This window comes from Kitasatospora sp. NPDC096140, from assembly GCF_040303045.1.
Taxonomy (GTDB): domain Bacteria; phylum Actinomycetota; class Actinomycetes; order Streptomycetales; family Streptomycetaceae; genus Kitasatospora.
The window spans coordinates 1-55,925 of sequence record NZ_JBEOUW010000006.1; the positions used below are offsets into that span (position 1 = coordinate 1).

Consider the following 55,925-nt stretch of genomic DNA (forward strand, 5'->3'; position numbering starts at 1 on the left):
TTTTCCGCGGAAAATTCTGTGGCGCCTCCGGCACGTGGCGACCGACGGCGGCGGGCGGCGACGGCGGGCGATGCTCGGCGGCGGGGCAGCGGAATGACTGCGGGGGAGAGGCTCATCGCGATGTCACGCCGGCTCGGCTTGAGTGAGTCCCGGTCCCTGGATTGACCTGTTCCACCGCCGGCGGCGACCGGGTTCGAGGGGCGCCCGGTGTCTCCGAATTTTCCGCGGAAAATTTCGGAGGCCTGGGGCGGGTCCGAGGGGGTGCCGCGCGGAGCCGCCTCGGTGGGGCTGCCACCCGACCGGGCTTCGGCCTCGCTGGCGGGCGGCCGATCAGAGGCGGCGACAGGACGGTGGTGCGGGCACGCCCGGTACGGCTGCGTTGTCGTGGGCCGCAGTACTCACGCGAACGACGGCCACCGGGCGGCGGCCCACTCCCGCCAGCCCACCCAGCCGGGCGGCGGGCCGGAGACCTCGACCTCGTGGCCCTCCAGCTCCGCCGCGTCGGGCTCCTCAAAATGCGCCCGCCCGTGCAGGATGTCGGCCTCGGACATCGAGAACGTCTCCTCGGGGGTGGTCGCCCAGCGATGGGCGATACGGGCGCGTTGGGTCTCATCGTCCACAGGCAGGTAGACCATGCGGAAGCACGCCTCCTCAGCCTCCACCAGCCAGCGGATCGCAGACCGTTCATGCCGTGACCAGCAGCCGTAGTCCACGACGACATTGGTGCCGAGCTTGACCGCCTCCAGGGCGAGCCAGAGCATGCGCCCCTCCAGTACGTCGCGTTTCCCGTCCGCCTCCGCCTCGCCGAACAGGGGGATCATCCAGTCGTCGGGGGTCAGGCGCAGCGCACCGTGCTCTGCGGCGAGTTGCCGAGCCCGGGTGGTCTTTCCGGCTTCTGGCAGGCCGACCATCAGGAACAACGTCGTCATCGCCACATCGTGGCAGGGAAGCCGAACAGCCGGCGACTGCTTTGTTCGCCCGCCCGATCATGGGCCGGGCCACTTCCTCGGCGCCTGCGGTTGGCCCGCTGGTCCTTCGGTTCGCCCACCCGTCGCCTGTCAGGGCACCCGCCCCACGGCGAGAAGAACAATGGCCCCGCACGCGGGGCGGCCACCTGATCCGCCGGACAGGCCCCCCGCCGGACAGGGCGAGCAGGCGGTGTTGACTGATGGTCAGCCGACGAGCAGATCGTCCCGTGGCCGCTCAGGCAGCCCCGGACCAGACCGAGGAGCAAGACACCGCTTCATGACTTCGAACCCGGACGCCCCCCGCGCCCGCGCCGCCGCTGTCTTCGACCTCGATGCCAGGTTGCCCGCGCAGGTCTTCCGGGGACTCGCCGACCCTGCGGTGTTCTGTGAGTTCGATCTGTTGCTCACCCCGGTCGCCTGGCCGGCGCTCGCGGCGCTGGCCAGGCTGCACGGCGACCGGCAGGTCGACCTGCTCGTCGTCGAAGCGGACGGCATGGCCGGGCCGGCACTGTCGCTGTCCGTCGAGGCCACCCCGGACGACTACTGGGCGGAGATCGGGTTCGATTCGGACCGGGAAGCCCTGGAGTCGATCACCATCGCGGCGCGCACCGTCGCACTCACCGGTCCCTCCGGCCGCTGGGGTTGTTGGGGCGAACGCGACCCGGAGGTCGCCGTCGTCCGAGGCTTCCCGGACGAGACCGCTCGGCAGGACTGGCACGTCCGGTACGGGCTGTGCGTCGACGCAGCCGGCGCGCTGGCGTCCTGGCTGCCGCAGGTCTTCCGCGGCCGGCCGGTCCCCGACGCCTATGCCGCCGAGCTGACCGCCAACTACGGTGCACCGCCGCGGAGCAGCTAGGGAGTTTCATTCCGATCATCGGATCGTTGGTCTGGTCGTGCCGTTGACTGACGTGCAGTGGGCGCGGACAGAGCCGTTGTTGCCGGACCGGACGCCGAAGCGGGGCGGGCGGTGGCGCGACCACCGGCAGGTGATCGACGCGATCGCGTGGAAGTTCCAGACCGGCTCGCAGTGGGTGCACCTGCCCGCCGAGTACGGCTGACGACGAAGATCCACGTCGCCGCGGACGGCCGCTGCCGCCCGCTGTGTTTTTTCCTCACGGCCGGCCAGGCCGGTGACGCGCCCGCGTTCGAGCACGTCATGGCAGCCCTGCGTGTGGCCAGGCCGGCCGGCCGCGGGCCCGGCCCCTCGTGGCCCTGGCGGACCGGGCCTACTCGTCGCGCGCCATCCGCGAACACCTGCGTAGGTGCGGGATCCGGGCGGTGACCCCGCAGCCCGCCGACCAGATCGCCAATCGCAAACGCAAAGGCCGGAACGGAGGCCGCCCGCCCGCCTTCGACCGCCAGGCCTACAAGCAGCGCAACACCGTGGAGCGGTGCATCAACCGCCTGAAGAACTGGCGCGGCCTGGCCACCCGTTACGAGACCGCCACCGTCTTTCAGGCCGGACTCCACATCGCCGGCATCTTCGCCTGGTCCTCCCGCTGATCCAAAAGAAAGGACCCAGGGAGCATCTTGGCGATCATGTGAGCCAGGTGACGGCTTGCTCGGTAGTGGTCGAGGTCCTGTCGTAGCGGGTGGCGGTGCCGCGCTGGCGCAGGTAGGCGCGGAAGGCTCGGGAGCTGTGGCCCTTGTCCGCGACGACGCGCTCGGGTCGGGTGTGTGCCGACCCGGGGCCGGCACACACCTGGACGAGGGCGATCACCGTTTCGGCGCGGGTGCAGTCGTTGCGGGTGCCGGTCAGGCGGACAGCGGGCGCGAACCTCTCACCTCCGTCCGGCGCGGAGCAAGTTGACGCATGCATGAAGACTTTTGGTCCCGAGGTGGGCTTTGGAGCCCGAGAGCGGCCGATGTCGTCCGCGAAGGCGCGTTTTCGCGCCGAACGGTGCTTTGCGGTGGGCGCGTTGAACATAAAAGACGCAGTAAACGCTTGTTAGACATGAAGCATGTCCGGACCCTCTTCGCGTCGCGTCGGGGCGTGTGCTCCGCTCAGAAGGGCGGAGGGCGGTCGAAGCTCCCGGAGGACCGACGGTGCACCGAGCTCGGTCGGCCCCGCGTGAGCGAAGACAGCTCCGGGAGCCCGCTCACCGGAGGCCGCAGAAACTCCGCCGCACGAATGTGCGCTCAGTCAGCACAATGGGGCCGAACCGCAAGAGTGGACGAGAGGACCCGGACATCCATGCTGAACCCGCTCGCTGCGCCGGACGCAGTGGAAGCCGCAGCGGAACCCCTGCTCGACCTGCTCCAGGACTGCGACCACGAGCCGTTCATCGACATGCTTCACGTGGTCCCCGTGAACGGGACGGCACCCGGTCATGACCGGATGCAGGGTCTCGCTCAGGCCGTCTTCGACGCCGGGGGCTGGGGCAGCGGATATCAGGTGCCGGCACCGATACGCCCGTTCACATCACCCGGGGCCTGGCGGGACATTCTCCGTCGACAGGTGACCGAGGGATTCATGCAGCCCGCCCAGAGGTGGCCGGCCGCCAACCTGCGCACGCCCGATGAGATCCGGCGGGCCGGCGAACTCGCCGATGGCGTAGCCGACCTCATCGAGGCACACCTGGGTCCCGTCCGAAGCTCCGGTGATGTCGGAGGCCCGCACTCGTACTACATCTGGTGGCGCAACCTGCTGTTGGTCAGCGATGGGTGGGCCACGATCCTGCATCTCGCGCTCAGCGACTGACCCGACCGCCTCTCCGTCGGCGGCGACCCGCCGGCTTCCTGGGGGCGCGCCCGGACGCGCGGGGTGAGGTGTTCGAATGCTGAGGCCCTCCCGGCCCCCTTGCGGGCCGGACGTGCTTGCCCGGCCCCCGGCCCCCTGGGATGGGCGACCGAAGGGCCTCTGAGGGGCTCTCAGGGGCTTTGGAGGGCTCTGGGGGCTTTGGGAAGAAGGGGCTGCTTCGGGGGAGAGGCCCGGCGCTTCCTGGAGGCCCACGGCATCACCGGCGAGCCCGCCCAGCGGGTCTGGACCGCGATCGCCCTGCACACCACCCCGGTGATCCCGCTGCACATGGCGCCCGAGATCGCGCTGGTCACCCGGGGCGTGGAACTGGACGTCCTGGGCATCGGCTACCACGCCGTCACGGACGGGCAGCGCGCCGCCGTGGTCGCCGCCCACCCCCGCCCCGACTTCAAGAACCGCATCCTCGCGGCGTTCACCGACGGCATCAAGGACCGCCCGGACAGCACCTTCGGCACCGTCAAGGCGGACGTCCTCGCCCACTTCGTCCCCGGCTTCGAGCGCGGCGACTTCGTCGAGGTCATCCAGGGCTCCGCCTGGCCGGAGTGACACCAGTCGCTGCCCGGGCGCCGGTTGGTGTGAGCCGGATCACCGTTGAGGTTGACCCTGGGGCGGGGTGGAGGCTCGGGGCAGCGGCCCGGCGGGGAGTCGGGCACCACTGCTGTGAAGGAGCGACATGTCCACCACCTCGTCCGAGCAGGGGCAGGACCGTCCGGAGTTGCGGGAGGCGATCGAGGAGATCGTCCGGTCCGGCATCCTCGGGGTGCAGTTGCGGGTGAACGACGAGCGGGGCGAGTGGGTCGGCAGTGCCGGGGTGCAGGAGCCGGACGGGGGCGCGCCGGCGTCGGCGGACGGGCACTTCCGGATCGGCAGTGTCACCAAGAGCTTCGTGGCGACCGTCGTGCTGATGCTGGTCGCGGAGGGCAGGGTCGGCCTGGACGCGCCGGTCGACGGCTACCTGCCCGCGTTCGGGCTGGACCGTCGGATCACGGTGCGGATGCTGCTGCAGCACACCAGCGGGGTCTTCAGCCACACCGGCGAGCTCAGCGAGGACGGGACGGTCGTGCCGGGCGTGCCGTGGCGGGGCAGGGAGTGGGTGGACGGCCGGTTCCGCACCTACCGGCCCGAGGAGCTGGTGCGGCTGTCGCTGTCCAGGCCGGCCCGGTTCGCGCCGGGGACGGGCTGGAGCTACTCCAACACCAACTACGTGCTGGCGCGGCTGGTGATCGAGGCGGTCACCGGGCGGCCGTTCGCGGAGGAGCTGCGGCGGCTGGTCGTGGGCCCGCTGGGGCTGACCGGCACCGTGGCGCCGGGCAGCTCGCCGGAGGTGCCCGAGCCCCACAACCACGGCTACTACCGCTACGAGGACGCCGGGCGGGAGCGGACGGTGGACATCACCCGGCACGACCCGTCCTGGGTCGGGGCCGGCGGGGACATGATCTCGACCACCCGGGACCTGCACACGTACGTCTCCGCGCTGATGGGCGGCCGGCTCCTGCGGGCCGACCTGCTGGCCGAGATGCGCACCCCGGAGCCGACGATCGGCTACGGCCTGGGGCTGTTCACGCAGGACATGGGCCCGGGCATCGGCACCCTCCATCACCACAACGGCGCCACCATCGGCTCGGCGGCGCTGATGTACGCCACCCCCGACAGCCGCACGACCCTGACCGCCGGGCTGAACTACGTGGACGACGCCGACATGTCCCTCGCCCCGGCGTTCCGGGACGCCCAACAGCGGCTCGTCGGCGAGGTGTTCCGCCGCGGGCAGGCCGACCCGGCACGGCCGACGGGCTGAACTCCCGTACGGGGCACGGATGTCCGTACGGGGCACGGATGCCCGTACGCTTGCCCGTACGCTTCGAGGGGACCGTTCCGCCCTCGCGCTCGGCCCTTCGGCCGCGCGCCGCCGAGGCCCCGACCGTCGCAGGCGAACCGGGGCCGCGCCGCGCAGGGCCGGCGCGGCCCCTCCACCACGAATCCGAGGCAGGTCGAGCAGATGGTGAACGGCGTCACGATCGGACAGGCGGCGGCCTTCGTCGGCGTCACGGTGAAGACACTGCGGCACTACCACCAGAACGGGCTGGTCGCCGAACCGCCCCGGGACACCTCCGGCTACCGGCGGTACGGGTCGGCCGAGTTGCTGCGGCTGGTACAGGTCCGCACGCTGGCGGCCGCCGGGGTGCCGCTGGCCGAGATCGGGCCCCTGCTCGACGCGGACGGCGGCACCGGGGAGTTCGCCGCCGCCCTCGCCGACGTCGGGCGGCGGCTGACCGAGCGGATCGAGGAGCTGAGCGCGCGCCGCGACACGCTGTACCGGCTCGCCGAGGGCGACCGGGCCCTGCTGCCCGAACGCGCCTGCGCGCTGCTGGACCGGATGCCCGGCCTCGGCTTCGGCCCCGACTACGTGGACGCGCAGCGCGAGGCCCTGGTCCTGGCCCGGGCGATGGTGCCGGAGGGCTTCGACGGCTTCCTGACCCGGCTCGAACACTGTCTCGACGACCCCGGGTACGTGGACCTGGTCAAACGCGGTTGCGAGGCCGAGGGCTGGGAGCCGGACGACCCCAGGATCGAGGAACTCGCCACCGCCATGGCCGACCACTACCTCGCCAACCCGGCACTGCTGGGCGACCCGGCCGACCGGCGGGCCTGGCGCGGGGCCGCCGCCCAGTACCGGCTGATCAACGACCACCGCGGCGACCGGGCACCCGTATCGGCCCGGCTGACCGCCCTCACCGAGGCCCGGCTCCGCGCGGCGGGCGTACCCGCTCCCCACCGGTGACCCCGGGGGGACGCCGCCACTGCGGAGGGGGCGTCAGCCGTTCCGGTCGGGGGCGGAGGCGGAGCCGCAGGGTGCCTGCCAGGGGGAAGGTGCGAGGTGGACTAGTCTTTGGAGTCAGCTGCAGAGGCATGGGCGTGGAGGTCTGGGTGTGTTCGTGACGACCGGGCAGGCCGGGTCGGCGCTGGGGTGTTCCATCCCGACGGTGAAGAAGCTGATGGCCACCGGTGTGGTCCCCGGCGTGCGCGGAACGGGGCGGCAGGTGTTCCCGCTGGCCGCGCTGCAGGCCCTGCAGGACCGGCCGGTCGCGGACCTCGGCGGGCTCGGTACGGTGGAGGTGGCGGTGCTGCGGTCGGACGCGCTCAGGAGGGTGGACGAGCCGGGCCGGGAGTGGGTCGGCTTCGGGACGGCGCTGGATGACGCACAACTGCTGGCCTCGCTGTCCGGCTGGTGGCGGTGCGATCCCGCCCGGGTCGCGGCCGGTGGGGTGCTGCCGGTGACGGTGGCCGGGTTCGTCGTGGCGGTGCTGACCGGCCTGACGCCGTGGGAGTCCGACGGCGCCGCCGGCACCGCGGCCCGCTTTCGGTTCCCGGCGGCCCGTCTGGCGGGCCGCCTGACCGACCTCACCGCCCCGGCCAACGCCGTCGGCCCCGCCGACCCGCAGGACGCCCGCCTGGCCGATCTGCTGCTGGGCACCCGCCTGCCGTCGGTGTCCGGCGGCCCGATCGCCTACGTTCCCACCGCTTCGGTCGCTGCTCCGGTCGCTGCCGCAGTCGTCGCCGCGGAAGGGGAGTGACCCGCTGATGGACCGCAAGACGTACACCGCCGAGCTCGCCGGGCTGCGGGAGCTGCGGGCAGAGATCACCGCCGCGGAGAAGGCGGTCGTGGCTGCCCGGAAGGCACTGGACAAGCTCGCCGCCCAGCGCGCGCGCCGGGTCACCGGGCTCGCGGGGTTCGAGGGTGCGAAGGCCGACGCCATCGCCAAGGCCGCCGGCCTGACGCTCGGCGACGTGGTGCGGCTCGCCCCGGTGCTGGACCCGACCCCGTCCGCCGTCCGAGCCGCCCCGGAGCCCGTCGGCGCCGCCCCGGAGCCCGAGCAGGCCGTCGTCGTGGCCGAGCCGCAGCCGGATCAGCAGCCGGATCAGCAGCCGCAGCCGCAACCGGAGCCGCAACCGGAGCCGGACCACCAGCCACAGCCGGACGCAGAGCCCGCGGTGGCCCCGGCGCTGACCCGCCCGGCGGCCCCCGTTGACGAGCCCCCCGCCGCCACGAGCCCCGCCGCTGCCGCACCCGCTACGGCGCCCGCTACCGCACCCGCTGCGGCGCCCGCCACACCACCCGCCCCCACCTCCGCAACTACGTCGGGAGAATCCGCAGCCTCGGTCGCTCCGGTCGCTTCGGTCGCTGCCGTCCCGCACTCGGTGCCCGACGTCGGGCCGCGCGAGCTGCCCACCGTCCCCGAAGGCCCCGCAGGGGCCCGGTTCGAGGCCGTGACCACCGGGCTGCTCTCCAAGCGACCGAACTTCGTCCAGCAGGCCCGCGCCACCGTGTTCCTGGACGCCGCGACCGGCGACCTCGCGGTGCGCGACCGGGTCGTGCGCCTCGACCTCGGCGCCCGTACGCCCGGTGAGATCCTGGACGCCGTCCTGGCCGCCGCCCCCGGCACCGAGCGCGTCTACATCACCGCCGGCGCCCCCTGGCACGACGGCGCCGAGCGGTACAGCACGCTGAAGGACGCCGTCGCCGCCTGGCTGAACACCCCGTCCGAGCGCTGGACCACTGCCGTCGGCGCCGGCCGCGACCGGCTCGCCGGGCACTTCGTGCACCAGCGCCAGCCGGTCGGCCGGTACGCCCCCGCCGCCGCGCCTGACGGCGACAGCACCGAGATCCGCTCGGTGGGGGAGTGGTTCGACCCGGACGGCGCCGACGTGGTGACGGTGCGCGAGGCGTTCAAGCTGCTGTGGCAGGCGCTGCGCCGGCACTGGGACGACGTCGTCCTGATGGGCTCGCCGAGCCAGACCGGACGGGACCTGTGGTCGCGCACCGTCCCGCTCAAGGGCCGGTTCGCCGGCGGCTACCCGGTGCTGTCCGAGGAGTTGCGCGGCCTGCTGCACGCGACCGCCGGCCAGGGCCGCACCGAGCTGATCCTGCCGCCGCGCGTCCCGGCCGAGCTGCCCGCGCTCGTCGAGTACGACCGCACCTTCGCCTACGCCAGGCACCTGTGGAAGTCCCCGGTCGGCACCCCGCAGCGGATCACCGCGCGGGCCTTCGCCGCGATGACCGAGGCGGAGCAGACCAAGGCCCTGATGTCCTGCTCGCACTGGAACGTCCGCGTCACCGTCCCGGCCGGGTGGGAGCACGTCGGTCTGCTCCCGGCCCCCGTCACCGGCGACCGCGCCTGGGTCTACCCGTCGGAGCCGGGTGCCACCTTCACGACCTGGGCGGGCGGGGCGGAGGTCCACCTCGCGCTCGCCAACCACCTCGGGCCGTGGCGGATCGAGGTCCTGGGCGGCCTGGTGTGGGAGGACGGCAAGCCGCTGGACGACTGGGGCAAGCGGTTGAAGGCCGCCTGGGCGGACCTGACCGGCCTGTCGAGGGCGCACGCCGACGAGCGGCAGCGCACCGCCGCCTACCTCGCCTCCCGCGCCGTCCGCGCCGTCCTGCTGTTCGGCCTCGGCGGCTTCGCGCAGCGCCCCCGCCTGGTGTCCGGCACCACACCGGTCGGCGAGACGCTGCCCGCCGGGGTGGAGATCCTCGGCCAGGACGGCGCCGTGGTGACGTGGCAGCGGCAGGCCGGGTTCTCCCGGGACCCGTACGCCCACCCCGAGTGGGCCGCCTTCGTGTGGTCGGGGGCGCGGGCCGCCCTGCTGGACATGAAGTACCGGCAGGGCAAGGAGGTCGTCGGCGTCGCCGGCGCCCTGCACGCCAGGCCCGGCACGGTCGTGTACTTCGGCACCGACGGCATCGCGCTGACGGAGCGTCAGCCGTGGCCGTACCGGGGCGAGCCCGGCGACTACCTGCTCAAGGGCCACCTGAGCGGCCCCGTCCCGCACCCGACCGGCCAGGAGCAGTACCTCCGGCTGCGCGCCCGGGGCCGCGCCGAACTCGCCGCCGCCCGCGCCGCCGAACCCGCCGCCCGCGCCGCCGAACCCGCCACCCGCGCCGCCGAACCCGCCGCCGGAGGTGACCGGTGAGCCCGGCCGACCCGCAACACCCCAACGAGGCCGCCCGCCTGACTCAGGAGCTCGTTGACCAGGGGTTCACCAAGCGGCAGGTCGCCAGGATGCTCGGCCGCGACGCCTCGCTGGTGTCGCAGTTCTTCACCAAGGGCAAGGGCGCGGCGTTCGTCGACGCCCTGCGCCAGGTCGTACGGGCGGTGCGCGGGGGTGAGCGCGACACCGACGCGCTCACCGGGATCGCGCAGGAGAACGTCGAGCGCCGCCGCACCAGGACCGGGCAGCGGGCCCGCGTCCGGGGCAAGGACGTGGTCGGCGAGGAGGGCGGGTCGATGGCCGGCCGCGCCGGGCGGCAGGCCATCCGCTCCGGAGCCTCCCACCTCGCCCCCATCGTCCACGCCACCGGTCGGGCCGGCGGCCGCCTCGCCTTCACCGTGCGGATGCGCGCCGACCAGTTCACCATGTCGGCCGGCTCGACCGAGGACTCGGCGGGCCTGCGCCGAGGGTTCGTCCCCCGCGCCGACGGCACCGAGGAACGCACGTACGGTTCCGCGAGCACCGGCGGCTTCGACGCCGCCGAGTGGTCCCGGCGGGTCGCCGCCCACCACGGGGACGTCACCGAGGCCATGCGGGCGTGGCTGGTCGAGACCGGCCGCGCCGTCGAGGACGCCGAGATCGGCTACCTGGAGGTCCGCGCCTGGGTGCCCGCGTAGCAGCCCGCCCGACCACAGCCGGGCTGCTACGCGAGCCGCCGTACCGGGCCCGGATCCTGGCCGACGGAGTGGCGGCACCGGCGGAGCCGTTGTCCGCCCCTATCGTTGCCGCACCGACCGCCGACGCGGCGGTACGCGGTGGCCTCGGCTGCGTGGGCGTTCCCCGGTCCGCCCGCGTCGGGCCCCCGCCCCACCGGGCGGTCGTCGGTCCCGTCGTGACGGATTTGTCCGGGTGGGTGAACGGCCATGGGAGGAACGGCCGTTCACGGCAGCCCCGCACTGTCGACCAACGGTGCGGACGAACGTCTGCGTGAACAGGAGCGTGAAGCACGGTGCTGGTGTTCCCGATCCGTGACTACCTGACCGAGCCCGGCGAACTCGTCGAGTTCCGGGCGTCCGCACCGGCGTCGGCGCTGGCGGGCGGCGGCGGCCCCGCCCATCCCGTCGGCGCCTGCGACGTCCAGGCCACCCATGTGCGGCGCTACCTCACGGCACCCGAGGAAGGGCACGGCTGGCTGGCGACCTTCTTCGACCTGCCGGGGCGGGTGGACGCCGGCGCGCTCGCCCGGGCCTGGCAGGAATGGCTGCGCCGGCACGACGCGCTGCGGACCTGGTTCACCGCCGACGGCGCCGGCCTGACGCGCCGTCTGCTGCCCCCGCAGGCGGTGACGGTGCACCCGGTCGGCCTCGGCGTCCGCGCGAGCGGGGAAGCCGTCCGGACGTGGATGCATGAACGGTTCGCCGAGGCGATCAACCCGGTGACGTGGCCCGGCTTCGTGGCCGGCGCCGTGCTGCGCGACGAGAAGTCCACGCTGTTCTTCGCCGTCGACCACGCCCACACCGACGGCTGCTCGCTGGCACGGGTGTTCTCCGAGATCCGCGCCCTCTACACCGCCGAGACCGGCGGGGCGCCCGCCAGGCTGCCCGAGACCGGCAGCCACCTCGACTACTGCGTGGCCGAGGCCCGGCGCAACGCCGCGCTGGACCCGGCCCACCCCGCGGCCGCCCGGTGGGTCGACTTCCTGGGCCGCGGGCTGCCCGCCTCCTTCGCCCTGCCCCTGGGAGTCGACCCCGGAGGCAGGCACCCGTCCGTGTACGAGACCGTCGACCTGTTCGACCTCCCGCAGGCGGAGGCGTTCGCCCGGGCCTGCCGTCGCGGGGGAAGCAGCTTCGCCGCCGGGGCCGTCGGCGCGCTCGCCCTCGCCGAGCACGAACTCGCCGGCACCTCGCACTACCGGCGGCTGATGGTCGCCCACACGCGCGGCGAGCGCCGCTGGCACGCGGCGCAGGGCTGGTTCGTCAACCTGGTGCCCGTGGAGTTCCCGGTCCCGCGGGGCCGGTCCTTCGCCGCCACCGCCACGGCCGCCCACGACGCGCTCGGCCGCGCCCACGCCATGGCCGAGGTGTCACCCGCCCGCGTGCTCGAACTGCACCCGGCCGCGGCCCTCGCCCTCGGGAACACGGTGCCGCCGGTGCTCTCCTACGTCGACCTGCGGCACACCCCCGGCTCCCGGGACTGGACCGCCGCCCGGTTCGGCGTCCTCGGCTCCGGGGCGCCGGTCAGCAGCGTGTCCGTCTGGCTGTGGCGGCTGTGGCAGGGGTTGCGCCTGACCGTCGCCTACCCCGACAACCCGGTCGCGCGCGACAGCGTCCACCGCTACGTCCGGCACCTGCGCCGGATCCTGGACGCCGCCGTCGGCGAGCCGCAGGGCGCTGCCGCGTACGGGCCGCAGGGCACCGTGGAGTACGGGCCGCAGGACACCCCCGCGTACGGGCCGCAGGACACGCCGCCACCGGCCGTGGGCGTTCCCCGGGCGGCCGCGATGGAGCCGGCCCCGGTCGGCGGGGTGTGACCGTGCACGTCCTCACGGTCGACGACTACCGGCCGCCCCCGGGCCGGCTGGTCGTCCTGGCGCCGACGGCCGCGACGGTCGCCGCGGCGGCGGGTGCCCGGGCGACCGGCGAACCGCCGGGCGCCAACGAGCGGTTCCACCTCGCCTCCGCGCTGCACCGCCCGCAGGCCCGCAACTGGCTCGCGTGCGCCTTCGACCTGCCGTTCCGGGCCGACCCCGCCGTGCTGGCCGCCGGGTTCACCCGCTTCGCCCGCCGCCACCCGACCCTGCGCAGCGGACTGCGGACGGGCCCCGACGACCGGGTGGAACGGTTCGCCGTCCCCGCGGACTCCCTCGCCTTCACCGTCGTCGAGGTGGGCGCCGACGAGGAGCAGGACCACCTGGCCCACCACGGCGTACGGGAGCGGCTCACCGCGCTCCTCGACCGGGCCTGCCGCCCGCTGGCCTGGCCCTCGTACGCCTGCGCGGCCGTCCTTCGCGAGGCGAGCACGACCGTCGTCTGCGGGTTCGACCACTGCCACGCCGACGCCCACTCCCTGGCGATCGCCGCCGAGGAGCTCACCGAGATCCTCGACGCGCTGACCCGGGGCCGCACTCCCCGCCTCGCCCCGACCGCCGGACGGGCGAGCAGCCACCGCACCGTCCACCCGCCGGAGCCCGGCGGCCGCACCGTCCACCCGCCGGAGCCCGGCGGCCCCGCCCGCGCCCGGGCCCGCGCTCGCGCGCTGGACGTCTGGGAGCAGTTCCTCGCCGAGGGCGACGGCGCCCTGCCGAGCTTCCCGCTGCCGCTCGGCACGGACCCCGGCGGGAGCGCGCCGTCCCAGCGCAGCGACCACCGCCGCCTCCTGGACGCAGCCGGGACGGCGGCGCTCGAACACCGCTGCCGGCAGGCCGACGGCACCCTGTTCACCGGCCTGCTCGCCGCCACCGCGCTGGCGGTCCGCGCCGCGGGCACGCCCGCGCCCCTACGGCTGCTGGTGCCCCTGCACACCCGCCACCGACCGCAGACGGCCCGCTCGATAGGCTGGTTCACCACCGTCGCGCCGCTGACCCTCGACCTCGGCGGCGCCGGCACCCTCACCGCCGCGCTCCCCGCCGCCCGGGCGGCGTTCCGCCGCTCCCGGGAGACGGCCGGGCTGCCGCTGGGCGAGACGGTCGCCGCCCTCGGCGACCGGCTGCGGCCCACCGGCGGGGACGTCTTCATGCTCTCCCACCTGGACTACCGCACGGTCAGCACGACAGGAGAGCCCCCGCGGGCGCGTAACCCGCACCACCTCAGCCGCGCCAGCGTCACCGACACCGTCCAGCTCTGGTTCTCGCGTACCCGCGACGGCCTGTTCCTGCGCACGCGCCACCCCGACACCGGCACCGCCGGCCGCACCGTCGCCCGCTTCCTCGACGGCATCCACCGCCACCTCACCGGCGCCGCCACCGGGCTGCCGGTTCCCGGCCCGCTGCTCCCCGGTCCGCCGCTCCCGGCGGGCGGCGCCGACGCCAGCAGGGCGGACGCGTAGGGCCCGTCGTCGAACCCGCGCCTGCGGGGACGCTCCCCGACGCGCCGTCCCCGCCCCACCCGCCCTTCGGGCGGACGATGGGGGCCCGAAGGCGGGCCCTAGGATCGTCGGTATGGGACTTCGACCCGTTCTGGTGAACATCAAGGCCGTTGACGACACCGCCGTCGGCCGGTTCTGGGCGGAGGCGCTCGGCTGGAGCGTCTCCAGCGCGCAGCCCGGCGAGACCAACGTCGGCCGCGTCGGCATCGACTGGCGGGACCCGGAGCGGATCTGCGTCGACGTGGTCGCCGTCCCGGAGCCCAGGACGGCGGTGAAGAACCGGGTGCACCTCGACCTCGCCAGCACGTCCGCGGCCCACCAGGCGGAGCTGGTCGCCCGGCTGCGGGCGCTCGGGGCGACGCCCGTCGACGTGGGCCAGGGCGAGGTGCCGTGGACGGTGCTCGCCGATCCGGAGGGCAACGAGTTCTGCGTGCTGGAGCCCCGGGAGGTGTACCGGGACACCGGGCCGATCGCCGCGGTGGTGGTCGACTGCGCGGATCCGCGGGCCATGGCGCGGTTCTGGGGCGAGGCGCTGGAGTGGACCCTGCACGAGGTGACCGACGACAGTGCGGTGTTCCGCTCCGCCAAGGGGGTCGGCCCGTACCTGGAGTTCATCCGCACGCCCGACGTGAAGACCGTGCCGGACCGCGTCCACGTCGACCTGCTGCGCTACCCCGCCGACGATCACGAGGCGGAGTCGGCCCGGCTGCGGGCGCTCGGCGCCGACGACCTCGACATCGGCCAGGGCGACGTCCCGTGGCGGTGCCTGACCGACCCGGAGGGCCACGAGTTCTGCATCCTCGCCCGGTCGTCGTCGTCCTGAGGGACCCGCCCGGGCCGTCACAGAGGAACATCAGAGGAACTAAGGAGAGACCCGCGCCGTGGACACCCTGACGACCGCCGCCGCCACCGGGACCACCGTCCCGGGGCAGGCGCCCGGTGCCCCGGCGGTGAACCCGGTGCCCCTGCACTGGTTCCAGAAGGAGGCCACCTCCGCCGCCGTGAGGGCCGTGAAGGCGGGCGGCCGCGCGACGGTGGTGGCGGCGACCGGCTCCGGCAAGACGCTGATCGCGGCCGCGTGCGCGCGTCGACTGGCGGCCCGGGGACGGGTGTTGGTGCTGGTGCCGACGATCGAGCTGCTGGAGCAGACGGCCGAGGCGTGGTCGCTGCGGGGCGGACGGCGGGGACTGGCGGTGGCGGCCTGCTCGCGGGAGGAGGCGCTGGAGAGCGCGGAGGCGGGCGGCCGGGTCAGGGCGGAGGTGTCCACGCAGGCCGCGCGGATCGCGGACCTGGTCGCCTCGGCGGGCCCGGGGGAGCCGGTCACCGTGTACGCGACGTACGCCTCGCTGGAGCGGATCGTCCAGGCCCACCGGCAGTTCGGGCTCGGGGCCTGGGACCTGGTGGTCGTCGACGAGGCGCACCGTACGGCCGGTTCCGAGGGCAAGGCGTGGGCGGCCGTCCACGACGACGAGCAGGTCCCCGCCGTCCGCCGGCTGTACTGCACCGCCACGCCGCGGATCGCCGACGACCGCACGGCGACGGCGGGCCTGGACGACGTCACCGGCGAGACCCTGCCCGCGCTCTGCTCGATGGACGACGAGCGGATCTACGGCCCGACCGTCTACACCTGGACCCTCGGGCAGGGCATCGAGCACGGCTTCCTCGCCGACTACCGGGTGCTGGTGCCGGTGGTCACGGACGAGGACCTGCGCGACCTGCTCAACCTGCCCGCCGTCGCCGACCTGCGCTCGCAGCGCACCAACGAGGAACTGCTGCGCCTGGCCCTGCAGATCGCGGTGCTGCGCGCGGTCGCCGACCTCCAGCTGCGCCGCGTGATCACCTTCCACTCCCGGGTGGCCGCGGCCCGCGAGTTCGCCGGCACCCTGGCGGGGGCGGCCGAGCTGCTCGACGACGCGGACCGGCCGGAGCGGATCTGGGCGAAGGCGGTGGCCGGCACCGACCGGCTGCGGGAACGCCGGGCCGCGTTCGAGGAGTTCAAGGCGCACACCGGCGAACGGCTCGGCGAGGAGGGCGAGGAGTGCGGCATCCTCGCGAACTCCCGGCTGCTGTCGGAGGGCATCGACATTGCCGCGGTGGACGCGGTCTGCTTCGCCGACCCGAAGTCGAGCGTCATCGACATCGTGCAGGCGGTGGGCCGGGCGCTGCGCCAGTCCTACCGCCAGGGCAAGGTGTCGTGGGTGGTCATCCCGGTCTACCTGCCGACGCCGGCGGCCGGAGACGACACGGCGGCCGCGGACCCGGCCGAGGTCCGCGACGCGGGGGAGGCGGTGAAGGCGGAGGCCGACGCCGAGATCGAGGCGAGCTCCTTCCGGACGATCTGGCGGGTCCTGCGGGCGCTGGCCGCGCACGACGCCCGGGTGGTGGGCCGGATCACCGAGCTGCGCGCCCACCGCGCCCAGCCGCAGCACACCGCAGCCGCAGCCGCCGCCACCGGCCCCGAGGGGGCCGTCGAGGGGGAGGCCGCTGAGCGGGCCGGCGTTGAGCGGGCCGGCGTTGAGCGGGCCGGTGCTGAGGGGGACGCCGTCGGGGCGGATGCCGTCGGGGCGGAGGCCGCCGCGACGGAGCAGCGGCCCGTGCCGCCGCCGCAGTCGCCGGTCGAGTGGCTGCGGATCGACGCCCGGCGCCACGCCGACACGATCCTGCGGGCCGTGAAGCTCCGGGTGTTCAACCCGCGGGCCGCCGAGTGGCAGCGCATGTACGCGGTGGCGGCGGTGTTCCACCTGGAGCACGGCCACCTCGACCCCACCGACCGGACCGCCCACGGGGGGCTGGTCTCCTGGCTCGCCCGGCAGCGCCACCTGCGCGGCCAGGGCCTGCTCGACCCCGCCCGGGTGTCCGAACTGGACGCGCTCGGCATGATCTGGTCGAAGCACGCGGGCGCCTGGGAACGCGGCTACGCGTACGCGAGGGCCTTCCAGCACCGGCACGGCCACCTGGCGATCCCGGCGACCGCCAAGCTGGACGGCTACGCGGTGGGCGCGTGGATGCGCCGCCAGCGCCGGGCCGAGAACCTGGCCGGGGAGCAGGGGGCGAAGCTGGACGCGCTGGACGGGCTGTGGCGGCTGGAGCCGGACTGGAACCGCTCGTACCGGCGCCTGCTCGCCTACCTGGAGGGCGGCGGCACCCTCACCGGGCCCGTCAACCGCACCGGCGGCCCGGCCGATCCGGCGTTCCGCCCCGGCACCTGGCTGCGCAAGCAGGACAGGGCCCGGACGGAGGGCAGGCTGACCGCCCGGCAGTCCGCGCTGCTGGACGCCCTCCCGCAGGGCGCCGTCCCGTAGGGCACTCTCCCGCACGCGCGCTCCCGCACGGCGCCCTTCAGGGGGACGCCGTCGGCTCCGTGGGCGGCTGACCGGTCGTCGGCCGGTCCGCCAGCAGGGCCAACAGGCTGCGGCGAGCGGTGTCGACGTGTTCGGCGGCCAGCCGGTCGAGCTCCTGCTCGTCACCGCCCGCCCGCAGCAGCCGGGCGAGTTCGCGGTGCTCGTCGACGACCAGTGCGCGGTACCCGCCCTGGGCGAGCGAGACCCGCTGCAGCTGGAAGAGGAACACCTGGGACCGCACGGCCTGCCAGGCGGCGGTGAGGCGGCCGTTCCCGGCGGCCTCGTAGATCCGGTCGTGGAAGGCCATGTCGAGGGCGAGCAGCCGCGGGACCCCGGCGCCGGCGGCCAGTTCGGCGGCCATCTCGTCGACGAGCCGGTCGAGTCGGTCGAGCTGGGCCGGCGTCGCTCGGCTCATCGCGGTGACGGCGGCCAGCCGGTCGAGCGCGGCGCGGACGCGGTAGACCTCCTCGACGTCGACGGCGGTCGCCGCGACGACGGTGGTCGGCCGGTGCCAGCCGGTGCGGATCAGCCCCTCGCGCTGCAGCTGCGCGAGGCCTTCGCGCACGGCCCCGCGGCTCACGCCCAGCGTTTCGGCGAGCTCGACCTCGCGCAGCGGGGAGCCGGGCGGGTAGTGCCCGTCGAGGATCGCGTCGCGGACCCGGTCGGCGACCTCGTCGGCGAGCCCGCGCCGGACCGCCTTCCGCAGGGGTTCATCGTTCATGTCCGAATGTTGACATTGGATGGGTGCCGGGATCAAGGTGGGGAACCATGACTCGTCCTGCCTTTCATCTCGCCATCCCCGTCGACGACTTGGCCCGCGCCCGCGTGTTCTACGGCAGCGTGCTCGGCCTCCCCGAGGGCCGCTCGACCGACGGCTGGGTCGACTGGGACCTCCACGGCCACCAACTGGTGACGCACCTCGTCGCCGGCTCCCGCACCGAGGCCGGCAGCTCCCGCCCCGAGCCCGCCGGGCACGGCACCGTGGACGGCCGCCCCGTCCCCGTACCGCACTTCGGGCTGGTGCTGGACGTCGACGCCTTCCAGGTCCTCGCCCGGCGACTGACCGAGGCCGGAACCGCGTTCGTCGTCGAGCCGTCCCTGCGCTTCGCCGGGCAGCCCGCCGAGCAGTGGACGATGTTCCTGCTCGACCCGGCCGGGAACGCCCTGGAGTTCAAGGCGTTCCGCGACGAGACCCGGATGTTCGCCCGATGAGGGGCGTCCTGGTGACCGGCGCCTCCCGGGGCATCGGCCGAGCGGTGGCGCAGGCGTTCGCCGCCCGGGGCGACCGCGTCGCCGTGCACTACGCGACGGACCGGCAGCAGGCCGAGCAGACCCTGGCCGCGCTGCCCGGCGACGGGCACGTCCTGGTCGACGGCGACCTCGGCGACCCGTCCGCGGCCGAGCGCATCGCCGAGCACGCGGAAGAGGCGCTCGGCGGGGTCGACGTCCTGGTCAACAACGCCGCCGTCGCCACCTCGGCGGCGAACGCCCACCCGGTGGCCGAGGTGTCGTACGAGGACTGGCAGCGCGTCTGGCGGCGGATGGTCGACGTCAACCTGCTCGGCGCCGCGAACCTCGGCTACTGCGTGGCCCGCCGCATGATCGCCCGCGGCGCACCCGGCCGGATCGTGCACATCGGCTCGCGGGGGGCCTTCCGCGGCGAGCCGGACCACCCCGCGTACGGCGCGAGCAAGGCCGCGCTGCACGCCCTCGGCCAGTCCCTGGCCGTCGCCCTGGCCCCGCACGGCATCTCGGTGACCTCGGTCGCCCCCGGGTTCACCGCCACCGACCGGGTTGCCGACCGCCTGGCCGGCCCGTCCGGGCAGGCCCTGCGCGCCCAGAGCCCGTTCGGCCGGGTCGGCACCCCGGAGGAGGTCGCCGCGGCCGTGCTCTACCTGGCTTCGCCCGAGGCCACCTGGGCCTCCGGCACCATCCTCGACCTCAACGGGGCGTCCCACCTGCGCCTGTGAGACGCCGGCGGGCCGGTGTGTCGCAGGGCCGCTGGAGGCCTGGTGGGGGCCGCTGCAGGGCCGGTGCGGGGTCGATGTCGCCGAGCCGCTGTGGGGTCGGTGCGGGGCCGCTGTGGGGTCGGTGCGGGGCCGTCGGCGAGCTCCCCGGCCCCCGCTCCGGCACGATCAGGCGCCGTCCGCTGTGCGGCATCGCCGCAGGCGCTGCGAAGTCGGTGACACCAATGCGCCGGCCGATGCCACCGCGAGGACGTCCCTCCTGGCCGCGTCGGCCGTTATACCGGACGGCGCCTGACGGCGGCCGGCTCCCGTGCCGCCGCTCGTGCCGCCGCGCGGACCCCGGTCCGGGCGGCGGCACGGGCGCCCGCCGCATACCGAACTGCCGGGGAGGAAAGACCAGTTGTCCCACAGCCCCGCGCGCGTCGCCGCGCAGACCACCACCGCGTTCGCCCTGCTCACCTGTCTCCTGATGATCCGTCAGGACAACCCGGCGGCGCCGCGGACGCAAGCACCGCCACCCGCCACGACCGTCGGCCCCGAGCAGCCCGCCGGCCACGGCGGAGCCCTGCTGCGCGAGCCGGACGACCGGACCGGGAGCCCGTCCGAGCAGCCGGCCGCCCGACTGCGGGCCGTACCTCCGGAGGCCGAGCCCCGGCAGCCGAGCGGATTCGGCACCCTGACCTCCTGGCCGGCGTCGCTGCGCATGGCGGCGGCCGGGGTCGACGCCTCCCGCGCGGCCGAGGGCGCCGCGGTGGTCGCCATACCGGAGAGCGGAGAGGACGGCCAGGAATGGCTTGTCCGGCCCGCCCCCGACGGCGAGGTGACCGTCCGCTCCCCGCTGGCGAGCACCGACGACGACGCGGGCGGGCCCCTCCTGCTCACCGCCGACCCGGACGGCTCGGTCTACCTCTCCCGGGAACGGCCCGACGACGGGCAGCAGGACGCCGGCCAGGGGTGGCGCGTCGAGGACGACCACGCGCCCCTGCGACCCCCGGAGCCGGGCCCGTCCGATGGGCGGACCTCCCTCCGGCTGCGGCTCCACGCCCACCGGGGCGGCTGCCTCGTCGAGCAGGGATACGGCGAGCGGCTCGCCGTCGGCGGCTGCGACGACCCCCGCGCCTGGTGGACCGCCGAGGGGCTGACGGGCTGACGGGCTACGGGCAGGCGGGCAGACGGGCGGCGCCGGCCCGGGCAGGCACTGCGGCCGGTGGAGAGCGCGGTCAGGGTGGTCCTCCTGCCCCTCGGGGTTCGCCGCCGCCCGTACGGCGCCCTTCCGGGCCACCCGCGTCACCGCGGTTCTCGGGGGGCGCGCTCCGCCCGTCCTCCCGTCCGTCCTCCCGCCCGTCCTCCCGCCCGTTTTCGTGCACGGCCGTCGCCCGGACCGAGAACGCCACCAGGCCGACCAGCGACACGCCCCCCAGCACCGCACATGCCCACGGCGGCCCGGCCTGGACGAGCACTCCGAGGACCCCGAAGGCGACACCCGTCGCCAGGACGAAGTCGATCGACACCGAGCCGCGGTCGCGGTCCGCGACCGTCATCGCCTCGTCCACGGTGTGCCCCAGGGCCGCCAGTTCGGCGACGCGTTTGCGCACGCGCAGGGCGTGGACGCGCGCGGTCGCCGGGCGGCAGCCCAGCTGCTCGGCGATCTCGGTGAAGTCCCAGCCCATGACGTACCGGAGGTAGGCCACCTGTTGCTGCCGCTGCTGCGGCATCCGCCGGATGAAGGCGGTGACCTCCCGCGCGGCGGCGAAGTCCTCGGCGTCGGCCGCCGGCGCGGCCGTGCTCCAGCGGACCGCCCCCTGCTCGGCGTGCTGCGCCGGTTCCCCGTGCGCCCGGCGTACCGCCGCCGGGACGCACCGGGCGATCCGGCGCCGGGCCACCGTGTAGAGCCAGGCCCAGGGGATCCTGACGGTGTCCCAGACGCGCAGCGCCTCCTCGAAGGTGTCCTGGACGACGGCCTCGACGTCGGCGTCCCGCTCGGACAGGCCCAGCTCGGCGGCCTGCCGGCGCGTCGCCCGCAGGAGCCGGCCGTGGTACAGCCGGTATGCCTCCTCGAACGGCATCGTGGGCTCCCCGCTCACCGGGCCCCGCCCGACGCCGGCCTGTCCGACGCCGGCCTGTCCGACGCCGGCTCGGCGCGGGCCGGCCGGGCGCGGGCGTCGGCGGGTTCCGGCACCGCGGGTACGGGGCCGTGGAGCAGCAGGGTCAGGGGATCCATCATGCGGTGTGCCTTCCGGGGTCGGGCCGCCCTCGGCGGGCTCCCGGTCCGGGTGCCTGGGCGGCTGCCCGGAAGTGGCGTTCGCAGGCCCGGGCGTTTACCGTCCGGGCCGCGCTGTCCCACGGGAGGCCGACCCGGGTGGGGGTCCGGCGCAGGCCCCCGCAGGCCGCCGCAGGCCGCCACGGGCATCTCCTCAGAACTGGATGTCGGGCGCCTGGAGGACGATGCGCAGGCTCTCGGCCGCGCGATCCACCTCGACCTCGTAGCGGAGCCAGACGTTCTGCAGGTTCTCGTCCGATCCGTCGGTCACCATCACCCACAGCAGCAGGCCCCAGGCCACCGCCGGGTCGTGGCCGTCCACCTGGCCCCCGAAGCCGACCGGGACGGCGACGCCGATCCGGGACGGCGGGTCCTGGCCGAAGTCCGGCGGGGCGAAGTCGGACGCGTCGTTGCCGGCCAGGACGACCGGGGTGTCGATGACCTTGAGCCAGTGGATCTCGACGCCCTCGACGATCCGTTCGAGCGCGACGGCCAGCCACTGGCGGACGGCCGTCTCCGGGTCGGTCAGCCAGCCCAACGGCCCGTCGGGGTCGGTCGCACGGGTGAGGTCGTCCTGGGGCGGGCCGAAGTGCTCGTTCTCGACGGGCCCGCCGATGACGTTGCCGTCGCGGTCCACCTCCCACCAGCGCCGGATCGACTCGGGCGGCGCCCAGGTCTCCGTGGAGTACTCGCCGGCGACCTCGTAGATCCAGGATCCGCCCTGCCCGACCAGCTCCGGCGGCAGGCCCGGCAGCGCGTCCCGAGGCACGCCCGGCGATGCGTCCTGCGGCGCGTCCTGTGGTGCCTCCCGCGGGGGTGCGTCCTGCGGTTCCTCCCGCGGCGGCGCGTCCTGGTGCGTGTCCTGCGGTGCGGCAGCCCGGTCCCGGTTCTTGCGGCTGAAGATCCCCATCCCTGGCCCTTCCCCCCTCGACGCGTTCCCCCTGACTTCCGGTGATTCTGCCCCAGGATCCGCTCCGCGGAGCGGAGTTCCCGGAATTCGCTTCCCGGGAGGTCCCGCGGCGCGTCGTGGAAAGCACCTCGGAGAGTCGGATCCATTCGCCCGGCGGTCTTCGGATGACCGGACGAACTCCCAGGTCAGGGCCGACTGTCAGTGCCTCGCCGTAGTGTGTAACCAACGTCGGAGGGGCGCGCTGGAAGGCGCCGGAAATGGCGTCGAAAAGCGTGTTGGAAAAGGGGAGAAGCATGTCCGCGAACAGGATCAAGCACAAGGTCAACCACGTTTCGCTCGTGGTCGACAAGTCCGGCTCGATGCGCCAGCACGAGGCACAGCTCATCCGCGTGGTGGACGAATTCGTGAAGGGCCTCCAGGAGGAGTCCGACCGGCTCGGCCACGAGACCCGGATCAGCCTCTACGCGTTCGACCACCAGGTGCACAACCTGGTCTGGGACATGGACGTCAAGCACCTGCCGTCCCTGCGCGGCCTCTACAAGGTCGACAACGGCGCGACGGCGCTGATCGAGGCGGCCGTGAAGTCGGTCGACGACCTGAAGAACATCTGGGAGGGCTACGGCGAGCACTCCTTCCTCCAGGTCGTCGTGACGGACGGCGAGGAGAACGCCTCCGGCTACTCGGAGGTCGGCTCGATGCACACCCGTATGGGCGGAGAGGGCAAGGTCGTCCTGAAGACCTGGATGGGCCGCATCAAGGGCGCGATGGACGACCTCCCCGACCACTGGACGTCGGCGATCCTCGTCCCGAACTCCCTGGCCAAGCGCACCGCCCAGGAGTACGGCTTCCCCGCGGGCAACATCGCGATCTGGGACGCGGACTCCACCAAGGGCGTCGAGGAGGCCATCGGCACCGTGAAGACGGCCGCCACCAGCTTCCTGCGCGGCCGCGAGAAGGGCGTGCGCGGCACCCGGAACCTCTTCACCATGGGTCAGGACCTCAGCAGCGCCGACGTGACGGCCAGCCTCGACGCCCTGGACGCCGGCAAGTACATCCTGGTCCCGGTCGACGAGGCCATGCCGATCCGCGACTTCGTCACCGGTTCCGGGCACACCTACAAGACCGGCTGCGCCTACTACGAGCTGTCCAAGCGCGAGAAGATCCAGGGCCGCAAGCAGCTCGCCGTCGCCGAGAAGGACCCGGTCACCGGCCGCATGACGGGCAAGGTGTTCTCCGGTCCGGCGGCCCGCGCGCTCCTCGGCCTGCCGGCCTCGGAGGTCGCGGTGAAGCCCGGCGACAACCCCTCGTACACCGTGTTCGTCCAGTCGACGTCCGTCAACCGCAAGCTCGTCCCGGGCACCAAGCTGCTGGTCATGCTCTAGGGTCCGACCGGCGCCGCGAGCCCCGAAGGTGGAAGGCCTCGGCAGTACCGCCCCGAGGGCCACGGCGCTCCTGACCGCACGCCGGTGTCGGACGGTGCTCGTCTCCGTCAGGACACCGGGCGTGCTCCGTCGGGGCGCCACGTGGAACGGGTGGGTCAGGACTCGTCGAGCTCTCCGGGCGTGGGCGCCAGGGCCCAGTCGAGCGCCAGGTCGGCGACGGCCTCCCAGCCGTCCTCGCCGCAGGTGTAGTGGCTGCGGCCGTCGAAGAGCTTGTAGGCGGTGATCGCCTGGGAGTGCTTGGCGTTCCTCTCGTAGTTCTCGTGCTGCACGGCCGGGGGCAGGATGTGGTCGTTGCCGCCCGCGATGAAGAGCAGTGGGGCGCGGTCGTCGTTGGCGAAGTTGTACGTGGTCGCCGCGTGCGGGGTGACGGCGGCGAAGCCGCCCTGGAAGAGGATGCGGCCGGAGACCGGGACGGAGTAGCGGTCGTAGACCGCCTTGGAATCCTCCTCGGTCAGGTTGTTGGTGAAGGCGTAGTGGAACTCCTTCTCGGTGATCGGCACCGCGCGGCTCTTGTTGGCCGGGTTCTTCAGCACCGGGAAGGTCGCCTTGATCTCGCTGAACGGCAGCGCCTTCACGCCCTTCACCCCCGCGCCGTCGATGGAGACCCCGGCCGAGCCGTAGCTGGCGTCGAGGAGGAGCTGGACGAAGGCGCCGCCGAAGGAGTGGCCCATGATGATCGGCTTGGTGTCGAGCGCCTCGACGAACTCCGAGAGGTGGTCGAAGACCTCCCGCACGCCGAGCCCCGCCAGCGGGGACGGGTCCCTGCGGAGCGCGTCGACGCCTTCGGGGCCGGGCCGGATGCCCGGGTAGCCGGGCGTGAGCACGTTCATGCCGCGCGCCTCGTAGCGCGCGACCCAGTGCTCCCAGGAGAGGGGTGTCATCCAGAGGCCGTGAACGAGGACGACCGTGTCCGTCTCTGCGTGCTGTTCCATGTGCCCGATCCGAATCCTCTGGGCGCGGCGGCCCCCGCACTCCGCCGGCACCTGCTTCGGGCCACCGGTCCGTGGAGCGGCGGCCGGCCGGTGCTGTACCGGTTCCTCCACGCTATTCGGACGCCGGGGAAAGCCACCTGACTGCCCCGCTGCCGTTCCGGGCCGAAACGCCCGTCCGGGCTAAGTGGTCGGCTCCGGAAGTCCTTCGGGGGTGATCACGCGGCGAGGCGGAACGAGGATCCTTCCCGAGCTGGTCCGGCGGCACCGTGGCCCGAGGGAGAGTCGGCCAAGTGTCACCTGTTCACACTGCGGTTCGCCGAGCCCAGAACAGGACGTGGCCGCTCTTCCCCTCGGGCACGAACTCTTCGTGGACCACGTCGAGGCCGGCCTTCACGAGCCAGGAGCGGTTCGTGGCGGCGTCCGCGTGGCTCCACCACATCGCGACCCCGCCGCCGAGCCAGTCCTCATCAGTCCCGGTCCAGGCCTGGTGCCCGGTGGTGCCCAGGAACCATCCCCCCGGCCGAAGCCAGGAAGCGATCCGCTCCAGCAGGGCGGGCTGTTCCTCCAACGGAATGTGGATCAGCGCATACAAACAGACCACAGCATCGAAGCTCTCCTGCGGAAGCTCCAGAGCCGTGGCGTCAGCCCGGATGAAGTCGGCATCCGGCACCAGTTCCCGGGCCCTGCGGATCTGCACCTCGCTGATGTCGACACCAGTGACGCGGTGACCGGCCGTGACAAGCGAGCGGGCCACCGGAACACCGGTCCCACACCCGACATCCAAGACCGTGGCCGTATCCGGGATCCGGTCAAGCAGCTGCCCGATCCACGAGCCGTACTTCGTCTCGCTGCCGAATGCGCGCTCATAGCGCGTCGACAGCAGGTCATACCCGCGCCGGACCAAGTCCTTGGGATCTTCTACGTCCACGCCGCCGCACGCTAGTGCCCAGAGGTCCCCAGCGCGACGCCTTTTCACCAGCCTGCCACGTTTCAGCAGGGACACCCCTCGCAGCATCGCCAGGCTGGCGATACGGTGGTTAAGGCGGCTATGCCAACTACGGCCGAAGCGACGTGGCCGAGCTGCCCCAGTGCTCGATCTACCGGAACCCTGACATCGCCTTAGGTTTGACCGGATCAGCCGCCACGTCGAATTTCCCTCATTCTCACGAGAGGGGACAGCGATGAACAGGCGAATGCCGGGCCGAAGAATTATTCCAAGACTGGCAGCAATCCTGATCCTGTCCGGAGGTCTAATCCCTCTCTCGGCAACATCCGCCAACGCCTACCCGCCAGCCGGCTGGTTCCAAATACGGACCACTGTACGAGACCAAATTGGTTCCGTCCGCGCCATGGATGTGCTGTCAGAAACGTTCCAGGTCGACGGAACCATTCGCTTGAACGGGCCCTCCATAACGGATCAGCAGCGCTGGAAAGCTCTGCTCGTGTCGGGCGATATAGGCGACGTCAAGCTCGAAAACAGGTTGACCGGGCAATGCATCAGCTACGCGAACACTGTTCATCCTCTGATCGTTCTGACCCCGTGCAACGGGCCACAAACCGTGTTCGAGGCGGTGCCGGTCGGGGGCGGCTGGGTATTCCAGAGCAAGGAGGTGTTCGGCGACTTCCCTGGATTCCCTGGATTTAAGGTCTGCCTAGAAGCCCAACCGGGCTTTGGCCCACACTTCGGCCACGTAATCCTGCAGGATTGCGAAGTCGGAGCCCCGTACGACCCCCTCGACATCTGGAATGCCGTACCGATTCCTCCGGATTGACACCGCGTGAGCCCACGCCCCTTGTCGGCTGTGGCTACTTGTGGGCAACGCGGCCCCTTCGCCGCACGACTCCGGAGGCAACCCCGGTAGCGCGGGCTTCGTGGTGCATGGGCGAGGGAGGCGGGGCGATTGGATTACCCAGTGCGGCCACGTCAGGTGCGCCGCCGACATTCTGTACAGCGGACCAGCCAGGCGTCCGAACGTGAATCACGCTCGGGACTGGCAAGCGGCCTGTCCTTCGGTACGTACGAGTAGCGCGGGCAGGAGCGGCAGCGGACCGGAACCCACGACAGGTCGCTGTCGTCCTGCAGTGCACGTCCGGCCGGCTGCCTCCACTCGGGTCGCATCCACGATGGCCATTCGCTCAACAACTCATCTGTGCGCGGGAGTTGGGAGATGCTGAGCCCGACAAGCTGCCGGCCGCCGCCGACCCGGTGTCCGGTCTCGACCTTGCGCCCCAGCCCTGCGCGATGAGGTACCCCCCGACGTCGGAGGGCATCACCACCTGCATGCCCGCCCCGACCGGGGTCCGGTCGATCCGGAGCCCGGTCAGCAGTTCAACGAGCACAGGTCCGAGCGGCACGGCCAGGCCAGCGCAGATCAGCCACTCCGCCTCACTCTGCGGAACCTCGTAGGTCTCCCCGTGCGACGACTCCGGCAGAATCGCCGCTCGCCAAGTCAGTGACGCAGGCGCGCCTCGGATCCGTCGATGCGCAAGGTGCAGTTCTTGAACACCTGCAGGACAGGCTGGCCGCTTCCGACCGGAGCCAGTGTGAGGCCCAAGTCCCGTGATCAGCGGCGCCCGAGGCTGGCGACCGCCGCCACGACCAGGGCGATGAACATGAGGGCGGGGACCAGCGGCCGCGCCTCGGAGCGCTCCGGGGTGGGCCCCGTCACCGCTTCGGGGCTTCGCGGTCCTGGCTTTCGAGCTCTGCCAGGTGCGCCAGCGCCGGAAGTGCCGCCATCAGGGCCTCGACCTCGTCGTCGGCGAGGTCGTCGACCAGCCGCGCGAACGCATCGACGCCCGACTGGTGCCGCGTCTGGACGGACGACGCGCCGGCCTCGGTCAGGCACACCAGCGTGACCCGCTTGTCGGAGGCGTCGCCCCTCCGCTCGACCAGTCCGGACTCCTCCAGGACCCGGACCAGCACGGTCATCGCGGGCTGGGTGACACCCTCGATCGCGGCCAGATCGGTGATGCGTCGCGGGCCGGTCCTGTGCAGGGTGGCCAGGGTGGCGGCGGACGTGATGCTCATGTCGCGCGGAAGGCGTCTCACGGTCGTGGTGGCCAGCCCGTAGAGGGCCGACCCGATCGCGGTGGAAGCGCTACCAGTGGTGTCTTGACGGCGGCTCATGCGTGAAGCATACAATATTTATATGAATGCTTTATATATCTCTAGCCCCGAACGCGGTGCCCCGGCCCCGCACCCGGCGCACCATGCGGCGGTCGCCGTCGGCACCATGGCGGACGCCGTGCGCCGCGCCCTGGCCGAGGACCGCGCCGAGGACGACATCACCACCCGCTGGGCGGTGCCGGACGGCACCCACGCCCAGGCGCGCGTCGTCGCCCGCCAAGACGGCGTGATCGCCGGCACGGCGATCCCCGCCGAGGTGTACCGGCAGCTCGGCAGCGACGTCGTCGTGACCGAGCACGTTCAGGACGGCGACCGCGTCCACACCGGGCAGGACCTGCTCACGCTGGCAGGACCCGCACGAGAGATCATCACCGGCGAGCGGACGGCTCTGAACTTCCTGCAACGCATGTCCGGCATCGCCACCACCGCCGCCGCCTTCGCGGAAGCGGTGGCCGGGCTTCCGGTACGGATCCTGGACACCCGCAAGACAGCGCCCGGGCTACGAGCGTTCGACAAGGCCGCGGTCGCCGCCGGCGGAGCGGGCAACCACCGGCTCGACCTCGCGGCGATGGTCCTGCTCAAGGAGAACCACATCGCCGCGGCGGGCGGCGTGAGCGCCGCGATCGCGGCAGTGCGCGCGTGCAACACGCGGGGCGTCGCCGTCGAGGTGGAGGTCGAGTCGATCGCCCAGGCCGTCGAGGCGCTGCGCGCCGGAGTCGAGTGGATCATGCTGGACAACATGTCCATCGAGGACATGCGGCACATCGTGGCACTGCGAGGGTCGGAAGGGCCCCGACTTGAGGCGTCCGGATCCATCACACTGGACACGGTCAGGGCCGTCGCGGCGACCGGAGTCGACGCGATATCCGTCGGTGCCCTCACCCACAGCGCGCCGGCGTTCGACCTCAGTCTGCTGCTGACGCCGACGGCACCGGCGGATGGCGGACACTCGGCAAGGGTCGGATGAGGCCGGGCCTCCGCCTGCGCGGACGGGCTGGAACGCCCGCCGTGGCCGGCGGCGGGCGCGTCCTGTCCCGTGACGGTCGGGTCGTCGCCCACGAAGCCGGAATCAGGACGTGGTGAAGGCGTGGTCGGCCGGGCCTGGCGGGAGTCGTCCAATACCCGGGCCGATGCCCTGGCCTGATGTCACGGTGGTCGATGCGTGCGTGCGGCGCGACGGCCGGGGCGGCAGTCCCACGGCCGTCACCGACGACGACCCCGCGGCGACGGACGCGGACCGGCGTGCGGTCGCTGCTGCGGCCGGCACCTCGCACGCGGCGTTCCTCGGCCCGGAGCGGACGCCGGACGGTGGCCGGCCGGTCCGGTTCTTCACCGCCACCGCCGAACTGTCCGGCTGCGGCCATGGCACCGTCGCCGCGCAGGCCGTCCGGTTGACCCGCACCGCGCTGGGCGAGCTGAACGACCGCCAACACACCGGCGGGCGCACGTTCGACACCGTCGCGATCCGCCGCCCCACCGGCGTCGAGGTGTGGTTCGACCAGGGCCTCGTCGCGCTGCGCCACCCGGCACCGGACGAGCGCGCCGCGATCGTCGCCGCGCTCGGGCTCACCGCGGACGACCCGCATCCGACCGACGCGCCACGGATCGCCGCGCCCGGCGCACCCCGCATGCTGGTACCGGTCCACGACCGGTCGGCGCTGCTCCGCGTCCGCCCGGACCTCGGCAGGCTGACAGCGGCGTGCCGTCGGTACGGGCTCCTCGGCTGTTTCGTGTACGTGCCGCCGGTGGGCGACCGGCCGGGTGCGGCGCGGATGTTCGCGCCGGCGATCGGTGTCGACGAGGACGTCGCCAACGCCAACAGCACCGGCTGCCTGGCCGCCCACCTGCTCGACACGACGGGCGCGCAGACGGTCGCGATCGAGGTGGAGCAGGGTGACACGCTCGGTCGACCGGCCAGCGTGCTCGCTTCGGCCCGACGCGGGCCGGCGGGCATCACGACCCGGGTCGGCGGGTTGGCGGTGGTCCGCGGCGGACACTGAGGCGACGCCTGGGGTGTTCCTTTCCGATCACCGGATCGTCGGTCTGGTCGGGCCGTTGGCTGGCGCGCAGTGGGCGTGGACAGAACCGTTGTTGCCGGACCGGGCGTCGAGGCGGGGCGGCTGGGAGCGGGGCCGCGGTGTGGCGCGGTGTGGCGGGGTGGGGTGGTCAGGGGCGGGGGCGCGGTGTGGGGCCCGCCTGCTGGTAGAGCGTCACCAGCACGCCGTGCACCGGCTCGTCCGGCGAGTCCTCCTCCGCCTCGTCGACCAGCCGGGCCAGGGCCTCGGCCAGTCGGGCCGCCTTGGCCGGGCTGAGCCGGATGTGGCGCAGGGACAGCGTGTGCTCGACGGGGGAGCGGTCCACCTCCTGGGCGACGGCGCCGAGCAGTGCGGCGATGCCCTCGGCCTGGGGCTCGGCGACGTTGAGGCGCTCCGCGGTCCGCCGGTAGTACTGCTCGGTGCCGCCGCGGACCTGCCGGGTCCCGGCCTCCTGGACCAGTCCCGCCTCGCGCAGCACCTTGAGGTGGTGGGAGACGCTGCCCTTGTTCACTCCCAGCTGTGCGGCCAGCTTGCTGATCGTCGACGGTTGGCCGCTCAGGGCGAAGAGCAGGCGCTGGCGCAGGGGGTGGGCGAGCGCGGCGTGCTGCAGGGGTGTGTCGATCTGCTGGGCGTCGTCTGCTGATGGCTGGTTCACGGAATCAAGTGTTAAGTGCTGTTGACGCTTTGGCAAGCCGCTGGTCTACTTCTCTGCCATGACTGCCATCACCGCGATTCCCGCGCTGGACACCGCTGCCACCACCACCGCCGTCGAGTCCATCGCCGCCCTGCTCGCCGAGAACTACGTCTTCCCCGATGTCGCCCGGGACTTGGCGGACCTGCTGCGGCGCCGCAGCTCCGAGGGCGCCTACCCGGCCGGAACCGCCGAGGAGCTGGCCGATGCGGTCACCGCCGACCTGCGGTCCGTCAACGGCGACCTCCACCTGGCGCTCAAGTACCACGCGGAGCCGGTGCCGGAGCACCAGGGCGCCGCGGTGATGGCGGAGATGCGCCGGAAGTTCGACGACTCCCTGGGCGGGGTACCCCGCGTGGAACTCCTCGACGGCGGCGTCGCGCTCCTGGAGCTGGCACCGCACATGTTCCCGCTGGACTGGGCGGCGCAGCCGCTGACCGCGGCGCTCTCCCTGGTCGCCCCGGCCCGCGCCCTCATCATCGACCTGCGCCGCAACGCCGGTGGCGACCCCAACACGGTCGCCTTCGTCTGCGGCTACCTGATCGACGGCCGCACCCACCTCCAAACCCTGCTCAAGCGCCAGGGCGAGGTGGCCGAGCAGTTCTGGACGCCCTCGTTCGTGCCGGGCGCCCGCTTCGGCGGCAGCAAGCCGCTCTACGTGCTCACCAGCGGGGACACGTTCTCCGCGGGCGAGGAACTCGCCTACGACCTGCAGCAGTTGAAGCGCGCCGAGATCGTCGGCGAGACCACCCGCGGCGGCGCCCACCCGCGCGAAGGCTGGACGGTGCACCCGCACCTGGAGCTCTCCGTGCCGGTCGCCCGCGGCGTCAACGCCGTCTCGGGCACCAACTGGGAGGGGACGGGCGTGCGCCCCGACGTCCCGTGCGACGCCGGGGACGCGCTCGACCGCGCGCTGGCCCTGGCCACGGCCCGCCTGATGCGGCACTAGTTCTTGATGTTGATGTGCATGTTGAACGTGGCGCCACCGAGATTGACCAGGAGGTTTCCCTGCCATGTGCGCGAGTCCAGGGTGGCTCCGACGTTGCCCTTGCCTGCGGCCTGCTTGTTCTGCGCCGGAGAGGAATGGAAGTTGGTGAAGAACGGGGCCGCGGCCCCGGCCGCCACAGCGTCGTCGCAGATGCCCTGCGCCGCCGCCCAGAGGGTGCGCAGGGTCTCGTAGTCGGCACCGTTGTACTCGACCGAGAGCGTCGGGTTGCGCTCACCCGCGACGACATAGGAGTGGCAGAACTGGTTGAGGATGTCCTCCACGTGCGAGCCGTTGAACTGGCCGTCCGCCTGGATCTGGTTGAGGAGATCGGCGGAGTCGGCGTCCAGCCTCGCCTGGCGCACGGCCTGCGCCGCTCCGCGCAACTCCTGGATCTTGTCGTCGGAGAGGATCTGTCGGGCCGGGTCGAGGCCCTCACGAGGGTCGCAGGCGACCCTGACCACGGCGCTCCAGTCCTTGTCGCTGAGGCCCTCCGGGTCGAACGAGATGGACTGGCAGTAGCTCCGAAGGATCGATTCCGCTTCGGTTTTGCTTTCGGCGTACTCGCCCTTTGGGCCCTTCTTTGGCATGTCTACCCCCCATTTGGTCGTGTCCCGGCCAGCTTGCCACTTCGCAGGGGGTGTCGTCACCAGGTACCGCCGATTCCGCTCGTGCGACCCCAGGTCGCCGCCACCCCGGCCACCGTCCGCCAACTGCTGGGCCTCGGCTACCAGGTGGTGGTGGAGTCGGCGGCCGGGGCGGGCGCGAGGATCGGCGACGCCTGGGGCGCGGAGGTCGTACTCAAGGTCAACGTCCCCTCCACGGAGGAGATCGGCCGGTTGCGGGACGGAGCGGTCCTGGTCGCGATGATCTCCCCGTCCAGGACCGCGACAAATCGCTCCTCGATCTCATCCAGCCCGGGCTGTCCGCTGATGTTCATGAAACGACCGTACGTACGAGAGGGCGAACGTTGCTTGATGCGGCACTGGACAGCCTCGGGGCCGGGCCGTCGGGTGGGTCGCGTGGCCCGCGGGGCCAGGTGGGGCACCGTATGTGCCGGAATCCGGTTTGACGTCCGACCTGGTCGGCTGGTCAGGTCGGGTCATGGAAACCAGCACGACCAGTGATCGCGTACCCGCAGAAGCCGTCGAGCTGCTGGAGGCACTCCTCAGCGGCGACACCCCCGCCCACCGCGCTCTGCGGGCGCAGATCCCGCACCTGCGGGTGACCGGGCACTGCACGTGCTCCTGCGCCAGCATCGGACTCGGGCTGGACGAGACCCTCGCGCAGGCCGCTCCCGTCACCGGTGGTTCCGTCGTCGCCGACGCCGAAGTCCTCGGCGCCGACGGGCAGCCCATCGGCGGAGTGCTCGTCTTCGCCCACGCCGGCTACCTGTCCTACCTGGAGACCTACACCTGGCTCGACGAGGAGATCACGCGGTTCCCCCCGCTCGATCGGGTCCGCTGACGGCCCTGCGGGCGTGCAGGACGGCGGCGCCCAGCGGCAGGGGCGAGTGGTCCACCAGGCGGAGGCCGGCGTCGGCCAGCAGACGGGCGTAGTGGTCGGCGCGGCGTTCGCGGCCGCCGGTGTTGCACATCATGTGGAGGTCCCACGCCGTCGCCAGGGAGGTCGAGCCGTCCTCGGGCAGGAGGCGTTCGATGACGAGCAGGTCGGCGTGGGCGGGCATGGCGCGGGCGCAGTGGCGCAGGATCTCGCGGCAGCGCGCGTCGTCCCAGTCGTGCAGCACCCGGGACAGCAGGTAGACGTCCGCGCCCGGCGGGACGTCCGCGAAGTCGCCGCTGCGGTAGGTGCAGCGCTCGCCGCAGCCCGCCGCGTCGAGCAGCCTGCGTGCCGCGTCCACGGCGTGCGGGCGTTCCAGCAGGACGCCCCGCAGGTGCGGGTGCGCGGCCAGGACGCGTCCCAGGAGTTCGCCGTTGCCACCGGCGACGTCGACGACGGTGGCCGGGCGCGCCCCTCCGTCCGCGGCGACGAGGACCGGGTGGGCGGGGACCGGCTCGAACATCCGCGAACTCGCGGCCATCGACCGGTCGAACAGTTCGGCGAGCTCAGGGTCCCGGGCGAAGTGCTCGAAGTGGTTCTCGCCGAAGAGGTGGTCGAAGCCGGCCTCGCCGGTGCGCACGGTGTGGCCCAGGGCGCCGAAGGAACGGTAGAACGGGCCGCCGTACATCAGGGCCAGCGGCCGCATCGAGCCGGGGGCGTCGGTGCGCAGCAGGGCGCCGAGCTCGGTGAGCCGGAAACCGTCCCCCTCCCTGGCCGTCACGCCCACCATCGCGAGGTAGCGCAGGAGGGTCGCCAGGCTGCGCGGGTGGGCTCCGACCGTACGGGCCAGTGCCTGCGGGCCCGCCGGGGTGCGGGTGTCCAGGGCGTCGGGCAGCCGCAGTTGTGCGCAGACCGCCAGGGCCTGGGTGGTCCACGCGCCGGTCAGCAGCTGGAGGAGCGCTTCGGCCGTCCGGTCCGCGCCGGTGTGTCCGGCTCCCGTGTTCCCGGCGTCCGCGCCTTCCGTACCTGCGCCTTCCGCACCCGCGAGGTCGGCGCCGTCCGCGCCTTCCGTGTAGAGGTGGGTGGCGAGCACGGTCGGGTGGTCGCCCCGGGCGTGGAGCTCGACCCGCCGGTACCCGGCCGTGGCGTGGGCGGGGGCGGCGAAGTAGAGGACCGTACCGTCCTCGTGCGGGTTGTACCCGCCGCCGTCCGGTACGGCGCCGTACCGGGCCAGGAGCGAGCACAGGCCGCTCAGCACCAGCGGGTCCGGGCGGGCGACCTCGAAGGCGACGTGCGCCTCGTGCCGGTGGGCGCGTTCGTGCGCGGCGATCGCGACGAGGTCCGAGCCCGGCGGCACGGTCACCGCGAACACCTCGACCGTGCGCTGCTCCCGGCGCGGCCCGGGCACCGGCGGGCGCAGGATCCTGACGTCGAGTTCGGCCTCGCCGCGCCCGTGCCGGCGGGCCAGGCGCTGCCGCACGACGGTGCTCGGGTACGAGGGGGTGTCCGGGGCCAGCCCGCAGGCGGTCAGGTGGGCGCGGAGCGTCGCCTCGTCGGGCGGGAAGACGAGCAGTGCGGCGTGCGCGAAGCGGCAGTGGTCCGCCAGCGCTCGCAGCTCCGGGCCGGCGAGGCCGGGCAGCAGGCGGCGGAGCAGGGTGGCGGTGTCCTGTTCCTCGACGAACGCGGCCGCCTCGCGCAGGCGGGCCGCGTCGTCCGGGGGCGCCGGCAGTACGGGCGCCGGCAGCACGGGCGGGGGCGCAGTCGTCAGGGGCACAGTCGTCAGGGGTGTTGCCGTCATCGGGGGCGTCCTACTTCCGGTGGTCGGGTCCCGGCGGTTCGGACCGCGGTGCCGGGGGAGGGGCGGGAACAGGTGGGGGCGGGAACAGACGGGGTCACACGCCGACGTAGTTCTCGGCGAACCAGTCCTGGTGGGCGAGCGAGGTGCGCAGGGATTCCAGGCGCGAGCGCCGCATGGATTCGTGGAAGAACGATTCGTCGTCCGGGCGCGGATCCGCTCCGGAATCCGCCCGGGTGTCCGGGCCCGAGACCGCGCCGGAGTCGGTGTGCAGCAGCCGGATCATCCAGTGCGAGAACTCCTGCGCGCGCCAGATGTGGGCCAGGCACCGCCGGGAGTAGTGGTCGAGCGCCGCGGCGTCACCGTGCGCGAGGTCGTCGACCAGAGCCAGGGCCAGGAGTTCGGCCTCCAGCACGGCGAGGTTGGCGCCCTTCGCCGCGGAGGGACTGATCAGACTCGCGGCGTCGCCGGCCAGCAGGAGCGAGCCGTGGCGCAGCGGTTCGACGACGTCGGAGCGCAGGTCGACGACGGCGCGCTGGAGGATCCTGCCGCGGCGCAGCGGTCCGTGGTCGGCGGAGCGCATCCGCAGGTCGAGTTCGTCCCAGATGCGTTCCTCGCTCCAGGCGTCGGCGGGGGTGCCGCGTTCGCACTGCAGGTAGTAGCGGGTGACGTCAGGCGTGCGGGCCATGTGCCCGGCGAAGCCGCGCCGGTGGGTCGCGTAGCCGACGGTGTCGAGGCTCGGGGGCGCTTCGGCGAGCAGTCCGAGCCAGCTGATGCCGTGGTCGCGGTGGTGGCGCAGCGCGCCCGGGGGCAGTGAGCGCCGGGCCGCGCCGTGGCGCCCGTCGCACCCGGCGACGTACCGGGCGTGCCACCGGGTGCGGCGGCCCTGCGCGTCGCGGGCGTCGACCGTGGGCCGGTGGCCGTCGGCGTCGTGTACGGCCAGGGCCTCGCCGCCGAACCGGATCCGCCCGCCGGCGTCCAGGTAGTGCGCCAACAGGTCGGTGACCAGGTCCTGCTGGGGGTAGACGGTGTGGTGCTCGCGGCGGCCGAGCCGGTCGTAGTCCAGCCGGAAGGTGCCGGTGTCGGTGCGGAACTCGCAGGCGCCGTGCGGGCGGCCGTGCCGCAGCAGGCCGTCGGCGAGGCCGTGGCGCTCCAGCGTGCGGACGGTGTTCGGGGCGAGGAACCCGGCCCGCGCCCGGAGCTGCAGGGCCGCCCGTTCGGCGCGTTCGAGGACGACGCAGTCGATCCCGTGTGCGTGAAGGATGTTTCCCAGGGTCAGCCCGGCGGGCCCCGCACCGAGGACGACGACGTCGGCGGACTCCCGTTCCGTTGAGCTGTTCTGACGTTCAGTCACAAACAGTGGATGGTAGTTGTCGGAAGATACACAAGAGCGCCGAAATCACCTGTACCGGTTAATAGGATGACTATTCGGGATGCCATCCGGTGTGAGAGTGCCGCCGAGACCCGACCCCCCTACCCCCGCCCCGTCCCCCGGACGGGTGAACCCGGGGGCGTCCGGCGGGTGCGGCTCGTTGAACGGGCATGGCGAGCGGGACGGACGGCGGCGGGGCCCAGGGGCCGGTGGTGTGGGCGTTGGTCGTGCGCCACGTGGCGCAGGGGCCGCCGGTCGCGGAGCTGATCGTGCAGGTCGGTACGGACCTCCACACCGAGTTGGTGGAGGCCGCGATCGACAGCGGCTTCGTGGTCGCCGCCGGTGAGCCGCCGGTGACGACCGGCGCCATCGAGGTAGCCGACGGCCGGATCGAGCGGCTGGTGCTGGTCGGCGGCCGCCAGGGGTGGGAGCCGGGCTCACGGGTCGCGGTGTCGACCCGCTGGCTGACGGCCGCCGAGGAGCGGGGCGAGGCCGTGGTCGTCATCGTGCCGCCGCCGACCCGCCCGGCAGGCCCGGACGAGTCGGTCGAGCCCGGCGGGGCGGATCCCGGGGCGCGGGTCGACGCCTTCACCCGGTGGCTCGAAGCGCACCGGGCGGCGGGCCGCGTGTTGCACGGGGCGGTACCGGTGCGGGGCGGGTGGTGAACGGTTCGGGGCGGGTGGTGACCGGGGCGGTGCGGGTGCAGAACGGCGGAACGGGTGCGCGTCGATCCGGCAGCGGGCGCGGACGATCCGCCAGGACGGGGCGGCGGCGTGGAACAGCTGACGCGTGACCCGCGCTTCGCCGAACTGACCCTCCTGGTGGTGGACTTCGAGGCGCTAACCCCCGCCGGGCGTCCGGCCGAGCCGATCGAGGTCGCGGTCCTCGCGCTGCGCCCTGTCGGCGGCGGGCTCGTCGAGGTGGGACGGTTCGAGGCACTGATCCGCCCGCCCGCCGACGTCCCCGTCACCGCGTCGGACGTACGGCAGACCGGCATCACCGCGAAGCTGCTCGCCCACGCGGCCCCGGCCGCCGAGGTGATGGCCCGCCTCGACGCCCACCTGACCGGCCCTCCGTATCGGATCGTGGCCCACCACGCCGCCACGGAGGCCGGGCTGATCGCTCACCAGGCCGCGCACTGCCCGGTCCTGGCGGGCACCCGGCTCCTGGACACGATCCGCCTCGCCAAGGCGGTCCTGCCGGGGCTCGGCTCCTACCGGCTGGACGCCCTGCTCGGGCACTACGGCATCCCCAGGCCGGTCGGCCGCCACCGGGCGATGCCGGACGTCGAGGTCACCGCCCGGGTGCTGGCCCGGCTGCTGTCCGACGGGTGCACAGCCGGCCGGTGGCACACCCTCCTCGGCCTCGACGCGGTGGCCGGCCGGCCGCCCAAGCGGTTCGCCGCGCCGCCGGCCACGGAGCAGGACGCCCTGTTCTGAGAGCCGGGAGCCTCGAAGCCGGAGGACAGGACGGGACAGGCCGGGACGACCCCGGCCGGGCCCTCGTCGAACGGGCCCGGCCGGGGTCGGGATCGCGGTCGTCCGGCCCGGGCCGGACGGGGTCAGGCTCCCGCGTCGGGGGCGACGAGGTGTTCGGCGAGGAACCAGACCTGGGTCTCGCCGGTGCGGATGACCTGGGAGACCAGGAGGTCCTGGGTGCCGTCGTCGCCGAGACCGGCCGTGCGGGTGGCGGCGTCGCGGGTGTCGGCGAGGATGGTCTCGTGCGCGTCCAGGAGCCGCGAGAGCATCGAGTGCACGCCCTCGATGCCGTCCGGCGGGCGCGGGACGCCGGTGATCAGGGCGGCGTGGCGGGGGTCGCCGACGGCGACGCCGCCGAGGCTCTGCACCCGTTCGGCGAGCGCGTCGACCAGCTCCAGCTGCTGCTGGGCGTGCTTGTCGAAGAGCAGGTGCAGCTGGTACGCCGTCGGCCCGCGCATGCCCCAGTGGCACTTCTTGTAGAGCGCGTACAGGAACTGGGTGTCCGCGAGGACCCGGTTGAGCCGCTGGCACGAGTACTGGCGGGCGTCGTGGGAGAGTGCGATCGGCAGTTGGGCGACGGTGCCGAACTCCTGGATCTCGGGGCCGTGCTGGTGGAGGTGTGGCTGGCTGGTCATGGTGGTCCTGGGTTCCTCGGGGTGGGAAGGGGAGCGGGTCTGGGGGGCCGGCCGGTCGGCCGGGTCAGTCGGTCACGGTCCGGACGGCCTCGCGGATCACGTCGACGACCCGCTCGGGGTGGGCGAGCATGACCAGGTGCGAGGAGTCGACCTCGACGGCGGTCGCGCCGGCCCGGCCGTAGCCGAACCGCTGGACGTCGGGGTTGATGGTCCGGTCGGCGGTGGCGACGATCCCCCAGGACGGCTTGGTCTTCCACGCCGCGGTGGGCGCGGCCTCGCCGAACGCGGCGGCGGCGAGCGGCCGTTGCGAGACGGCGAGGACGCGGGTCAGCTCCGGGTCGACGTCGGCCGCGAAGATCGCCGGAAGACGGTCGACCTCCACCGAGACGTCGGTGGCCTCGCCGTCCCCGCCCGGCAGCGGGAAGGGGGTGTAGACCAGGGCGGAGGCGAGCTCGGAGTCGGGGAAGCCGCCCTGCAGTTCGCCCAGGCTCTCCCCCTCCTGCAGCGCGTAACCCGCCAGGTACACGAGCGCCCGCACGTTCTCCTCGGCGCCCGCCACGGTGATCACGGCGCCGCCGTAGGAGTGGCCGACCAGCACGACCGGTCCGGGGATCCGCCGGACCACCGAGGCGATGTAGGCGGAGTCGCCGACCAGACTGCGGTTCGGCACGGCCGGCGCCACCACGTTCAGCCCGTCGGCCAGCAGCTGCGGGATGACCCGGGCGAAGCTGGAGGCGTCGGCGAAGGCGCCGTGCACGAGCACGACGGTGGGAGTGTCAGGGGTCGTCATTGTCGAGTCCTCGGATTCTCTGAAGCCCTGCGGAGCCCCACGGAGCCGTCGAAGCTTTACGGAGCTCTGCGAAGCTCTACGGAGCCCTCGAAGCTCTGCGGGGCGGGGCGTGGGCACACCGACCGGCCGGCCGGAGCGGTGTGCGAAGCGGCATCAGACTAGGAAGGCGCGGGCCCGGCGCCTGTTCCGACGGCGCACCGAGTGCAGCCGGTGGGCGCACCCGCCGCGAGCAGGCAGGCGCACCCGACGTGGCGGCATCGACGCAACGGTGCGCGGATCGACACGTGCCGGTGCACGGCCCGGACACGTTCACCGGGATCACTTCCTAGCCTGGTCCGCGGATCCGTCTTCCCTGGTTCCGGGCGGTGCGCAGAGCCCGGGGCGGGAACGGGCATCCCGTCGGCGCCCTTCGCCCCGTACGGTCGGCCTCCGTCCCGATACCGACGTCGCCACCGACATTTCCACCGCCACCCGCCACCGATACCGACACAGGAGCACCCGTGCCCGTCCCCCAGCCGCTGCCCAGCCCCCAGTCCCGCCCGGACGCCGCCAGCACCGAGCTCCTCCTCGACGCCCGGCTCGTCCTCGGCGAGCACCGGTCCGTCGACATCCCCGTGCGCTTCGAGTACCACGCCGACGACCCGCTCGCCGTCGCCCTCGAATTCCTCGGGCCCGCAGCCGACGGAGGCATCTGGCAGTTCGCCCGCGACCTCCTGTGCGAGGGGCTGCAGAAGCCCGTCGGCCTCGGCGACGTCCGCATCTGGCCGCCCTGCACCTGCCACGGCCGCACCGCCCTGCGCATCATGCTGCGGGGCCACGACGGCACCGTCCTGATCGACCTCCCGGCCCGGCAGGTGCGCCGCTGGCTGCGCCGGGAGACCTTCGCACTGGTCCCGCAGGGCACGGAAGGGAACCTCATCGACTGGGACACCGAGCTCCGGGGCCTGCCCGACACCGACTGACCCGCGCCGAACCCGTGCCGACCCGCGCCGAGCCCGTGCCGACCCGCGCCGACCCGCGCCTCCGCCTTCCGCGGCCCCGGCGTGCCGGTGGGCGGCCGGTGCCCGCTACGATTCCGACGATCTTGGTCGAATGGGGGACGGTTTCGTGAGCAGTGGTCTGAGACTGATGGGTCTCGTCGAGTCGGTACGGATCCAGGCGGTTCTGCTGCTCTCCGTGAGCCTGGTGAGCTGTGTGCCGGCCTTCACGGCCGCGGACGAGGGGGCGGACCCGCTGAACGGCGTGCTGGTCGGCGTGATCCTCTTCGTGGTGATGTTCTTCAGCTACCTGAAGGCCCGTCGGCCCTGGTACGAGACGCGGCTGGAGCAGCTGGCCCCTCCGCCGCCGACCGCCGAGACGGTCGCCAGGGACAAGACCTTCGACCTGCTCTCCCGTGGCCTCACCGTGCCGCTGCTCCTCGTCCTGGCGATCGGACTCGCGGCCAGTTATGCCACGGGGACCCCGATCGGCATGTTCCTGGCGGGCGTGGCGGCCGCGATGCTCTGGCAGTCCCGGTGGCTGGCGGCCGAGCAGGAGAGGCTGGGCGGCCGGGTCCTCTGCCTCCACACCCCGCTCCACGTCGCGGCCGACGACCCCAACCGCGCCGCGTACGTCCAGTCCCGCTTCTGGATCGACCGACCGGCTTCCTGACGATCAGAGCGTGAGCATCGCCGCGGCGATCTCCTCCGCGGCCGCGTCGGGGATCGCGGTCTCGGCCCGTTCGAGCACGAGCAGCCGCGCGCCGGGGATCTCGCGCAGCGTGTACGCCGGAGCCTCGGGGTCGACGGTCGTCGACGTGCCGCTGTCGCGCAGGTCGTAGCGCACGACGCGCCGTCCGCCGTCGGTGCTGCGTCACCTGCCGGCCTAGTCGCGGGTGCGCGGAGCGCTCGCGCACCGCACGCTGGAGACGGTCGGCCCGTTGCCCGAACCCCCGAGCGGGCACGGGCCGTCCCCTTCCGGGCCGTCGTCCGAACGTCCGCGTTCGATGCCCGGCGCCGTGCGCCCGCCGGGGCCGTTCGCACCCGGCTGATTTCCCGAAACCCGCCCCGGGCCGCCTCTCGCTCTGGCATGCTCACCCGAACGGCAGCATGCGCCGGGTGACCGGCTCCTCACACAGCGTCAAGGGCGGACAGTGCAGTACACGATCAGCGCGACGGCGTTCCTCGCGATCCTCATCGTCATCCGACTCCGGCGCCGCACCGAGGCCCGCACCCGCAGCGACGAGGCGTTCACCGTCTTCACCGCCGTCGTCTTCGGCGTCCTGATCGCCGCCACCGCCTGGGGTCACGCGATCCTCCGGCTCGTCGGCATCGCCGTCGAGGCGACCCACTGACCCGGGCCGCCGTCCGGCAGGGGGCCCGGTCGTCGGGTTCCGCCCCACCGTTCCTAAACAGTGTCCAGGAGTGACATTTGCTGCCAGGTCCCGGAACTGCGCGCATCCCGAACGGTGTTGGATGCGCTGGGTTCCCGCGTTCGCTGTTCCCCGATCCGACTGCGTGCATCGTGTGCACGCTCCGTGACGGGTGGGCGGGTTCCCTCGCGCCCTCGATCACGCGGTCCGGCCTGGGCGGTCCGATGCCCACGACGATCACTCTGGTCGTCGTGGGGCGGTGCCGTCCGTCGCCGGATCGGGTACCCGAGGGCGCGTCGCCCGATCGCGACGCTCGCTGCATCGTGTCGGGACATCTTTCGCTTGTTGCTGGTCAGGGGCTTGCGCCAGTGCTGATCGCCCCAGATCGACGTGTACGCGGGGTCGACGGCGACGATCGACAGGCCGCGCTCGGCCGCCATGGAGACGAGCCGGGCCCTGAGCTTGCCGGTGGGGATGCCGGCGACGAGCTGACGGAACCGCTTCTTGCGGCCGTGCTTCTCGCGGGTCTTCTCGGCGGTGAAGTCCAGGTTCTCGATACCGATGGCCTTGACGCCGCACCGGCCTGCCCAGTGCAGCAGTTGGCTGACGGCGTGCCGGATCTGCGCGTCGCGATGGTCGGTGGCGCCGGACAGGTCGTAGAAGAAGCGGCGCGGGTCGCCGACGGGGTTGCCGTGCCGGTCGAGGCGGTAGGCGGCGAAGTGGTCCGCGTTGGTGTCCACGCCGACCATGCCCTCAGCACGGGCCGACTCCAGCGGCACGGTCTTGACCACGGGCTTGGTCCACGAGGCAGTGAGGTACCAGCGGCCCCGTTCCACGTCCAGGTGGACGCGGTAGGCGACAGCCCGGTTGGCTCCGATGCGGTCGCGCCACTCCGCACCCCGGTGCCGGAAGGCCACCTTGCAGGCGAGGACGTACCGGCCGCGTGGGGCGTTCGCGTGGTGGGCGAGCGGTGCGGGCAGCTTGATGCTGACCTCACCGTCCGGGGCGACGCGGATCGTCTCGTTCCCGTACCGCTTGCCGGTCTCTCCGTCAGCGGCGAGGAACCACCGCTCGGCTTCCCACCGCCGGCGCCACTGCGGCTCGGTGAGCTGTGCCTGTTCGAGGTTGTGACGGTTGCCCAGCAGGCGCCGGCCGCCGCGCACGACGTGCACGACACCGGCCTCCCGCTCAGCACGAGTGTCATCGAGGCGGTGTTCCAGCGTCGCCAGGCGGCGGGACTTGTGGAACCACTCGCCCTTGCTGCGGTATCCGCCGGGAGCCCGCTTGGTGCCCTTCTCCCCGACCGGCTGGGCCAGGCGGTGAATCAGCGTGCGGACGCCGGCCTCAAGGCCCTGGATGTGGGCGAGCTGGCAGCGACGGGACAGTGCCCACTGATCGTGGGTGGCCTTCGTGATCGCCCCGGCCCACCGGGACGAGGAGTCGGCGGTCAGGCCCTGCTTGCGGGCCGCCCACGAATCCGAGGTGTGGTCCAGGCCGTCAGCGCACCGGTTCTTGAGGTCCAGGGAGGCGAGGTGTCCGAGGTGTTCGCCGACCAGGCGCAACACCTTGTCGTCCTCGGGCGTGAGGTGCTTGAGACGGTCGCGTATCGCCACACCGGACGGACCGAGCGCGACGAACGGCTCCTCGATCGTGCGGAGCTGCTTCTTCTTCGACTCAGTCATCGGCAGCCGCCGCTTCAAGCGCCTTCCTCGCCCGGTTCTTCGCCGACCGGCGGCCGTACAGGCGGGCACAGAACGATGTCAGCACCTCGACCATGTCGCGGACCAGGTCGTCTTCGACCTCACCGTCATCGAGCACCACCAGGCGGCGCCCAGTCGCGGACAGGGCCGCTTCGATCAGTTCGACGTTCATGCGGCCGAGCCGGTCTTGGTGCTCGACCACGACCGTGGTCACCTTCGGGTCGGCCAGCAGCCGCCTCGCCTTCGCACGGCAGCCGTTCATGCCCGAGGCGATCTCGGACTCGACCCGGACGACCTTGTGACCGGCCTTCACTGCCCACGCCGACAACCGTGCAGTCTGCCGCTCCAGATCACCCTTCTGATCGCGGGAGGAGACGCGGGCGTACAAGCCCACACCGCCGGTCACAGGGGGTGAGGTGTTCGCGTCGATGTTCACCAGGATCGTGCGCGGCCCCACTCGTTCCGCAGGGACCGGCAACATGCCCTCACGGAACCAGCGGTACGCAGTACGCGGGGCGACCCCCTGTGCGCGTGCCCACTCCGTCAGGTTCATACACACGAACATACGACACTCATGACACCTGAAAGACACTCATGAACACTTATTCGAGAGCAGTTAGCGACCCCCGATGAGGGCGGAGCCCGACGGCTGACCGCAGCCGCCTCCCGAGCCTCCCGGGCCTCCGAGCCTCCCGGGCCTCCCAGCCTCCCGAGCCGATCGCGCCGAGCGGCGCCGCCCGCGCCGGCGCCGCCGGTACCGCGTGCGGGGGCGGAGCGGACGGACAGGACGGACGGGACGGGTGCGGGCTGGTGCGGTGAATCCAGGAAATCCCCGATCGGTGGGGCCGGTCGAATGATTCGATGGTTTTCACATTCCGGTGCGAGGGGGAACGGACCGTGATACGGATCAACCTGGGCGCCGAAGGCTTGGGGGGCGTCAGGTTCGCCGTGTCCCCGCTGGACTCCGCGAAGGACCTGATCTACTCCCTCCGGCGGACCCCGCAAGCGCTCAGCGCCGACTGGCGGGCCCGGACCAGGGAAGCGTTGGTGCAGCACCGGCTCGGCCTGCTGGGTGCCGTGGGCGGCGGTGGCCCGTGCGGCTACGCCCCGGACTTCCTGCGGCCCGAGTCGCAGGGCTTCGAGACGAGCGTCGACGCGGCCCTGCACCGCGTCGCCACCGCCCCCATCGAACGGATCGGCTACGAGCTGGCGTTGGCCGTCAACGGCCATCCGTGGGATCCGGCCTCGGGCGAGGGGGCGCCACGACCGCTCCTCCAGGCCCTGGACCGCGGCGAACGGTCCTTCGCGCACCGTCTCGCCGACGAGATGGCACAGTTCTGGCACGCGGCGCTGGAGCCGTCGTGGCCCGGCATCCGGGCCCGGCTGGAGGCGGACGTCAGCGCCCGCGCCACCGCCATCGCGTACCACGGGCTCGCCGACACCCTCAACCGGCTGGCGCCGAACCTGGCATGGTGCGACGGTGGCCTGACCCTCCGCCTGCGCCCCGGCAGCCCCCACGGTCTGACGGTGGACGCCCGCGCGGTGATCCTGGTGCCCAGCGTCTTCGTCAACCAGGCGATCTTCTGCGCCGGGGAGCCGGGGGCGCCCGCCCCGCGCACCCCGCTGATCATCTATCCGGCGGCCCCGGCTGACTGCCTCGCAGCGTCGGGAGAGGACCGGCTCATCGGCGCGACGAGGGCGAGGATCCTGGCCGAACTCAGCGAGCCCCGCTCCACCGCGGAGCTGGCCCAGCGGCTGTACCTGGCCCCGGCGACCGTCTCCTACCACCTGCAGATCCTGCACCGGGCCGGGCTGGTCACGCGCGAGCGCCGGTCCCGCCGCGTCCTGTACCAGCGGCTCGGAGTCCGCCCCCGGCTCGGCGGCGGCCCGCTCTGACGCCGTGTCCACGGACTCCGGCAGCGCCGCGCTCGTGCACGGCCCCGCGCTCGTGCACGGCCCCGCGCTCGTCGAAGGCGGTACGGCCGTACGGCGGCGCGGCGGGGCGGAGGCCTTCCGGCGCGGCGCTACCGTCGTGAGGATGATGGCAAGCGATGCCGACCGGCGGTGGTCCGAGTCCATGCCGGCGGCCTACGAGCAGTACCTCGTACCGGTGCTCTTCCGCCCCTTCGCCGAGGACCTGGCCGCCCGAGCGGCGGAACTCCACCCCCGAAGGATCCTTGAACTGGCTGCGGGGACAGGCGTGTTGACGTCGGAGCTGCTCGCGGCGGCACCGTCGGCCGAGGTGACGGCCACCGACCTGAACGAGGCCATGGTGGCCTTCGGGGCGGCCCGGGCCCCGGGCGCGGTGTGGCGGCAGGCCGACGCGCAGCGGCTGCCGTTCCCGGACGGCGCGGACGGCGGCTTCGACCTGGTGGCCTGCCAGTTCGGCGTGATGTTCTTCCCGGACCGGGTCGCGGCCTTCGCCGAGGTCCGTCGGGTGCTGGCCCCGGGCGGCCGGTTCTTGTTCAACACCTGGGGCCCGCTGGGCAGCCACGCCTTCGATTCCGCCGTCCAGGCCGGGCTGGAGCGGGCCTTTCCGGCCGACCCGCCGCAGTTCCTCCCCACCGTCCCGCACGGCTACGCCGATCCCGCCGCCGTGGCCGTCGACCTCGCGGCCGCCGGGTACACGGTGGAGGAGGAGCGGGAGCTGACGCTGGAGGGCCGGGCCGTGTCGGCCGCCGACGTCGCCCTCGGGTTCCTCACCGGGACGCCGGTGCGTGCGGCCGTCGAGGAGCGCGGCGACGGGCCGTCCGTCCGGGCCGCCGTCGTGGCGGAGGTGACGGCCCGTCTGGGTGCGGGGCCGGTCACCGCCCCGATGACGGCGTACGTGTTCCGGGGCGTGGCTTGACCGCAGGAGGACGGGCCGCAGGAGGACGGGCCGGGCGCGAGGACGGCATCTGACGGACCCGGCCCGGGCGCGGCGGTAGGCCGGGGGCGCGCCGGTGTGCTGGTAGGCCGATACGTCGGTACGCCGGTGCGGCTCAGGCGGGTTCGCCGTCGGCGGGCACGACGGAGCGGGCGGCGGAGAAGAGCCGGGCGCAGCGTCGCGCCATGGCGTCGGGCGACTGGTCGGGGTGGTTGATCCACCAGCGGACCAGGGCGGTGCACAGACCGCGCCAGGCGTACCGGAGGGCGTCGGCGTCCAGGGGGTCGTCGGATCCGGCGGCCCGGAGGAGACCGGCGGCGCCGTCGGCGGCGAGGTCGTCGATGGCGTCGCGGTAGTGGGCCGCGCGGTGGGCGGCGTCGCTGCCGGGCGGCAGTGACGGGTCGTAGAGGACGAACCACGCCTCGCGCTGCCCGTCCAGTGCGGCGAAGAGGGCGTGCAGGACGCGGAGTGGCGTGGGCGGCGCGTCGGTGTCCGGTTCGGCCATCGCGGTGCGGATGGCGTGCAGCAGGCGGTCGCCGACCGGGTCGAGGCAGGCGAGGTAGAGGTCCTGCTTGCTGCCGAAGTACTGGTGCAGCAGTGGCTTGGTGACGCCCACGCGGGCGGCGACGGCGGCGACGGTGGTGGCTTCGAAGCCGTGGCGGCCGAACTCCTCGGTGGCCGCGGCCAGGACCTGCCGTTCGCGGTCGGCCCGCGGCACGCCCTTGGTGCCGGCCCGGGTACCGGTACGGGTGTCGGTCCGGGAGTCGGCCCGCGTACCGGCCCGGGTGTCGGCCTTGGAGGGGAGCGTTGTCATGGAACCGATCTTACCTTAGGGTAATTTACCAATGGGTAAGTTACCTGGACCCCGCTGGAGCGCCGCCATGCCTGCCGCCCCGTCCGACCCCGGATCCCCCCGCACCCGCTCCTGGTGGGGCTGGGGTTACGCCGACGCCCACCCCGACGACGCCGAATGCGCCGCGCTGGGAGCCCTCCTGCCCGGCACCCTGGCCCGCCCGCTGCCGGTGCCCCGCATCGCCGACCTCGCCATCGCCCGCCCGGCCGCCACGCCCCCGTCCTCCCTGGCGCACCTGGTGACCGCCGACCCCGGGGCCCGCGCCGCCCACGCGATGGGCAGGGCCTACCGCGACGTCATCCGCGCCCTGCGCGGCCGGCCCGGCCGGATCCCCGACCTGGTCGCCCACCCGACCGGCGACCAGGACGTGGCGGACCTCCTGGACTGGGCCGGCACACACGGCGTGGCCGTCATCCCCTTCGGCGGCGGCTCCTCCGTCGTCGGCGGCGTGGAGTACCGCGGCGACGCCCACCGTGCCGTCCTGTCGCTCGACCTGACCGCGATGGACCGGGTCCTGGAGATCGACACCGTCGGCCGAGCCGCCCGCATCCAGGCCGGAGCCCTCGGGCCGGTCCTGGAGGGCCGGCTGCGCCCGTACGGCCTGACCCTGCGCCACTTCCCGCAGAGCTTCGAGTTCTCCACCCTCGGCGGCTGGCTCGCCACCCGGGCCGGCGGGCACTACGCCACCGTCCGCACCCACATCGACGACTTCGTGCAGTCCCTGCGCGTGATCACGCCCGCCGGAGCCGGCACCTCCTGGCGCCTGCCCGCATCCGGCGCCGGTCCGTCGCCCGACCGCCTCTTCCTCGGCTCCGAGGGCGCGCTCGGCGTCATCACCGAGGCCTGGATGCGGCTGCAGGAACGTCCCCGCCACAAAGCCTCCGCCTCGGTGGCCTTCGGCGACTTCCACCGCGCGCTGGACGCCGTCCGCGCCATCGCCCAGACCGACCTCGCCCCGGCCAACTGCCGTCTGCTCGATCCCGGCGAGGCCCTGCTCTCCGGCGCCTCCCGCGACGGCTCCACCGTGCTGGTCCTGGGCTTCGAGTCGGCCACCGGCCCCGTCCGCGACCGTCTGGCCGACGCCCTCGACATCGCCCGCGCCCACGGCGGCCGCACCGCGCCGCCCGGCCCCGACCGCGGCGCCCCGGCCCGTACCAACCCGGCCGACGCCCACACCGAACCCGCCGGTGCCGACACCGACCCGGCCGTCAGCGCCTGGCGCTCGGCCTTCCTGCGCATGCCCTACCTGCGCGACGGCCTGGCCCGGATGGGCGCCGTCGTCGAGACCTTCGAGACCGCAGCCACCTGGGACAGGATCCCCGCCCTGATCGACGACGTCCGCACCGAGGTGGCCGCCGCGGCCCGCACGGCCACCGGACACCCCGCCACCGTCAACTGCCGCCTCACCCACGTCTACCCCGACGGCGCCGCCCCCTACTTCACCGTCGCCGTCGCCGGCCGCCCGGGCGACGAGGTCCGGATCTGGGACGACATCAAGGCCGCCGCGAACGACGTCCTCCACCGCCACCGCGCCACCATCACCCACCACCACGCCGTCGGCCGCGACCACCGCCCCGCCTACGACCGCCAGCGCCCCGAGCCCTTCGCCCTCGCCCTCCGCGCCGCCAAGACCGCCCTCGACCCCCACCACATCCTCAACCCGGGCGTCCTGCTCGACTGACCGGGGCTCGCCCCCCACCCGCCCCGAGCCGGACGGCGGCGGCGCTGTTCGCCGGTCTCCCGGGTGGAGAGGGGGGTTCCGGGTGACCGGGTTGTCAGTGGCCGGTGGGGAGGGAGGCGGCGAAGGCGAGGAGGCGCTCGTTGACGGCGTCGGGTCGGTCGGCGTGGGAGGCGCGACGGCGTTCGGCCAGACCGTGATCGGGCTGTCAGCCGCCGGCCGGGAGGGAGGCGGCGAAGGCGAGCAGGCGCTCGTTGACGGCGTCGGGTCGGTCGACGTGGGCGGTGTGGCCGGCGCCTTCGAAGACCGTCGAGGTGGCCCCGGGGTTGAGGGCGGCGGTGGCGGCGGCGTGCTCGGCGGGCCAGAACTGGCTCTCGGCGCCGGCGGTGATCAGGACGGGCACGTCGGCGCGGGCGACGGTGTCGCGCCAGTCCTGGCGGGAGTGGTCGAGCAGGAGCGGACGGGTGTCGGGGGTGATCAGGCTCTCGGCGCCGCGGCCGCCGGCGGCCTTGACGGCGGCGTCGAGTTCGGCCGCGTCGGGCCAGGCACGGCCGCGCCCGGTGGCGAACGCCGCGGGGGTGTCGAAGAAGGTGCCGAGGTTGTCGTCGGTGAGGCCGTAGAAGCCGTACGGCCAGTCGGGCGTGTTGACCATCTTCGGGCTCTGGTCGACGGTGACGATCCCGGCGAGGCGGTCGGTGCCGAACAGGCTGACGTACGCCCAGATGGTGTTGGCGCCCATCGACTGGCCGACCGCGACGACTTCGCGCAGGCCGAGGGCGGTGAGCAGGTCGTCGATGTCCTTGCCGTGGCGGGACATCCGGTGGCCCCAGGCGGGCCGGTCGGACCGGCCGTGCCAGCGGCGGTCCAGGGAGATCACCCGGTGGCCGGCCGCCCGCAGTGGCGCCCACTGCAGCGCCCAGTCGTCGGCGGGCGCACCGTAGCCGGGGACGAGCAGGACGGGCCGGCCCTCGCCCTCGTCGTAGTAGTGCAGGGAGACGCCGTCGTTGGTGGTGAACCTGGGCACGGGAGGCTCCTGGCCGGGGAGGGGTAGGGACTGGTTCATCGTCGGGGCGCCCGACGGGGGCCGGACCGCGGCACGCGAGGTGCCTCACCCGCTCGGCGCAGGGGTGCGCGTCGTTGTCGCGGGGGTGTCGCGGGACTGCCGCGGTTTGTCGCGGCCGACAGGTCCGGCCCGGTGGGCGCTGTTCCGGGCGCCATGGTTCCGCCGGTGCCCGTCCGGCACGGTGGACCGCGTCCGGGAGTTCGGCCGTACCGGCCCGCTCGGACGTGCCGGGGGACGGCTCTGCTTCCGCCCTCGTGTTCCCGGCGCCCCGCCCCCGGTCGGCCGGGGCGCCGCCACCGAATCCGGGCGAACGGAGTGCCGCGATGAACCGCTTGCTGTCACGTAGGGCCGACTGCGGGTCCGATCCGGGCGGGCCCGTGCCCGTCCCCGGTGCCGCCGCCCCCCGGCGCCGCCGGTCGTGGGTCGTCACCACGATCGCCGCGCTGCTCGGCCTGGTCGCCGTCCTGGTCACGGTGCTGATGACGGTCCCCGTGCCGACCACGGCGACCGCGCTCCTCGCCCTCGGGATCGACGGCGCGCAGGAGATCACCCTGGTGCTGCTCGTGGCCGGCCTGGGGCTGGCCCTGGCGGCGTGGCGGCGGCGGGCCCGGGCGGCCACCTGGCTCTCGGGACTGTGCGCGGCGCTGATGCTGGTGATGACCGTCGTTCCGGGCGTCGCGCTCGCGCGCACGGCGTCGGCCGAGGGGAGCACGGTGTCCCTCGGCAGCTACCTGGGGCACGGCCTGTCGCTCGGCTCCGGGCGCCCGCACGACGCTCGGACCCTCACCTACGCCACCGTCGACGGCACCGGGCTGAAGCTCGACTACCTGCCCGCGCACGGGAAGGCCCGGGCCGGCGGCTCCCGCCCGGCTGTGGTGTACGTGCACGGCGGCGGCTGGAAGATCGGCAGCCGCGAGGACGGCTACCCGTGGGGCACGTGGTTCACCGACCGCGGCTACGCCGTCTTCACCATCGACTACCGGCTGCTGCCGCACGCCGACTGGCAGACCGGCCCCGGCGACGTGAAGGCCGCCGTCGGCTTCGTCCGCGACAACGCCGACCGCTTCGGCGTCGACCCGTCGGACATCACCCTGTTCGGCGAGTCGGCCGGCGGACACCTCGCCATGATGGCCGCCTACACCCAGGGCGACCCGATGTTCCCGCCGACCGTCCCGCACCCGGACACCTCCGTCCGGGCCGTCATCAACTTCTACGGCACCACCGACTTCGACGACGCCCTCGCCCACTCCACCGCCCCGGGCCTGATCCGCGCTGCCACCCGCGAGTACGTCGGCGGCACCAGGGAGCAGCAGCCCGACCGGTGGTACGCCTCCTCGCCGGTGCACCACGTCCGGCCCGGCCTGCCGGCCACGCTCAGCGTGCACGGGCGGGACGACCGGCTCATCCCGCCGTCCCAGCTGCGCCTGCTCGACGCGGCACTGGCGCGGGCCGGTGTTCCGCACCGCAGCGTCGAACTCCCGTGGGCCGGCCACCTGTTCGACCTCACCCGGGGCAACCTCGCCACCCAGGTCGCGGGCGGCGTGATCGACCGGTTCGAGCGGCATTACGCCCGCTGACCCGGTCCCGGGCGGTGCTGCCCCCCTGCCACCCCCCGGGTCGCCCGTACCGCCCCTGCCGGTCAACGGCCCGGCAGGGGCGGCACGTTCGCGCGCCCGAAGGAGCTGCGCGCCCGACGGGGACCGGCGCGCCGGAGGCGTCGCTCACCCGGAGGCGTCGCTCACCCGGAGTCGTCGCTCGCCTGGAGGCGGCGCACCGCCCACCACAGGGCGAGGGCGTCCTCGGTGCGGGCCGGGTCGAGGCCGCTGGCGGCGGTGAGGGCACGGATCCGGTAGCGGAGGGTGTTGGGGTGCACGAACAGGGCCGCGGCGGCCTGGTCGGCGTTGCCGTCGGCGGCGAGGTAGGCGTCGACGGTGCGCACCAGGGTGGTGCGACGTTCACCGGACGTGTGGCCGAAGCACCGCTCGACGAGCTGATCGCCGACCGCCGGGAGGGCCAGCACGGCCAGGTGGAGCGGGAGTTCGCCGCTCCGCACGCACCGGTCGAGGGCGAAGGCGACGGCCAGTTCGTCGCAGCGCTCGGCCTCGGCCAGGGACTCGCGGAGCCGGGACAGCGGGCGCGCCGGGCCCAGGCCCGCCGGCAGGGCGACCCGGGCCGGGAGCGGGCGGGTGGTCAGCCCGACGACCCGGTCGGTGCCCGGCTCGGCCAGCAGGGCGGCGGTGTGCGGGCGCAGGGCCCGTTCCACGGCGGCGATCGTGCGGCCCCTCCCCGGCCGGGCGTGGCAGACGTGGTACTCGGTGCGCAGGTCGAGGCCGAGCGTCGTGGCGGCGGTCGCCAGGTACTCCGTGGGCAGGTCGCCGGTGAGCAGCTGACGCAGGAGCAGGGTGCGGTGCTCCTGGGCGGCCTGGGCCTTCTCCAGCTCCCGCTCCCGGTGCCCCCGGACCACCGCCGCCGACAGCCGGTCGCAGCCGGCCCAGAAGTCCCGGGCGAGCTCCAGCCCGGCCTGCGGGGCGTCGACGCGGCGGATCTCCTCGTAGAGGGCGTCGAAGGCGCGCCGGGTGGACAGCCGGAACGCCTCCAGCAGCGGCTCCAGCCCGATGCCCTGCTCGGCCCGCAGGGCGCCGAAGGCGGCGAACTGCGCCTGCTCGGCGGCGGTGGCGTCGCGCTCCTCGCGCAGGAACGCCATGACCGGCGCCAGGACGGTGAGCAGCTCGGCCCGCACCCGGTCGGCGTCGTGCCCGTGGTAGGCGGGGACCTCCCGGACGACCGTGACTGCGGCGCCCGCCGCGATGTCCTCCAGCGACAGCGCGGCCAGGACGCGTCCGCGCTGCTCGCGGGCGAGCGAATCGGCTTCTTTGTTCACACGGACAATTCTGGCCCGGGGGTCGCTGTCCCGCGCACCATGGCCGCCGCCGCGCCGCCCGGCCAGGGTGGAGGGACCGCCCGAACCGCTCTCGCACAGGAGGCCCCTGCCGTGCGCCGCCCCCGTCGTCCCGCCGCAGTGCCGTGGGACCGGACGGTCCGCAGCGCGGTCGCGATCACGGCCGCGCTGGTCGGCGCACATGCGCTGGCCGGTCCGGCCGGGGTGCCGGTGGCCGTGGCGGGCGCGGTGTGCAGCGTCAACGGCGACCACAGCGGGCCGGCGCGCGAACGTGCGGCCCGGTTCGCCGCGGTCCTGGCCGGGGGAGCCGCGGGACTGCTGCTCGGCCGCAGCGCGCCTTCACCCGGATGGGGACAGGTGGCGTGCATGGTCGCGGCCGCGCTGGTCGCCGGGCTGGTCGGCAGCGCTCGGCCCGCCGACCAGCTGTTCGGCCTGAAGCTGATGGTGCTGACCGCCATCGGGACGGGACTGGGCCACGGCCCGGGCGCCGCCCGCACGGTGGCGCTGTACGGCCTCGGCTGCGCGCCGATGGGTCTGCTGATCGTCGCGGCCGGTTGCCGAAACCGCCGCGCGCCCGCGCCCCCGCAGGGACCGTCACCGGGATCGGCGAGGGGACCGGTGCGGGGGCGGCCCGAGTGGCGGGCGGCGCTGCGACTGCCCCTGTGCGTCGGGACGGCCGCCGTCCTCGCCGAGGTGCTGCGGCCCGACCACGCCTTCTGGCTTCCGCTGACCGCGGCACTGGCCTTCCGTCCGGCCGATGCGTCGGTGCTGCGGCGGGTGGGCGACCGGGTCGCCGGAACGGTCCTGGGCGTGCCGGCCGCCGCCGTGGCGGCGCAGTTCCTGTCGGGCTGGGCGCTGGTGCTGCTCGCCGCCCTGGTGGGCGCGCTGCTCCCCGGCGCCACCGATCTCTCGTACGCCCTGCACACCGCCCTGGCGAGCGTCGTCGTCCTGGTGCTGGCCGTGCCCGGCCTGCCCTCGGGCGGGGCGGTGCTCACCGCCCGGCTCACCGACACCCTCCTCGCCTGCGCGGTCGCCGTCGCTGTGGGACACCCGTGGCGCCGTCGGCCCGCCGTCTGACCCTCTCCTCCGACCCTCTTCTCTGCTCATCACTCCTGGAGGCAGCCATGCCGCACTTTGTCGCGAGCGACAACACCGCCCTGCACTACTACGACGGGGGAGCGGGCCGTCCGGTCGTCCTGATCGCCGGATACGGTGCGCCCGCCGACAGCTGGGCCCTGCAGTGGGCGGCCCTGCGCGCGGCCGGCCACCGGGTGGTCTCCTTCGACCGCCGCTGGCACGGCCGGTCCGACCGGCCCGCGCGCGGCCACCGCATCGCCCGCCACGGCAAGGACCTGCACGACCTCCTCGCCCACCTCGACCTCGACGACGTCACCGTCGTCGGCTCGTCGATGGGCGCCAGCGCGATCTGGGCCTACGTCAGCCTCTTCGGCTGCGAGCGCCTGGCCGGGATCGTCACCGTCGACCAGACCCCCAAGATGATCAACAGTGCGGACTGGCCGTACGGCTTCTACGGCCTGACGGCCGACAACCTGGGCACCTTCTTCCTGCACCCGACCGCCGTGAACACCGGCCACGGACGGGCCTGGCCGGACCAGGCTGCAACCGACGCACGGATCCGCCGGGCCGGCGGCCAGGGCATGAGCCGCCTGATCACCCCCGACACCTACCCCCTGCTGTTCGACCACGCCTGCCAGGACTGGCGCGACACCGTCGCCGGGATCACCGTGCCCGCGCTGATCCTGGCCGGTGCCGACAGCCAGTTCTGGCCGGCCGAACACGCCACCGCCACCGCGATGTCGAGCCCGCTCGCCCGTGCCGTCGTCGTCCCCGGTGCCGGACACCCCGCCCACCTCGACCAGCCCGAGACGGTCGCCCGGCACCTGGTCGAGTTCACGGCCGCCACCGCCTGACCGGCCGGCGCGTCACCGCCCGATCCGGCGCGGCCCCGGGCCGCGAACGCCGAAGGCCCGGCCCCCCTGTCGGGGGGCCGGGCCGATGCGGTCGGCGGTGCGTCAGCGCCTGCGGATCGCGCCCTGCGCGCGCAGGTCCGCCGGCGTCGGGTAGCCGTCGACGGCCATGATCAGGTCGGCCTCGGCGAGCAGCGAGCGCAGCACGTGCACGATGCCGTCCACGCCGCCGATCGCCAGGCCGTAGGCGTACGGGCGGCCGACGCCGACCGCGGTGGCGCCGAGGGCCAGCGCCTTGACGACGTCCGCGCCGGTGCGGATGCCGGAGTCGAACAGCACCGGCAGCCCGTCCGCCGCCGCCACCACGTCGGGCAGCAGGTCGATCGCCGCGAGCCCGCCGTTGGCCTGCCGGCCGCCGTGGTTGGAGCAGTAGACCGCGTCCGCGCCGCCGTCCTTCGCCCGGTGGACGTCCTCGGGGTGGCAGATGCCCTTGAGGATGATCGGCAGCTCGGTGATCGACCGCAGCCACGCCAGGTCGTCCCAGGTCAGCGGGTTGCCGAAGATCCGTATCCACTCGACGACGGCCGCCTGGAGGTCGTCCTCGGGCGCCTTGGCGAGCCTGGCCCGGAAGACGGGGTCGGACGTGTAGTTGGCCAGTGCGTGGCCGCGCAGCTGCGGGAAGTTGCTGGTGGCGAGGTCGCGCGGGCGCCAGCCGGTGAGCCAGGTGTCCAGGGTGACGACGATGCCCTTGAAGCCGGCCGCCTCCGCCCGGTGCACCAGGCTTTCCGCCAGTGCCCGGTCGGTGGGCGTGTAGAGCTGGAAGAAGCCGGGGGTGTCGCCGAACTCGGCGGCCACCTCCTCCATCGGGTCCACGGTCAGCGTCGAGGCGACCATCGGCACGCCGCTCCTCGCGGCGGCGCGGGCGGTGGCGAGGTCGCCGTGGCCGTCCTGGGCGCACAGCCCTATCACCCCGACCGGCGCCATGAACAGCGGCGACGGCAGCTTCAGCCCGAACAGGTCGACGCCCAGGTCCCGCTGGGTGGCGCCGACCATCATCCGCGGCACCAGGCCGTACCGCTCGAACGCCGACACGTTCGCCCGCTGGGTGGACTCGTCCCCGGCGCCGCCGGCGACGTAGGAGAGCACCGACGGCGGCAGCGCGGCCTGGGCCCGCGCCTCCAGCTCCGGGAAGGTCATCGGCATCGTCGGCAGCACGCCGGAGAGCCCGTCGAAGTAGATCTCGTTCTGGTAATCCCCGTACTGTCCCTTGGAGTTCACGTTCACCGTGATCGCCGTCCTTCCAGGCACCGCCCGCCGGGACCTTCCCGGGGCGGCGCCTCCCACCGTGCCAAGCGGGCGGGCCGTCGGCCATGTCCCCGCGGCCAGCGGACACCGGCCGGGATTTGTCGCCGCGAACAGACGCGGTGCGTCCGGCCGGAGCGGGGGCGCCCCGAGAAACGCAGGAGCCTTGTGTGACGGAATGTCAATAATGATGCTCCATGCCGTGGCCGGTCGCCCCGAATGTAT

53 protein-coding genes and 2 pseudogenes are annotated in these 55,925 nt (G+C 73.7%); 34 read left to right on the forward strand and 21 right to left on the reverse strand.

Translation table 11 applies throughout. The features are described 5' to 3' along the window. Positions 1-398: 398 nt before the first annotated feature. Positions 399-929 (reverse strand): P-loop nucleotide/nucleoside kinase family protein, encoded by a 531-nt coding sequence (locus ABT048_RS07445; RefSeq protein WP_350520355.1) that lies wholly within the window; start codon positions 927-929, stop codon positions 399-401. A gap of 316 nt (positions 930-1,245) precedes the next feature. Between ABT048_RS07445 and ABT048_RS07450 the strand changes: the two genes are divergently transcribed. Both ABT048_RS07450 and ABT048_RS07460 read left to right on the forward strand, forming a co-directional pair. Further along, entirely contained in the window at positions 1,246-1,824 is a 579-nt protein-coding gene (locus ABT048_RS07450; RefSeq protein WP_350520356.1) for a hypothetical protein, read from the forward strand. Between the two features lie 22 nt (positions 1,825-1,846). Continuing rightward, positions 1,847-2,471 (forward strand): annotated as a pseudogene (locus ABT048_RS07460) (transposase). A 34-nt stretch (positions 2,472-2,505) separates the two neighbouring features. Here the strand turns inward: ABT048_RS07460 and ABT048_RS07465 are convergent. After that, positions 2,506-2,787, reverse strand: a complete 282-nt coding sequence (locus ABT048_RS07465; protein WP_350520357.1) for a hypothetical protein — start codon at positions 2,785-2,787, stop codon at positions 2,506-2,508. Between the two features lie 375 nt (positions 2,788-3,162). Here ABT048_RS07465 and ABT048_RS07470 point away from each other — a divergent pair, with 375 nt between their 5' ends. The 11 genes and pseudogenes from ABT048_RS07470 (at position 3,163) to ABT048_RS07520 (ending at position 17,102) form a co-directional block, all read left to right on the forward strand. Continuing rightward, complete coding sequence (locus tag ABT048_RS07470) at positions 3,163-3,669, forward strand: hypothetical protein (protein ID WP_350520358.1); 507 nt, start codon at positions 3,163-3,165, stop codon at positions 3,667-3,669. Positions 3,670-3,894: 225 nt separating this feature from the next. Continuing rightward, positions 3,895-4,275: pseudogene (locus tag ABT048_RS07475) on the forward strand (HD domain-containing protein); the annotation flags it as partial. A gap of 127 nt (positions 4,276-4,402) precedes the next feature. Next, on the forward strand, positions 4,403-5,524 hold the full coding sequence (locus tag ABT048_RS07480; protein WP_350520359.1) for a serine hydrolase domain-containing protein: 1,122 nt from the start codon (positions 4,403-4,405) through the stop codon (positions 5,522-5,524). 201 nt (positions 5,525-5,725) lie between these two features. Beyond that, positions 5,726-6,508, forward strand: a complete 783-nt coding sequence (locus ABT048_RS07485) for a MerR family transcriptional regulator (protein WP_350520360.1) — start codon at positions 5,726-5,728, stop codon at positions 6,506-6,508. Positions 6,509-6,656: 148 nt separating this feature from the next. Continuing rightward, the gene (locus tag ABT048_RS07490) at positions 6,657-7,301 is read left to right on the forward strand and encodes a MerR family transcriptional regulator (protein WP_350520361.1); all 645 of its coding nucleotides are present in this window, start codon (positions 6,657-6,659) and stop codon (positions 7,299-7,301) included. Positions 7,302-7,308: 7 nt separating this feature from the next. Next, the gene (locus ABT048_RS07495; RefSeq protein WP_350520362.1) at positions 7,309-9,699 is read left to right on the forward strand and encodes a hypothetical protein; all 2,391 of its coding nucleotides are present in this window, start codon (positions 7,309-7,311) and stop codon (positions 9,697-9,699) included. Beyond that, on the forward strand, positions 9,696-10,394 hold the full coding sequence (locus tag ABT048_RS07500; RefSeq protein WP_350520363.1) for a helix-turn-helix domain containing protein: 699 nt from the start codon (positions 9,696-9,698) through the stop codon (positions 10,392-10,394). Before ABT048_RS07495 ends, ABT048_RS07500 begins: the two co-directional genes overlap by 4 nt. Before the next feature lie 332 nt (positions 10,395-10,726). Continuing rightward, on the forward strand, positions 10,727-12,247 hold the full coding sequence (locus ABT048_RS07505) for a condensation domain-containing protein (RefSeq protein ID WP_350520364.1): 1,521 nt from the start codon (positions 10,727-10,729) through the stop codon (positions 12,245-12,247). Between the two features lie 2 nt (positions 12,248-12,249). Next, on the forward strand, positions 12,250-13,761 hold the full coding sequence (locus ABT048_RS07510) for a hypothetical protein (protein ID WP_350520365.1): 1,512 nt from the start codon (positions 12,250-12,252) through the stop codon (positions 13,759-13,761). 112 nt (positions 13,762-13,873) lie between these two features. Further along, positions 13,874-14,623, forward strand: a complete 750-nt coding sequence (locus ABT048_RS07515) for a VOC family protein (RefSeq protein ID WP_350520366.1) — start codon at positions 13,874-13,876, stop codon at positions 14,621-14,623. A 58-nt stretch (positions 14,624-14,681) separates the two neighbouring features. After that, complete coding sequence (locus ABT048_RS07520) at positions 14,682-17,102, forward strand: DEAD/DEAH box helicase (RefSeq protein ID WP_350520367.1); 2,421 nt, start codon at positions 14,682-14,684, stop codon at positions 17,100-17,102. A 37-nt stretch (positions 17,103-17,139) separates the two neighbouring features. Here the strand turns inward: ABT048_RS07520 and ABT048_RS07525 are convergent, their stop codons facing one another. Next, positions 17,140-17,862, reverse strand: coding sequence for a GntR family transcriptional regulator (locus tag ABT048_RS07525; RefSeq protein ID WP_350520368.1), 723 nt, complete (start codon positions 17,860-17,862; stop codon positions 17,140-17,142). Between the two features lie 47 nt (positions 17,863-17,909). Here ABT048_RS07525 and ABT048_RS07530 point away from each other — a divergent pair, with 47 nt between their 5' ends. From ABT048_RS07530 to ABT048_RS07540, 3 genes are all read left to right on the forward strand, one after another. Then, positions 17,910-18,353 (forward strand): VOC family protein, encoded by a 444-nt coding sequence (locus ABT048_RS07530; RefSeq protein WP_350520369.1) that lies wholly within the window; start codon positions 17,910-17,912, stop codon positions 18,351-18,353. Next, entirely contained in the window at positions 18,350-19,111 is a 762-nt protein-coding gene (locus ABT048_RS07535) for an SDR family NAD(P)-dependent oxidoreductase (RefSeq protein ID WP_350520370.1), read from the forward strand. Before ABT048_RS07530 ends, ABT048_RS07535 begins: the two co-directional genes overlap by 4 nt. A 397-nt stretch (positions 19,112-19,508) precedes the next feature. Further along, positions 19,509-20,258: a hypothetical protein gene (locus ABT048_RS07540; RefSeq protein ID WP_350520371.1), complete on the forward strand. Its 750-nt coding sequence runs from the start codon at positions 19,509-19,511 to the stop codon at positions 20,256-20,258. Positions 20,259-20,328: 70 nt separating this feature from the next. Here the strand turns inward: ABT048_RS07540 and ABT048_RS07545 are convergent, their stop codons facing one another. Together ABT048_RS07545 and ABT048_RS07550 are read right to left on the reverse strand one after the other, a co-directional pair. Beyond that, entirely contained in the window at positions 20,329-21,174 is an 846-nt protein-coding gene (locus ABT048_RS07545; RefSeq protein WP_350520372.1) for an RNA polymerase sigma factor, read from the reverse strand. A gap of 348 nt (positions 21,175-21,522) precedes the next feature. After that, complete coding sequence (locus ABT048_RS07550; RefSeq protein ID WP_350520373.1) at positions 21,523-22,278, reverse strand: hypothetical protein; 756 nt, start codon at positions 22,276-22,278, stop codon at positions 21,523-21,525. Between the two features lie 293 nt (positions 22,279-22,571). On the opposite strand from ABT048_RS07550, the gene ABT048_RS07555 reads away from it, so the two are divergent. Then, positions 22,572-23,660: a vWA domain-containing protein gene (locus tag ABT048_RS07555; protein WP_350520374.1), complete on the forward strand. Its 1,089-nt coding sequence runs from the start codon at positions 22,572-22,574 to the stop codon at positions 23,658-23,660. A 155-nt stretch (positions 23,661-23,815) separates the two neighbouring features. Here the strand turns inward: ABT048_RS07555 and ABT048_RS07560 are convergent, their stop codons facing one another. Both ABT048_RS07560 and ABT048_RS07565 read right to left on the reverse strand, forming a co-directional pair. Then, entirely contained in the window at positions 23,816-24,652 is an 837-nt protein-coding gene (locus ABT048_RS07560; RefSeq protein WP_350520375.1) for an alpha/beta hydrolase, read from the reverse strand. Between the two features lie 301 nt (positions 24,653-24,953). Continuing rightward, on the reverse strand, positions 24,954-25,580 hold the full coding sequence (locus ABT048_RS07565) for a class I SAM-dependent methyltransferase (protein ID WP_350520376.1): 627 nt from the start codon (positions 25,578-25,580) through the stop codon (positions 24,954-24,956). Between the two features lie 421 nt (positions 25,581-26,001). On the opposite strand from ABT048_RS07565, the gene ABT048_RS07570 reads away from it, so the two are divergent. After that, entirely contained in the window at positions 26,002-26,424 is a 423-nt protein-coding gene (locus ABT048_RS07570) for an RICIN domain-containing protein (protein ID WP_350520377.1), read from the forward strand. A gap of 893 nt (positions 26,425-27,317) precedes the next feature. Here the strand turns inward: ABT048_RS07570 and ABT048_RS07575 are convergent. After that, positions 27,318-27,779 (reverse strand): MarR family winged helix-turn-helix transcriptional regulator, encoded by a 462-nt coding sequence (locus ABT048_RS07575; RefSeq protein WP_350520378.1) that lies wholly within the window; start codon positions 27,777-27,779, stop codon positions 27,318-27,320. Between ABT048_RS07575 and nadC the strand changes: the two genes are divergently transcribed. Then, a complete protein-coding gene (gene nadC / locus ABT048_RS07580; RefSeq protein WP_350520379.1) occupies positions 27,778-28,746 on the forward strand; it encodes a carboxylating nicotinate-nucleotide diphosphorylase in 969 nt (322 codons plus the stop codon). The two genes, ABT048_RS07575 and nadC, sit on opposite strands and share 2 nt — an antisense overlap. A gap of 163 nt (positions 28,747-28,909) precedes the next feature. Then, positions 28,910-29,779 carry a PhzF family phenazine biosynthesis protein gene (locus ABT048_RS07585; RefSeq protein WP_350520595.1) on the forward strand — a complete coding sequence of 290 codons (870 nt, stop codon included), beginning with the start codon at positions 28,910-28,912 and terminating at the stop codon, positions 29,777-29,779. Between the two features lie 166 nt (positions 29,780-29,945). On the opposite strand, the gene ABT048_RS07590 is transcribed toward ABT048_RS07585, so the two are convergent. Next, positions 29,946-30,470: an ArsR/SmtB family transcription factor gene (locus tag ABT048_RS07590; protein WP_350520380.1), complete on the reverse strand. Its 525-nt coding sequence runs from the start codon at positions 30,468-30,470 to the stop codon at positions 29,946-29,948. 58 nt (positions 30,471-30,528) lie between these two features. Between ABT048_RS07590 and ABT048_RS07595 the strand changes: the two genes are divergently transcribed. Then, positions 30,529-31,455 carry a S41 family peptidase gene (locus ABT048_RS07595; RefSeq protein WP_350520381.1) on the forward strand — a complete coding sequence of 309 codons (927 nt, stop codon included), beginning with the start codon at positions 30,529-30,531 and terminating at the stop codon, positions 31,453-31,455. Here the strand turns inward: ABT048_RS07595 and ABT048_RS07600 are convergent. Then, a complete protein-coding gene (locus ABT048_RS07600) occupies positions 31,452-31,955 on the reverse strand; it encodes a hypothetical protein (protein WP_350520382.1) in 504 nt (167 codons plus the stop codon). The genes ABT048_RS07595 and ABT048_RS07600 overlap by 4 nt on opposite strands. 276 nt (positions 31,956-32,231) lie before the next feature. Between ABT048_RS07600 and ABT048_RS41670 the strand changes: the two genes are divergently transcribed. Continuing rightward, positions 32,232-32,618: a hypothetical protein gene (locus tag ABT048_RS41670; protein ID WP_502893982.1), complete on the forward strand. Its 387-nt coding sequence runs from the start codon at positions 32,232-32,234 to the stop codon at positions 32,616-32,618. Then, positions 32,596-32,958 (forward strand): hypothetical protein, encoded by a 363-nt coding sequence (locus tag ABT048_RS07610; protein WP_350520383.1) that lies wholly within the window; start codon positions 32,596-32,598, stop codon positions 32,956-32,958. Before ABT048_RS41670 ends, ABT048_RS07610 begins: the two co-directional genes overlap by 23 nt. Here the strand turns inward: ABT048_RS07610 and ABT048_RS07615 are convergent. Together ABT048_RS07615 and ABT048_RS07620 are read right to left on the reverse strand one after the other, a co-directional pair. Beyond that, a complete protein-coding gene (locus ABT048_RS07615; protein ID WP_350520384.1) occupies positions 32,924-34,789 on the reverse strand; it encodes a methyltransferase in 1,866 nt (621 codons plus the stop codon). The two genes, ABT048_RS07610 and ABT048_RS07615, sit on opposite strands and share 35 nt — an antisense overlap. A gap of 94 nt (positions 34,790-34,883) precedes the next feature. Then, the gene (locus ABT048_RS07620; protein ID WP_350520385.1) at positions 34,884-36,140 is read right to left on the reverse strand and encodes a 4-hydroxybenzoate 3-monooxygenase; all 1,257 of its coding nucleotides are present in this window, start codon (positions 36,138-36,140) and stop codon (positions 34,884-34,886) included. A 188-nt stretch (positions 36,141-36,328) separates the two neighbouring features. On the opposite strand from ABT048_RS07620, the gene ABT048_RS07625 reads away from it, so the two are divergent. Together ABT048_RS07625 and ABT048_RS07630 are read left to right on the forward strand one after the other, a co-directional pair. Beyond that, the gene (locus ABT048_RS07625) at positions 36,329-36,823 is read left to right on the forward strand and encodes a hypothetical protein (protein ID WP_350520386.1); all 495 of its coding nucleotides are present in this window, start codon (positions 36,329-36,331) and stop codon (positions 36,821-36,823) included. Between the two features lie 108 nt (positions 36,824-36,931). Continuing rightward, positions 36,932-37,597: a 3'-5' exonuclease gene (locus ABT048_RS07630; protein ID WP_350520387.1), complete on the forward strand. Its 666-nt coding sequence runs from the start codon at positions 36,932-36,934 to the stop codon at positions 37,595-37,597. 122 nt (positions 37,598-37,719) lie between these two features. Here the strand turns inward: ABT048_RS07630 and ABT048_RS07635 are convergent, their stop codons facing one another. Continuing rightward, the gene (locus ABT048_RS07635; protein WP_350520388.1) at positions 37,720-38,271 is read right to left on the reverse strand and encodes a Dps family protein; all 552 of its coding nucleotides are present in this window, start codon (positions 38,269-38,271) and stop codon (positions 37,720-37,722) included. A gap of 64 nt (positions 38,272-38,335) precedes the next feature. Beyond that, on the reverse strand, positions 38,336-39,061 hold the full coding sequence (locus ABT048_RS07640) for an alpha/beta fold hydrolase (protein ID WP_350520389.1): 726 nt from the start codon (positions 39,059-39,061) through the stop codon (positions 38,336-38,338). A gap of 500 nt (positions 39,062-39,561) precedes the next feature. On the opposite strand from ABT048_RS07640, the gene ABT048_RS07645 reads away from it, so the two are divergent. Further along, positions 39,562-40,023 (forward strand): SsgA family sporulation/cell division regulator, encoded by a 462-nt coding sequence (locus ABT048_RS07645; protein WP_350520390.1) that lies wholly within the window; start codon positions 39,562-39,564, stop codon positions 40,021-40,023. 145 nt (positions 40,024-40,168) lie between these two features. Then, entirely contained in the window at positions 40,169-40,711 is a 543-nt protein-coding gene (locus ABT048_RS07650; RefSeq protein WP_350520391.1) for a hypothetical protein, read from the forward strand. Positions 40,712-40,714: 3 nt separating this feature from the next. On the opposite strand, the gene ABT048_RS41675 is transcribed toward ABT048_RS07650, so the two are convergent. Next, on the reverse strand, positions 40,715-40,885 hold the full coding sequence (locus ABT048_RS41675; RefSeq protein ID WP_402803282.1) for a hypothetical protein: 171 nt from the start codon (positions 40,883-40,885) through the stop codon (positions 40,715-40,717). 307 nt (positions 40,886-41,192) lie between these two features. Between ABT048_RS41675 and ABT048_RS07660 the strand changes: the two genes are divergently transcribed. Then, complete coding sequence (locus tag ABT048_RS07660) at positions 41,193-41,393, forward strand: hypothetical protein (RefSeq protein ID WP_350520392.1); 201 nt, start codon at positions 41,193-41,195, stop codon at positions 41,391-41,393. Between the two features lie 53 nt (positions 41,394-41,446). Here ABT048_RS07660 and ABT048_RS07665 read toward each other — a convergent pair whose 3' ends face one another. Together ABT048_RS07665 and ABT048_RS07670 are read right to left on the reverse strand one after the other, a co-directional pair. Beyond that, positions 41,447-43,093, reverse strand: a complete 1,647-nt coding sequence (locus ABT048_RS07665) for an IS200/IS605 family accessory protein TnpB-related protein (RefSeq protein WP_350520596.1) — start codon at positions 43,091-43,093, stop codon at positions 41,447-41,449. Next, complete coding sequence (locus ABT048_RS07670; RefSeq protein WP_350520393.1) at positions 43,086-43,664, reverse strand: IS607 family transposase; 579 nt, start codon at positions 43,662-43,664, stop codon at positions 43,086-43,088. The genes ABT048_RS07665 and ABT048_RS07670 overlap by 8 nt, the downstream gene beginning before the upstream one ends. A 344-nt stretch (positions 43,665-44,008) precedes the next feature. Between ABT048_RS07670 and ABT048_RS07675 the strand changes: the two genes are divergently transcribed. Together ABT048_RS07675 and ABT048_RS07680 are read left to right on the forward strand one after the other, a co-directional pair. Continuing rightward, positions 44,009-45,007: an ArsR/SmtB family transcription factor gene (locus ABT048_RS07675; RefSeq protein WP_350520394.1), complete on the forward strand. Its 999-nt coding sequence runs from the start codon at positions 44,009-44,011 to the stop codon at positions 45,005-45,007. A gap of 142 nt (positions 45,008-45,149) precedes the next feature. Next, positions 45,150-45,959 (forward strand): class I SAM-dependent methyltransferase, encoded by an 810-nt coding sequence (locus ABT048_RS07680; protein ID WP_350520395.1) that lies wholly within the window; start codon positions 45,150-45,152, stop codon positions 45,957-45,959. A gap of 133 nt (positions 45,960-46,092) precedes the next feature. On the opposite strand, the gene ABT048_RS07685 is transcribed toward ABT048_RS07680, so the two are convergent. After that, complete coding sequence (locus tag ABT048_RS07685; protein ID WP_350520396.1) at positions 46,093-46,791, reverse strand: TetR/AcrR family transcriptional regulator; 699 nt, start codon at positions 46,789-46,791, stop codon at positions 46,093-46,095. Between the two features lie 67 nt (positions 46,792-46,858). On the opposite strand from ABT048_RS07685, the gene ABT048_RS07690 reads away from it, so the two are divergent. Continuing rightward, positions 46,859-48,511: an FAD-binding oxidoreductase gene (locus tag ABT048_RS07690; protein WP_350520397.1), complete on the forward strand. Its 1,653-nt coding sequence runs from the start codon at positions 46,859-46,861 to the stop codon at positions 48,509-48,511. Positions 48,512-48,716: 205 nt separating this feature from the next. On the opposite strand, the gene ABT048_RS07695 is transcribed toward ABT048_RS07690, so the two are convergent. Then, on the reverse strand, positions 48,717-49,532 hold the full coding sequence (locus ABT048_RS07695; protein ID WP_350520398.1) for an alpha/beta fold hydrolase: 816 nt from the start codon (positions 49,530-49,532) through the stop codon (positions 48,717-48,719). 416 nt (positions 49,533-49,948) lie between these two features. On the opposite strand from ABT048_RS07695, the gene ABT048_RS07700 reads away from it, so the two are divergent. Continuing rightward, positions 49,949-51,148: an alpha/beta hydrolase fold domain-containing protein gene (locus ABT048_RS07700; RefSeq protein ID WP_350520399.1), complete on the forward strand. Its 1,200-nt coding sequence runs from the start codon at positions 49,949-49,951 to the stop codon at positions 51,146-51,148. 161 nt (positions 51,149-51,309) lie between these two features. Here ABT048_RS07700 and ABT048_RS07705 read toward each other — a convergent pair whose 3' ends face one another. Then, on the reverse strand, positions 51,310-52,452 hold the full coding sequence (locus ABT048_RS07705) for a PucR family transcriptional regulator (protein ID WP_350520400.1): 1,143 nt from the start codon (positions 52,450-52,452) through the stop codon (positions 51,310-51,312). A gap of 111 nt (positions 52,453-52,563) precedes the next feature. Here ABT048_RS07705 and ABT048_RS07710 point away from each other — a divergent pair, with 111 nt between their 5' ends. Together ABT048_RS07710 and ABT048_RS07715 are read left to right on the forward strand one after the other, a co-directional pair. Then, a complete protein-coding gene (locus ABT048_RS07710) occupies positions 52,564-53,547 on the forward strand; it encodes an FUSC family protein (protein WP_350520401.1) in 984 nt (327 codons plus the stop codon). A 47-nt stretch (positions 53,548-53,594) separates the two neighbouring features. Next, positions 53,595-54,401, forward strand: coding sequence for an alpha/beta fold hydrolase (locus ABT048_RS07715; protein ID WP_350520402.1), 807 nt, complete (start codon positions 53,595-53,597; stop codon positions 54,399-54,401). A 102-nt stretch (positions 54,402-54,503) separates the two neighbouring features. Here ABT048_RS07715 and ABT048_RS07720 read toward each other — a convergent pair whose 3' ends face one another. Beyond that, positions 54,504-55,676 carry an alpha-hydroxy-acid oxidizing protein gene (locus ABT048_RS07720; protein ID WP_350520403.1) on the reverse strand — a complete coding sequence of 391 codons (1,173 nt, stop codon included), beginning with the start codon at positions 55,674-55,676 and terminating at the stop codon, positions 54,504-54,506. Positions 55,677-55,925 lie beyond the last annotated feature (249 nt).

Bases quoted from the DNA above. Each gene is read 5' to 3' on its own strand.
- nadC (WP_350520379.1), top strand. From the start codon at position 27,778: ATGCGTGAAGCATACAATATTTATATGAATGCTTTATATATCTCTAGC.
- ABT048_RS07530 (WP_350520369.1), top strand. From the start codon at position 17,910: ATGACTCGTCCTGCCTTTCATCTCGCCATCCCCGTCGACGACTTGGCC.
- ABT048_RS07585 (WP_350520595.1), top strand. From the start codon at position 28,910: ATGCCCTGGCCTGATGTCACGGTGGTCGATGCGTGCGTGCGGCGCGAC.
- ABT048_RS07545 (WP_350520372.1), bottom strand. From the start codon at position 21,174: ATGCCGTTCGAGGAGGCATACCGGCTGTACCACGGCCGGCTCCTGCGG.
- ABT048_RS07575 (WP_350520378.1), bottom strand. From the start codon at position 27,779: ATGAGCCGCCGTCAAGACACCACTGGTAGCGCTTCCACCGCGATCGGG.
- ABT048_RS07450 (WP_350520356.1), top strand. From the start codon at position 1,246: ATGACTTCGAACCCGGACGCCCCCCGCGCCCGCGCCGCCGCTGTCTTC.
- ABT048_RS07715 (WP_350520402.1), top strand. From the start codon at position 53,595: ATGCCGCACTTTGTCGCGAGCGACAACACCGCCCTGCACTACTACGAC.
- ABT048_RS07555 (WP_350520374.1), top strand. From the start codon at position 22,572: ATGTCCGCGAACAGGATCAAGCACAAGGTCAACCACGTTTCGCTCGTG.
- ABT048_RS07465 (WP_350520357.1), bottom strand. From the start codon at position 2,787: ATGCATGCGTCAACTTGCTCCGCGCCGGACGGAGGTGAGAGGTTCGCG.
- ABT048_RS07670 (WP_350520393.1), bottom strand. From the start codon at position 43,664: ATGAACCTGACGGAGTGGGCACGCGCACAGGGGGTCGCCCCGCGTACT.
- ABT048_RS07625 (WP_350520386.1), top strand. From the start codon at position 36,329: ATGGCGAGCGGGACGGACGGCGGCGGGGCCCAGGGGCCGGTGGTGTGG.
- ABT048_RS07640 (WP_350520389.1), bottom strand. From the start codon at position 39,061: ATGACGACCCCTGACACTCCCACCGTCGTGCTCGTGCACGGCGCCTTC.
- ABT048_RS07595 (WP_350520381.1), top strand. From the start codon at position 30,529: ATGACTGCCATCACCGCGATTCCCGCGCTGGACACCGCTGCCACCACC.
- ABT048_RS07525 (WP_350520368.1), bottom strand. From the start codon at position 17,862: ATGAACGATGAACCCCTGCGGAAGGCGGTCCGGCGCGGGCTCGCCGAC.
- ABT048_RS07690 (WP_350520397.1), top strand. From the start codon at position 46,859: ATGCCTGCCGCCCCGTCCGACCCCGGATCCCCCCGCACCCGCTCCTGG.
- ABT048_RS07535 (WP_350520370.1), top strand. From the start codon at position 18,350: ATGAGGGGCGTCCTGGTGACCGGCGCCTCCCGGGGCATCGGCCGAGCG.
- ABT048_RS07445 (WP_350520355.1), bottom strand. From the start codon at position 929: ATGACGACGTTGTTCCTGATGGTCGGCCTGCCAGAAGCCGGAAAGACC.
- ABT048_RS07480 (WP_350520359.1), top strand. From the start codon at position 4,403: ATGTCCACCACCTCGTCCGAGCAGGGGCAGGACCGTCCGGAGTTGCGG.
- ABT048_RS07685 (WP_350520396.1), bottom strand. From the start codon at position 46,791: ATGACAACGCTCCCCTCCAAGGCCGACACCCGGGCCGGTACGCGGGCC.
- ABT048_RS07610 (WP_350520383.1), top strand. From the start codon at position 32,596: ATGGAAACCAGCACGACCAGTGATCGCGTACCCGCAGAAGCCGTCGAG.
- ABT048_RS07470 (WP_350520358.1), top strand. From the start codon at position 3,163: ATGCTGAACCCGCTCGCTGCGCCGGACGCAGTGGAAGCCGCAGCGGAA.
- ABT048_RS07560 (WP_350520375.1), bottom strand. From the start codon at position 24,652: ATGGAACAGCACGCAGAGACGGACACGGTCGTCCTCGTTCACGGCCTC.
- ABT048_RS07680 (WP_350520395.1), top strand. From the start codon at position 45,150: ATGATGGCAAGCGATGCCGACCGGCGGTGGTCCGAGTCCATGCCGGCG.
- ABT048_RS07570 (WP_350520377.1), top strand. From the start codon at position 26,002: ATGGATGTGCTGTCAGAAACGTTCCAGGTCGACGGAACCATTCGCTTG.
- ABT048_RS07515 (WP_350520366.1), top strand. From the start codon at position 13,874: ATGGGACTTCGACCCGTTCTGGTGAACATCAAGGCCGTTGACGACACC.
- ABT048_RS07550 (WP_350520373.1), bottom strand. From the start codon at position 22,278: ATGGGGATCTTCAGCCGCAAGAACCGGGACCGGGCTGCCGCACCGCAG.
- ABT048_RS07485 (WP_350520360.1), top strand. From the start codon at position 5,726: ATGGTGAACGGCGTCACGATCGGACAGGCGGCGGCCTTCGTCGGCGTC.
- ABT048_RS07495 (WP_350520362.1), top strand. From the start codon at position 7,309: ATGGACCGCAAGACGTACACCGCCGAGCTCGCCGGGCTGCGGGAGCTG.
- ABT048_RS07635 (WP_350520388.1), bottom strand. From the start codon at position 38,271: ATGACCAGCCAGCCACACCTCCACCAGCACGGCCCCGAGATCCAGGAG.
- ABT048_RS07615 (WP_350520384.1), bottom strand. From the start codon at position 34,789: ATGACGGCAACACCCCTGACGACTGTGCCCCTGACGACTGCGCCCCCG.
- ABT048_RS07665 (WP_350520596.1), bottom strand. From the start codon at position 43,093: ATGACTGAGTCGAAGAAGAAGCAGCTCCGCACGATCGAGGAGCCGTTC.